46 protein-coding genes and 1 pseudogene (2 of these 47 running past the window's edge) are annotated in these 57,671 nt (G+C 35.2%); 12 read left to right on the top strand and 35 right to left on the bottom strand.

Going from position 1 to position 57,671, the window contains the following annotated elements; translation table 11 throughout:
• A protein-coding gene (locus tag JIN86_RS11475; protein WP_237497243.1) for an HlyD family secretion protein crosses the window boundary here: on the top strand, nt 1-334 show its end. Its footprint begins 923 nt before the window's first position; the window shows 334 of its 1,257 coding nt (coding positions 924-1,257); the start codon falls outside the window, past its left edge; it ends in the stop codon at nt 332-334.
• A gap of 480 nt (nt 335-814) precedes the next feature.
• Here the strand turns inward: JIN86_RS11475 and JIN86_RS11480 are convergent, their stop codons facing one another.
• A complete protein-coding gene (locus JIN86_RS11480; RefSeq protein ID WP_202341978.1) occupies nt 815-3,307 on the bottom strand; it encodes an S-layer homology domain-containing protein in 2,493 nt (830 codons plus the stop codon).
• A 66-nt stretch (nt 3,308-3,373) separates the two neighbouring features.
• The gene (locus JIN86_RS11485) at nt 3,374-5,266 is read right to left on the bottom strand and encodes a stalk domain-containing protein (protein WP_202341979.1); all 1,893 of its coding nucleotides are present in this window, start codon (nt 5,264-5,266) and stop codon (nt 3,374-3,376) included.
• A 362-nt stretch (nt 5,267-5,628) separates the two neighbouring features.
• On the opposite strand from JIN86_RS11485, the gene JIN86_RS11490 reads away from it, so the two are divergent.
• Nucleotides 5,629-5,802, top strand: coding sequence for a hypothetical protein (locus JIN86_RS11490; RefSeq protein ID WP_202341980.1), 174 nt, complete (start codon nt 5,629-5,631; stop codon nt 5,800-5,802).
• Between the two features lie 181 nt (nt 5,803-5,983).
• Here JIN86_RS11490 and JIN86_RS11495 read toward each other — a convergent pair whose 3' ends face one another.
• The 19 genes and pseudogenes from JIN86_RS11495 to JIN86_RS11580 all read right to left on the bottom strand — a co-directional run bounded on the left by JIN86_RS11495 (nt 5,984) and on the right by JIN86_RS11580 (nt 33,688).
• Nucleotides 5,984-7,690: a phospho-sugar mutase gene (locus JIN86_RS11495; protein ID WP_202341981.1), complete on the bottom strand. Its 1,707-nt coding sequence runs from the start codon at nt 7,688-7,690 to the stop codon at nt 5,984-5,986.
• Nucleotides 7,687-8,961 (bottom strand): glucose-6-phosphate isomerase, encoded by a 1,275-nt coding sequence (locus JIN86_RS11500; RefSeq protein WP_202341982.1) that lies wholly within the window; start codon nt 8,959-8,961, stop codon nt 7,687-7,689. Before JIN86_RS11500 ends, JIN86_RS11495 begins: the two co-directional genes overlap by 4 nt.
• A 125-nt stretch (nt 8,962-9,086) precedes the next feature.
• On the bottom strand, nt 9,087-9,962 hold the full coding sequence (gene galU / locus JIN86_RS11505; RefSeq protein ID WP_202341983.1) for a UTP--glucose-1-phosphate uridylyltransferase GalU: 876 nt from the start codon (nt 9,960-9,962) through the stop codon (nt 9,087-9,089).
• Nucleotides 9,963-10,007: 45 nt separating this feature from the next.
• Nucleotides 10,008-10,571: a sugar transferase gene (locus JIN86_RS11510; RefSeq protein ID WP_202341984.1), complete on the bottom strand. Its 564-nt coding sequence runs from the start codon at nt 10,569-10,571 to the stop codon at nt 10,008-10,010.
• Entirely contained in the window at nt 10,568-11,422 is an 855-nt protein-coding gene (locus JIN86_RS11515) for an NAD-dependent epimerase/dehydratase family protein (RefSeq protein ID WP_202341985.1), read from the bottom strand. The genes JIN86_RS11510 and JIN86_RS11515 overlap by 4 nt, the downstream gene beginning before the upstream one ends.
• Nucleotides 11,423-11,431: 9 nt before the next feature.
• Entirely contained in the window at nt 11,432-12,184 is a 753-nt protein-coding gene (locus tag JIN86_RS11520; RefSeq protein ID WP_202341986.1) for a glycosyltransferase family 2 protein, read from the bottom strand.
• Between the two features lies 1 nt (nt 12,185).
• Complete coding sequence (locus tag JIN86_RS11525) at nt 12,186-13,349, bottom strand: glycosyltransferase (protein WP_202341987.1); 1,164 nt, start codon at nt 13,347-13,349, stop codon at nt 12,186-12,188.
• A 47-nt stretch (nt 13,350-13,396) separates the two neighbouring features.
• Nucleotides 13,397-14,344 carry a haloacid dehalogenase-like hydrolase gene (locus JIN86_RS11530; RefSeq protein WP_202341988.1) on the bottom strand — a complete coding sequence of 316 codons (948 nt, stop codon included), beginning with the start codon at nt 14,342-14,344 and terminating at the stop codon, nt 13,397-13,399.
• A 5-nt stretch (nt 14,345-14,349) separates the two neighbouring features.
• Nucleotides 14,350-15,216, bottom strand: a complete 867-nt coding sequence (locus tag JIN86_RS11535) for a UbiA prenyltransferase family protein (protein WP_202341989.1) — start codon at nt 15,214-15,216, stop codon at nt 14,350-14,352.
• Between the two features lie 61 nt (nt 15,217-15,277).
• Nucleotides 15,278-17,023, bottom strand: a complete 1,746-nt coding sequence (locus tag JIN86_RS11540) for a hypothetical protein (protein ID WP_202341990.1) — start codon at nt 17,021-17,023, stop codon at nt 15,278-15,280.
• Nucleotides 17,024-17,129: 106 nt separating this feature from the next.
• Nucleotides 17,130-18,365, bottom strand: coding sequence for a glycosyltransferase (locus JIN86_RS11545; RefSeq protein WP_202341991.1), 1,236 nt, complete (start codon nt 18,363-18,365; stop codon nt 17,130-17,132).
• A 129-nt stretch (nt 18,366-18,494) separates the two neighbouring features.
• Nucleotides 18,495-22,862 (bottom strand): glycosyltransferase, encoded by a 4,368-nt coding sequence (locus tag JIN86_RS11550; protein WP_202341992.1) that lies wholly within the window; start codon nt 22,860-22,862, stop codon nt 18,495-18,497.
• A 32-nt stretch (nt 22,863-22,894) separates the two neighbouring features.
• Nucleotides 22,895-24,184, bottom strand: coding sequence for an ABC transporter ATP-binding protein (locus tag JIN86_RS11555; RefSeq protein ID WP_202341993.1), 1,290 nt, complete (start codon nt 24,182-24,184; stop codon nt 22,895-22,897).
• The gene (locus tag JIN86_RS11560) at nt 24,174-24,968 is read right to left on the bottom strand and encodes an ABC transporter permease (protein WP_237497244.1); all 795 of its coding nucleotides are present in this window, start codon (nt 24,966-24,968) and stop codon (nt 24,174-24,176) included. Before JIN86_RS11560 ends, JIN86_RS11555 begins: the two co-directional genes overlap by 11 nt.
• A 57-nt stretch (nt 24,969-25,025) precedes the next feature.
• Nucleotides 25,026-26,852 (bottom strand): polysaccharide biosynthesis protein, encoded by a 1,827-nt coding sequence (locus JIN86_RS11565; protein WP_202341995.1) that lies wholly within the window; start codon nt 26,850-26,852, stop codon nt 25,026-25,028.
• 73 nt (nt 26,853-26,925) lie between these two features.
• On the bottom strand, nt 26,926-28,482 hold the full coding sequence (locus JIN86_RS11570) for an O-antigen ligase family protein (protein ID WP_202341996.1): 1,557 nt from the start codon (nt 28,480-28,482) through the stop codon (nt 26,926-26,928).
• Nucleotides 28,475-28,996, bottom strand: a complete 522-nt coding sequence (locus JIN86_RS11575) for a tetratricopeptide repeat protein (RefSeq protein ID WP_202341997.1) — start codon at nt 28,994-28,996, stop codon at nt 28,475-28,477. Before JIN86_RS11575 ends, JIN86_RS11570 begins: the two co-directional genes overlap by 8 nt.
• Before the next feature lie 552 nt (nt 28,997-29,548).
• Nucleotides 29,549-29,866: pseudogene (tnpA, locus tag JIN86_RS23555) on the bottom strand (IS200/IS605 family transposase).
• A gap of 255 nt (nt 29,867-30,121) precedes the next feature.
• On the bottom strand, nt 30,122-33,688 hold the full coding sequence (locus tag JIN86_RS11580; protein ID WP_202341998.1) for an S-layer homology domain-containing protein: 3,567 nt from the start codon (nt 33,686-33,688) through the stop codon (nt 30,122-30,124).
• A 632-nt stretch (nt 33,689-34,320) separates the two neighbouring features.
• On the opposite strand from JIN86_RS11580, the gene JIN86_RS11585 reads away from it, so the two are divergent.
• From JIN86_RS11585 to csaB, 5 genes are all read left to right on the top strand, one after another.
• Nucleotides 34,321-36,171 (top strand): S-layer homology domain-containing protein, encoded by a 1,851-nt coding sequence (locus tag JIN86_RS11585; RefSeq protein WP_202341999.1) that lies wholly within the window; start codon nt 34,321-34,323, stop codon nt 36,169-36,171.
• A gap of 342 nt (nt 36,172-36,513) precedes the next feature.
• Nucleotides 36,514-37,254 (top strand): WecB/TagA/CpsF family glycosyltransferase, encoded by a 741-nt coding sequence (locus tag JIN86_RS11590; protein WP_237497245.1) that lies wholly within the window; start codon nt 36,514-36,516, stop codon nt 37,252-37,254.
• Nucleotides 37,251-38,807, top strand: coding sequence for a putative polysaccharide biosynthesis protein (locus JIN86_RS11595; RefSeq protein WP_202342000.1), 1,557 nt, complete (start codon nt 37,251-37,253; stop codon nt 38,805-38,807). Before JIN86_RS11590 ends, JIN86_RS11595 begins: the two co-directional genes overlap by 4 nt.
• A gap of 20 nt (nt 38,808-38,827) precedes the next feature.
• Nucleotides 38,828-40,741, top strand: coding sequence for a DUF5693 family protein (locus JIN86_RS11600; RefSeq protein WP_202342001.1), 1,914 nt, complete (start codon nt 38,828-38,830; stop codon nt 40,739-40,741).
• The gene (csaB, locus tag JIN86_RS11605; RefSeq protein ID WP_202342002.1) at nt 40,741-41,820 is read left to right on the top strand and encodes a polysaccharide pyruvyl transferase CsaB; all 1,080 of its coding nucleotides are present in this window, start codon (nt 40,741-40,743) and stop codon (nt 41,818-41,820) included. Before JIN86_RS11600 ends, csaB begins: the two co-directional genes overlap by 1 nt.
• A 40-nt stretch (nt 41,821-41,860) precedes the next feature.
• Here csaB and JIN86_RS11610 read toward each other — a convergent pair whose 3' ends face one another.
• The gene (locus tag JIN86_RS11610) at nt 41,861-42,691 is read right to left on the bottom strand and encodes a flagellin N-terminal helical domain-containing protein (RefSeq protein ID WP_202342003.1); all 831 of its coding nucleotides are present in this window, start codon (nt 42,689-42,691) and stop codon (nt 41,861-41,863) included.
• 172 nt (nt 42,692-42,863) lie between these two features.
• Nucleotides 42,864-43,340 carry an IDEAL domain-containing protein gene (locus tag JIN86_RS11615; protein ID WP_202342090.1) on the bottom strand — a complete coding sequence of 159 codons (477 nt, stop codon included), beginning with the start codon at nt 43,338-43,340 and terminating at the stop codon, nt 42,864-42,866.
• 204 nt (nt 43,341-43,544) lie between these two features.
• On the opposite strand from JIN86_RS11615, the gene JIN86_RS11620 reads away from it, so the two are divergent.
• The gene (locus JIN86_RS11620) at nt 43,545-45,119 is read left to right on the top strand and encodes a hypothetical protein (protein ID WP_202342004.1); all 1,575 of its coding nucleotides are present in this window, start codon (nt 43,545-43,547) and stop codon (nt 45,117-45,119) included.
• On the top strand, nt 45,116-47,881 hold the full coding sequence (locus tag JIN86_RS11625) for a DEAD/DEAH box helicase (RefSeq protein WP_202342005.1): 2,766 nt from the start codon (nt 45,116-45,118) through the stop codon (nt 47,879-47,881). Before JIN86_RS11620 ends, JIN86_RS11625 begins: the two co-directional genes overlap by 4 nt.
• A gap of 244 nt (nt 47,882-48,125) precedes the next feature.
• Here the strand turns inward: JIN86_RS11625 and JIN86_RS11630 are convergent, their stop codons facing one another.
• Nucleotides 48,126-48,524, bottom strand: coding sequence for a single-stranded DNA-binding protein (locus tag JIN86_RS11630; protein WP_004269495.1), 399 nt, complete (start codon nt 48,522-48,524; stop codon nt 48,126-48,128).
• 297 nt (nt 48,525-48,821) lie between these two features.
• Here JIN86_RS11630 and JIN86_RS11635 point away from each other — a divergent pair, with 297 nt between their 5' ends.
• The 3 genes from JIN86_RS11635 to JIN86_RS23565 all read left to right on the top strand — a co-directional run bounded on the left by JIN86_RS11635 (nt 48,822) and on the right by JIN86_RS23565 (nt 50,297).
• Entirely contained in the window at nt 48,822-49,247 is a 426-nt protein-coding gene (locus JIN86_RS11635) for a YwpF family protein (RefSeq protein ID WP_202342006.1), read from the top strand.
• A gap of 82 nt (nt 49,248-49,329) precedes the next feature.
• Nucleotides 49,330-49,608, top strand: coding sequence for a hypothetical protein (locus tag JIN86_RS23560; protein WP_237497246.1), 279 nt, complete (start codon nt 49,330-49,332; stop codon nt 49,606-49,608).
• Complete coding sequence (locus JIN86_RS23565; RefSeq protein WP_237497247.1) at nt 49,596-50,297, top strand: nuclease-related domain-containing protein; 702 nt, start codon at nt 49,596-49,598, stop codon at nt 50,295-50,297. The genes JIN86_RS23560 and JIN86_RS23565 overlap by 13 nt, the downstream gene beginning before the upstream one ends.
• 195 nt (nt 50,298-50,492) lie before the next feature.
• Here the strand turns inward: JIN86_RS23565 and JIN86_RS11645 are convergent, their stop codons facing one another.
• The 11 genes from JIN86_RS11645 to murA form a co-directional block, all read right to left on the bottom strand.
• Nucleotides 50,493-50,918, bottom strand: coding sequence for a hypothetical protein (locus tag JIN86_RS11645; protein ID WP_202342007.1), 426 nt, complete (start codon nt 50,916-50,918; stop codon nt 50,493-50,495).
• A 109-nt stretch (nt 50,919-51,027) separates the two neighbouring features.
• Nucleotides 51,028-51,411: a hypothetical protein gene (locus JIN86_RS11650; RefSeq protein ID WP_048395640.1), complete on the bottom strand. Its 384-nt coding sequence runs from the start codon at nt 51,409-51,411 to the stop codon at nt 51,028-51,030.
• Nucleotides 51,412-51,558: 147 nt separating this feature from the next.
• The gene (gene fabZ / locus JIN86_RS11655) at nt 51,559-52,002 is read right to left on the bottom strand and encodes a 3-hydroxyacyl-ACP dehydratase FabZ (RefSeq protein ID WP_009371926.1); all 444 of its coding nucleotides are present in this window, start codon (nt 52,000-52,002) and stop codon (nt 51,559-51,561) included.
• A gap of 56 nt (nt 52,003-52,058) precedes the next feature.
• Nucleotides 52,059-52,349, bottom strand: coding sequence for a DNA-directed RNA polymerase subunit beta (locus JIN86_RS11660; protein ID WP_004269489.1), 291 nt, complete (start codon nt 52,347-52,349; stop codon nt 52,059-52,061).
• Between the two features lie 47 nt (nt 52,350-52,396).
• The gene (locus JIN86_RS11665) at nt 52,397-53,236 is read right to left on the bottom strand and encodes a flagellar hook-basal body protein (RefSeq protein WP_202342008.1); all 840 of its coding nucleotides are present in this window, start codon (nt 53,234-53,236) and stop codon (nt 52,397-52,399) included.
• A 24-nt stretch (nt 53,237-53,260) separates the two neighbouring features.
• Nucleotides 53,261-54,094, bottom strand: coding sequence for a flagellar hook-basal body protein (locus JIN86_RS11670; protein ID WP_202342009.1), 834 nt, complete (start codon nt 54,092-54,094; stop codon nt 53,261-53,263).
• A 21-nt stretch (nt 54,095-54,115) separates the two neighbouring features.
• Nucleotides 54,116-55,111 carry a rod shape-determining protein gene (mreB, locus tag JIN86_RS11675; RefSeq protein WP_004269486.1) on the bottom strand — a complete coding sequence of 332 codons (996 nt, stop codon included), beginning with the start codon at nt 55,109-55,111 and terminating at the stop codon, nt 54,116-54,118.
• A gap of 210 nt (nt 55,112-55,321) precedes the next feature.
• The gene (locus tag JIN86_RS11680) at nt 55,322-55,582 is read right to left on the bottom strand and encodes a sporulation transcriptional regulator SpoIIID (protein ID WP_004269485.1); all 261 of its coding nucleotides are present in this window, start codon (nt 55,580-55,582) and stop codon (nt 55,322-55,324) included.
• Between the two features lie 156 nt (nt 55,583-55,738).
• A complete protein-coding gene (locus JIN86_RS11685) occupies nt 55,739-56,416 on the bottom strand; it encodes a M23 family metallopeptidase (RefSeq protein ID WP_202342010.1) in 678 nt (225 codons plus the stop codon).
• A gap of 37 nt (nt 56,417-56,453) precedes the next feature.
• Entirely contained in the window at nt 56,454-57,392 is a 939-nt protein-coding gene (gene spoIID / locus JIN86_RS11690) for a stage II sporulation protein D (protein ID WP_202342011.1), read from the bottom strand.
• Between the two features lie 81 nt (nt 57,393-57,473).
• Nucleotides 57,474-57,671, bottom strand: the 3' portion of a protein-coding gene (murA, locus tag JIN86_RS11695; protein WP_004269482.1) for a UDP-N-acetylglucosamine 1-carboxyvinyltransferase. The gene runs 1,113 nt beyond the window's last position; only the last 198 of its 1,311 coding nucleotides appear in the window; the start codon falls outside the window, past its right edge — the gene reads right to left on this strand; its stop codon occupies nt 57,474-57,476.

Consider the following 57,671-nt stretch of genomic DNA (forward strand, 5'->3'; position numbering starts at 1 on the left):
TTCGACAACTGGCAAAGCCTCTATTATTGTCAACGAAGCATTCGATTCTTATAAAGTCGATAAATCATGGCTAGCTACAGCTAAAAAAGGGAACAAAAAGTTATATATCATCAATCAGGACGGTAAAATTCAGCTAATTGATGTCAATGTGCAATTTAAAACGGCTAAGTCAGCTATTTTTATGGATTATCTTGATGAAGGTACGCCAATGCTCTCGAACGAGAAACGTAATCTCGAAGCCTATACCTTCAGAACATTACCTGTTGAGAAAATCCAATGGAGCCATTTTAAAGAGCTAACTTGGAAGCAATATGTGAAATATATCGTTTTCTAATCTATATCCGCCTCGTCTTTTTATGGACAAGGCGGATTTTTTGTTAGAAAAGAAGATAACACTAAAAAAACATTTAGCAAAGCGAGCGATGGGTTGATTTCCGTTCCGCCAGCGTCCTTTCCATGGGGCGTCCGATGAGCCGCTTCACTCACTTACGTTCACTCCAAGGTCTCCTCTGTGACGCTAAATCCCCTAGGAGTGACGCTGACTCCACTCAACCTCTCTGAAAAGGTGTCTTTTCCTTTTCTTTCATACTAACAGTAGTGAAAAATGTGGAGAAATGTTGAGTGACAGCACTCCTCAATAAAATGATTAGTGAAAACCTTTACAAAAAGTTGTGGGTTGTTGTGCTTTTCGCTAGCCCACAGGTAAGCAAGCAATGAATATCCACTTCACCTTCCACAAAAATTCTGTTAATTGTTTTGTTTTGCAAGACAACATAAAGAATCCTCTGTAGCTGTTACAGAGGATTTGTCTTCTTTATTTTAATGATAAACATCTATTTAAGAAGCTTGCAAATTGAGCACGTGTAATTTGTGCATCGGGTCTAAATGTGTTATCTGGGAAGCCGCCAGTTAAATCATTTGCGACAAGTGCTTGGATATGGCTGTATGCCCAATGTGTTGATTTCACATCTGAGAAGCTTACTTTGCTTGTACCTGTTAACTTATAGGCCCTTGTTAAAATGGCAGACATTTCTGCACGTGAAAGCTGTCCGTTTGGATTAAACTTCCCTGCCTCTTGCCCTTTAATAATGCCAGCCTGCTCAACTGCGGCAATGGCACTGTATGCATAATGGCTCTTACTCACATCTTTAAAGCTAGAATCCTTCGTTGTAGTTAGATTTAAAGCTCTAGCGATGATCGTAGCTGCCTCGGCACGTGTAATGGATGCCTCAGGTTTGAACGTTCCATTTGAGTATCCTTTAATAAGAGATTGATCGTATAAGCTTTGGATTTCGGAAAATGCCCAATGCCCTTTTGTTACATCTGTATAAACTAATTCCACATGATTGTCTTTATATACTGCTTGTAATTGATCGAAATACAGCTGTCCTTTCTTTTGAAGAGAAGCTGTTGGCTGAGCAACATACAAACGCTCGAATTTTAGTGGCTGTGGTAGATCACTTGGAATATCTGCCGTCACGTATTTCCAGCCACTCCAGTCTAAACCGCCCTGGCTTGTGAAATCAATTGTATGCTTCGCTCCAGCACCATCAATCACAACGCCTCTTAGCCAATGTTTACCAGCATCGCCAAATACCCAAAGACCGATATTTTTAGGCTGCCCTGAAATAGCAATTGGTGTTTTCGCAACCATATAGGCTGCTTTTGTACCTGTGCCTGCTGTTGTGAAATCATAGTTTAATTGTAAGCTAGCAGTCCCCTGTCTAGCATACTCTTTAGAGCTTGCTAATGAAACATTGGCTTTCGCTGTTTCTGTTGTCCAAGAAGAAGTATTATCAAAGCTATCTAGTACAATTGGTTTCTCTGCTAGATCTACTACTTTCACAGCTGTAGACGTACGAATTCCTTCATACTCGCCAATAATTTTTCCTTCACCCTTTTGTGTTGCTGTGAAGGTTGCACCGTCCATTTTGCCGATATTTCCTTCAACTGTCCAGTTCATATTTGCTGGGTTGATGGTCATTGGATTCAAGTATTGATCATAGGCACTTGCAACTTGCATATCTACAGAAGATCCTTTCATTACCTGACCAACACTACTTAACAAAATTGATTTTACTTTCCCTGGTGGCGCTGTATTCACTACCTGTAAAATGGCAGATACACGACGTTCACTACCCTCTGACGGTCTATTCACTAGGTTGGCGAAATAACCTCCTGGATTACGCGCCACCATTGCTGTAGAGCCGCCTCCATCTAGGTTAATAGCCGAAGAAGCACCCACTGAAATTAAATGAGCAGCTAAATCTGATAAATTAACACCATTACTATGACCACTTATGCGTCCATCAATCGTTACAAGAGATACCTTTGTACCTGTAGCATCTATAGCTACTGCTGTACGTGGACTACGTGTAGAAGCAAACCCTGAATTGGTTGGCATAGAAATATCCACTTTGCCGTTACGCACAAGCATTGGTCCAGCAGCTAAGATGAACTGTGCATCCATCCATTTTTGATCGATCGATAAGCTGACATCCACGCTTGTACCTGCTGTAATGCTACTTAATTCAGCGGCTAACTCTTTATTTTGGACAGAGATAACAAAGCCATCTGCTGGTACAGAAGAGTTACCTTCTGCTCCATATGCTGTTACATGAGATACTGTACCAGAGAACTGGTCACCAAAATGCAAGGTGCTTGTATCTTGACTAGCGCCCGACACAACGAGTTCTACACCCCATGTATTTGTCCCTGTTGATCTTTTTTCCGGTGTGTATAAAACGTTTTTATTTGTTCCTCGTTCACTATTAATAAGATCGATAGGATAGCTTTTGCCATTCACTTGGAAAGTTAGATTCGTAGAATAATAGTCTGCAATCGCTTTCCCTGATTTCGATAAACCAAATGCAACTGGCTTTTGTGTTGGGCTATCATATGTATCTCCCAAAATACCATAGTTCACAATTTCATTATTTTCTGCTAACAAGTTCGCAGGCATACCATTTCCTAAAAAGTAAGAGGCATTGACAGCCCCAACAACACGATGCCCATCATATGTGTTTTGCTTGGCCATCGCTGATGTTGTTTTTAATGAATTAATAGGATTGGGCATACCAATTTCTAGTTTTGTATATGTATTATTTAAATTGACATCTAAAACATTTACAAACTGACGTATCGAACCTGACGTATAGTTTTGCTGTGAATGTATTACCTGTGGTGAAACCTCTGTTTTAACTTCACTGACTTTATTGCCTAAACCAGCAGCTTGTCCATTGATGGGGCTAACTGTTAGTGTAAGCATGAGTAGGACTACAATAATCGTTATTAGTTTTCTTGCCATTTTTCACTCCGAATTAATTCAAAGTATGGCACGTACCATGTCACATGACCCGTGCCAGTGACTTTTTTATTTTGTTTCTACATAGATTGCTACTGGAAGGTTGACACCACCAGCATGCATTAGTTCTAATTCAATCGTATCTTTTGAACCCTTCATTTTGAAATCTGGTAATTCAACATACTCTGCCCCTACTCTTAAAGAAGGCACTAAATACACTTTGCCATTCACCTTAATCGCTCCGCTGTATAATCCTCCTCGACCAGCTAACTTCAGCTTAATCGTTTTTGTAGAGCCAGTTGGATTGACAACAGGAATGGATACTTTATAGTTCATACCGAAGTGACCTGGGTTTCCTACAGCACCATTGATTTGAGAAAATGAATTTTCAGCCGTTTGTAAATGGTCTGTACGGCCATTGGAAATGTTATAGCCTACCTCTGGAGTATCTACTGTATAGGCTGGTAGCTCTGCTAGAATGGTAGCACTTGGCCAAGCACCCCTTGGATGTTTCGCATACTCATCCACGGCAACCTGTTCTGATTGGATTGTTGTTAAATCTGTATTATCTTTTGAAAGCACAGTACGAATCGTATACTCTGGCTTTCCACCATTGACTGCTTGAATATCTAAATCATGTAAAAAGCCGATAATATAATCATAGTGTAAATCGTATGTTTCAATGATCTTTGTTTCCCCTGGTGCAATGACAATACCACTACTTTCTGATTTTTGAAGCTTGTTATTTAAAGTAGCGTCCGCAATTGACAAACCTAGGTCATGACCTACCCAGCTATTACCCGTTTTTTGGCTAATGCCCTTCGAGTCAGTCACTTTAATGCTCTCTGTTGTAGACTTGTTTTGAACGGTAATGCCAAGATTGACGTCCGTACCTAATGTGTTGTAATGCCAGCCAAAGACACGATGCTTATTCGTTGCCGCAGTTGGTTTGACATCATATTGGGCAAGCGTCGCATTATTCATTGGCACAAGCTTACGTGTTAACGTTTCGGGATTATCACTAATAAATAAATCACGATCCCCCTCTAAACGAGCAGAAGGAACAGCCTCGGGTGATGACGTCGTGCCATATGATTTATCTAGGAAGGGGCTTGTAAACATATAACGGTAAACATAAATATACATTTCTTTTTTCTCTGTGATATAACGTAAATTTCCACCTAATGCATCCACAAGAAACTTAGCAGGAATGTACATTTTGCCTTTTTGTATAAATGGCTTTTCGATCATTGTCACTGCTTCATTATTAACCAAAGCCTGATTGCTGTTATCATTGAAAATAAAGCTCATCCCACCAATTAACAATTCAAAGGAACCATCAGGCTGCCAAGTACCAGATGAATCATCTAAATAATCATAAATATAGCTAGCAGGTAAATAGGTTCTTCCATCCTTTGAAACAATCGGATCTTTCATGACAATACGTTTGTTATTGATATGTAAGATATATGGGTCTTCCTGCGGTGGTGCTGTTGTTTCATCTGATAATGTAATATCCACCGATTGAGTAGCCTCATCCCAATTAACAACTCCATCAAAGTTTTCGCTGACGAAGCGTAATGGCATGTAGGTACGATCTTTATACATAAATGGCGCAACATCCATTGCAACCTCTTGACCATCTACTAAAGCCTTATTCGAATCGATCGTTAAATCAACCATCTTACCATTGCGAATCGCCGATGCCGTCAACGTTTCCTTATCCCAATCCACACTTGCACCAACCGCTTCATACAATGCACGCATTGGTAATAATAAGAAATCCGATTTATTTAAAATAGGATCATTGACTTGAATCGTCTCTCCATTAATCGTAATCGAAACATTGTTTTTTATCTGAATTCCATTGTTACTAGTCGCTGATGCAGACGCTTGTCCTGGCAAAATCGTAGCCAACGCAACTGCTGATACAATACATGTAGTCCTTAGTTTCTTTAACATCTTAATCTCCTTTTTCCTCTTACAATAGTCTTTATCATCTTAACACGAAAAACCCCTAAAATGTGGGATTTATATCGAAAAGAGTAGAATTTGGTACTAGGGTGCTAGCCTTTCTCCTTCGAAAGCTTCATATAATGAAAGGAGTTTTTCCAATTCGCACGAACATTTTCTATAAAACTCCTTTGGCTTTATAGAAGAATAGTTTCTACTCATGCTAGTACTTCAAATCATCCTATTAAGTAGACAGGTTATTGTATGAAAAGGTTACATAACTTTCGAAGAATTTCCGTAAAAGGAGGACATCATGTGAAAGGTATTATCTCATCATTATACTGAATGATAATAGGTTGGGGGATTATAAGATGGATAAGAATATTATCTTACATATTTTAGAGGGAATACATAATAATGAAGAACCGAGATTTTATGATTTTGATATAGATAAAGGTATGTTCGGAGAGATTGTTGAAACATTGCAACATGAGGGGTTTATTTCTGGGGCTAAAATTGCTCGTGCGGGTTGGGGAATAAAGTAGCAGTAGTTGCTCTTCAAGATGTTTAGGATGAATTAAAGGGACTAAACTATATGAAAAATATGAAGCTTACTCAAATTATTCAATAGAGTCTTGATAATATAGATATTTTCAATTTTACATAAAGCGCCCCTCTTTAATTATTCATTTGCTAATTAAATAAGGAGCACCTTTTAATTTTATTCTACTTTACTATCTCCAGCACAGCTTCCTTCACTTGCTCGAGCTTTTGCTGTGTATGCTCTGCGGTTTCCCCTACTACACCAATATAAAACTTGCATTTCGGTTCAGTACCAGATGGACGAATAGCAATCCATGAACCGTCCTCAAGAATTAACTTTACTACATTTTCTTTTGGAAGAGTAAGCCCTTCTATTGTTCCGTTTGCTAAGACAGCTTGTCCTACTAAATAGTCTTCTGTACGCAGCACAGTCAAATTAACAATTTTTTTTGGCATATTGTCACGTAAACGTTGTAACATAACTTGCATTTCTGTTTGTCCGTTTTTGCCCTCAAATTGCTGGGAAAGCAGAGCTTCATTGTGGTAACCATATTCCTTATATAAATTGTCTAGCTGATCAAGCAATGTATGACCTTGCGTCTCGTAATAAGCAGCCATTTCTGCAACCTTTAATGCAACTTGCACCGCATCTTTATCTCGCACAAAAGTTTCAATTAGATAACCATAGCTTTCCTCATAGCCGAATAAATACGAATACTCACCCGTTCTCTCATACTCTGCAATCTTCTCAGCAATATATTTAAAGCCTGTTAATGTATTTACTGTCGCTACATCATATTTTTCTGCAATATGAGTACCCAATTCTGAAGTCACAATCGTTTTTAACATAACTGCATTTTGAGGTAAAGAACCGAGCTGTTGTTTTGTCGACAATACATAATTCAGCAATAATGCACCCAGCTGATTCCCTGTCAAAAGCTTATAACTATCATCACTTTTAACAGCTACCCCCAACCGATCAGCATCTGGATCAGTTGCTAGCAATAGATCTGCCCCAACCTGATTACCTAGCTTCATTGCTAACTCAAAGGCATTTGATTCCTCTGGATTTGGGTAAGCAACTGTTGGAAATTCTCCATCCTGCACAGCTTGCTGTTCTACAATGTGTACTTGTTGAAAGCCGAATGCCCGTAATCCTTCACTAACTGGCACCAAACCAGCACCATGCAATGGTGTATAGACAATGTTCATATTTAAAGCCACATCTTGATTGCTCTTTAAAGTCAAAAGACTTGTTAAGTACTCTTTATCTAAATCACTAGCAAGCCATGTAATATACCCTTGCTGTTCTAATAAAGCAAGCTCCTCTACCTTAATAGCAAAAATATCCTTTATTTCGTTCATATAGTAGATAATCTCATTTGCAAAATCTGGTGTTAGCTGTGCACCATCCTCCCCATATACTTTAAAGCCGTTATACTGTTTTGGGTTATGACTTGCAGTAATTACGACACCTGCGTAAGCATTTAATTTACGAACTGTAAACGACAACTGAGGTGTTGGTCTAGCTTCCTTATATATATAGGATCGAATTCCATGTGCTCCTAGTACACTTGCAGTCTCACAGGCAAATTCATAGGAAAAATGACGGGTGTCATACGCCAATACAACGCCACGTTGTTTAGCTTCTTCCCCACTAGACTCAATATAACGAGCAAGACCTTCTGCTACACGACGGATCGTATAAATGTTTATCCGATTCGTTCCAGCTCCTAGTAAACCGCGCATGCCACCTGTCCCAAATGATACATATTGATAAAATCGATCTTCAATGGCCAGTTCATCAGAAGCAATAGCTACTAATTCTTCCATTAAATAATCCGGTAATGATTGCTGCTTCCAGAGTTTATTTAATTGATTTACACTCATTTTTTTGCCGCCTTTTCCCCTTTCAATAATTGGAGCATTTTTTGTTTATATGCCTCCACACCAGGCTGATTGAAAGGATTGACTTCTAATAAACATGCACTCATCGCACAAGCCCTCATAAAGAAATAGATTAAATAGCCAAGGTGATATGCATCCAACATAGGCAATTCAATTTGGATTACGGGTACATCTCCCTCTGCATGGGCAAGCGCTGTACCTTGTTTGGAAATTGCATTAATTTCATTAAATGTACGATTCGTTAAATAGTTTAAACCATCCTCGTCACGCATATCATAGGGTACTGCCATATCTCCCTCAATCTCATTAAAGTGTAATAAGGTTTCAAACATGATACGACGACCATCTTGGATATATTGTCCAATAGCATGTAAGTCTGTTGAATAACTCACAGTTGAGGGATACAACCCTTTACGATTTTTCCCCTCACTTTCACCAAAAAGCTGTTTCCACCACTCATGGAATTTACTTAATCCTGGTTCAAAAGAAGCCAAAAGCTCAACCGAATATCCTTGCTCATGTAAAATATGACGTATCACCGCATACTGATAAGCATCATTAAACGCTAAATCAGACTGTGCCAGTTCTGTAGCTGCATGACGAGCACCATTCATTAATTCACTAATATCTACCCCTGCAACAGCAACAGGCAATAATCCTACTGCTGTTAATACAGAATAACGCCCACCAATATTATCAGGAATGACAAATTGACGATAACCAGCTTTATCGGCGATTCCCTTTAAAATACCCTTTTCTGCATCAGTCGTCACAATAATACGCTCTATTGCCTTATCACCATAACGCTCTTCCATATATAAACGCATTACACGAAAGGCAAGTGCTGGCTCCATGGTATCACCTGACTTTGAAATAACATTAACGTAAACCTGCTTACTATCTAAATATGCAAGCATCTCTTTCATATAAGCACCGCTCATATTAAGCCCAACATAAACAACTTCAATGCCACCTTTAGGCAAACCAAAATAAGGTGTTAAAGCCTCTTGTATCGCACGTGCCCCTAAGAAAGAGCCCCCAACTCCAATAACAACAAGTACATCTGCACATGCTTTAATTTCACTAGCAATATAGCTAATAGAATCAAACAATTTCTGATGATTTTGTATCGGGAAATCAATCCAACCTGTAGCAGCATATTTATCTAACATGCAATGAATTTTCTCCACTCGTTCCTTATATATTAATAATTCATCCTTACCTACTGAAGAATGAATTGATAATGTTTTCATGACTATTTCTCGTCCTCAATTCTTTCTATTAAATATAATAATTATATTATAAACAAAAAATCAACTCGTATGTTTACGAATTGATTTTAATTACGAATACTTCAATTAAATTTAAATAATTTTAGTTACCTTTTTAATTCTTTTGCTTTTTTTAAAAGCATAGTTCTTACTTCTTCATATAAGTCAGAACGCTCTAAGGCAAAATCAATCATTGTTTCAATATATCCTAATTTCTCTCCCACATCATACCGCTGTCCATTAAATAAATACGCATAAACATCTTGAGTATTATTCAACAATTCAATTGCATCTGTCAATTGGATCTCTCCATTTTTACCTATCTTCTTCTCATCTAGAAAACCAAATATATCTGGTGTTAGAACATAACGCCCAATAATTGCAAAATTAGAAGGAGCATCCTCCAGTACAGGTTTCTCCACAAACCTTGTCACTTTCATAAGTGATTCTCCAGAATCAAGAGGGTCAATCACTCCGTAGCGATGGATATCTTCGTCTGATACTTTTTGTACTGCAATGACACTTGCCTCTATTTTTTCATACTGCGTTATTAACTGCTTTAAACAAGGTTCATTATTTTTGACAATATCATCACCTAATAATACAGCAAATGGCTCTTCACCAATAAATTTACGAGCACACCAAATTGCATGCCCTAATCCGAGTGGCTCTTTTTGTCGAATATAATGTATTTCTACATTAGCAGACTCTTGCACCTTTTCAAGTATATCAATTTTACCCTTTTCAAGTAAGTTAGTTTCAAGTTCAAACACATTATCAAAGTGATCTTCTATTGCTCGTTTATTTCTTCCAGTAACAATTATAATATCTTCAATTCCAGATGCAATAGCTTCCTCAACAATATACTGAATTGTTGGTTTATCTACTATAGGTAGCATTTCTTTGGGCATTGCCTTTGTAGCAGGTAGAAAGCGAGTCCCAAGTCCGGCTGCGGGGATAATTGCTTTTCTTATTTTCTTCATTATTATACCTCATTATTAATGTAGTAATAAAATTAAAAAATGGAACTATTTCATTCTCACACCTTCTGATTTTAAAACACTCAGTAATGTTACCAAAATTATTTTCATATCAAAGCAAATACTATAATTATCTACATAATGTTTATCATATTCTACTTTCTTCTCATCAGAAATCATATCTCGTCCTTTTATTTGTGCATAACCTGTCAAACCTGGTCGCACACAATTGACCCCTAATTTATCCCGCATAGAAATAAGCTCATATTGATTGTACAATGCAGGCCGGGGGCCTACAACTGCCATATCGCCTTTCAAAATATTAAACAACTGTGGTAATTCATCTAAGCTAGTTTTACGAATAAACTTACCAACAGGTGTAATATAAGCTGTTGGATCTCCTAATAATTCAGTGGACACATTTGGTGTTTCTATATACATAGAACGAAATTTAAATATTTCAAAATGAACACCGTCTTTTCCAATACGATGTTGCTTGAACAATATTGGTCCTTTAGAATTCAATTTAATGGCAACACTTACAATGACCATAGGTATAGCAAACACAACAATTGCTAGTAAACTCAAAATAATATCTAAAAATCTTTTCATTTTTTTTTCTCCGTAATAGCAATCGCCTGCTCTAAGTTATATCTTTGGTAGGAATTATCCCTATAATCTGATAGTTCTTCCGTATAATACAAATCTCCAAATACTTTTTGATAAATTGCTTTATTTCCCATAAACATATTCAATATCTTACCTGCTAATTTGCTGAAATAAATATATTTATTATTCGCTTTAGCAATCTTTTTTACCATTACACTTGTTGTAATATATTGTGAATCTTGTGGATGAAAAATACCAGACTCCTCATATTTAATTAGTTGAAATATAAATTCACTTAAATTATCTATAAAAAGCATACTTCGTTTATTTACTATCTGAGGGAAAATAGGAATCTTACTACTAAGTTTACTTAACAATACATAATTACCTGGACAACTTGGACCATAAACCATCGGTGGCCGAACAATTGCCACTTTGAAATTCCTATCTTGCATTTCTAATAATATTTTTTCAGCAGCAAGCTTACTTTTTCCATAATATGTTACAGGGTAGGTCTTAGTATCCTTTGTAATAGCTCCTCGCACATTTCCATAAACAGCCATAGTACTTAAAAAAATAAATTGTTTTACACCTGCTTTTTTTGCTTTTAAAGCAAGCTTAATAGTAAGTTCCATATTTATTTCAAAATATGCTGCTTCACTTTCAGGAGTTTCTTTCTTATGTACAAGGGCAGCAGCATGAATGACCGTTTCTATTTTATTCAAAGTAAGCTTATCTAAAGAGTTATAACGAATTGACTTTTGCAAAATATTGAATGGACCGTTTCTTGAATATATATATTCGGCAATATTATTTGCAATATAACCTTTTTCACCAGTAAGGAGAATATTCATAATCCACCCCTATAAATAATGTTTCTTAACAGCATTCCACGCATAATTAATAAAATACCATGACGCTTTTAGTTGATTAATATTTTCTGATTTTCTATAAACAACCCACATTTTTTGGGCAACTTTAAGTTTATTACTAGAGGCAGAATTTCCAACAAGGCGATAGCTTGCAAGTTCTTCTTGTAGACAATATGCTTTACAGTCTGTTCTTAAAATTTTTAACCATAAAGCTGTATCTTCAGGCTGTAAATTTGGCATTAATGGTTTTCCTAACTTTTCAATATTAAGCATAACAGTCAAACATCCAATTGTAGTATTTTTTAGTAAACTTTTATAATCTATAACCTTTGGGCACTTCACCACTTTATTTAATAGATTACCTTGTTCATCCATCATCCGATAATTAGTAAAAGAAAATACATAATTATTGCATTCCATAAATTCAACTTGTAATGCCAGTTTGTTAGGATCCCATAAATCATCACTATCTAAAAATGCTAAATATTTTCCTTTAGCAGCTTGAATTCCGAAATTTCGTGCCTTAGCGGCTCCACTATTTTTTTCTAGCTTATATACTTTAATTCGTTGGTCTTGTTTACTAAAAGCATTAAGCACTTCTAAACTATTATCCTTTGAACAATCATCTACAATAATTAATTCGAAGTTTGTATACGTTTGGTCTAGAACTGACTGAATCATCTCAGTAACAAAACGTGTACTATTATAAGAAGGTGTAATAATAGAAACTAACGGTTTATTCATACTACTCCCCCCACATTGTTATAGAGTTGTATATTTCGACTAATCTTTGTTTAGATGCATCCCAGCTAAAATTCGTATAAATCTCCTTGGCATGTTTCCCTTTCGAAGCTAACTCTTCAAGTCCGGCCGCTAACTCTTTATGGTTAATATTAGCAATTACATTTTGTAAATTTTTTTCATCAAATTTTGTAACATAACCAATATCATACTTTTCAACAAATGTATCTACGGAGGTGTTTTCTGCTACAATGCAAGGCTTTCCTAAATAAAGAGCTTCATATAATTTATTAGGCGAAGCAATTTGATTATGCTGATAGTTAGGATCATATACCATGTAGATTATGTCCATTTGACTAGCAACAGATAATGTTTCCTCAAATCCTAAATATCCTAAGTAGTGAATTGTATGATATTTATTAGCGTGTGCTTTAATCTCTTCTTGTAGTTCACCTTTTCCAGCAAACCATAGCGCTACGTTTTTCTGTTTTAATAATAATTCAATTCCTCTGTCTTTGCTAAGCGCTCCATAATAAAAAATGTTTAACATACTTTTATGAACATTTACGGGATAATCCCTTGTTTCCCTCGGAGGATCTATACTGTTATTAATTATCACAGTTTTCTCATGGAAGTTTGCAGGTATATTAATAAGGCGATTTTCATCCGGGATAATAATAAACCTAGCGTATTCCATTACTCGTTCGCTTAGCTTTTTCACCATTTTCCTAATGCTCTTTGGTATTGGACTATGAAAGGTTTCCACAAAATCTGCGATATCATAGATAACATCAAATTTTAATTTTGAATTTATACGCTTTGCAATATAAACAGGTAATCCCAAATCAAAATCAATCGCATGGACAACTTGATATTGTTGTCCATGTTTAAAAAGAAAAAATACTACTTTTATTATAAATAACAATTTGTTAAACGCAGTAATTATTCCTTTACCATACGGTGTATGCCCACAGAAAATTGAATGAACTTTAATTCCCTCTGCTTGAAAAGCTATGGTCGCATTTTCAATAATCTCAGCATTTACTCCACGATTCCAATTCAGTATTTCTACCTCATAGCCTGCTTCCTTCAAAGCACGAGCAGCACGTGGTAAGCGATTCGCTATAAATGCACTGTTTTGTGCGAGTAATACTTTTTTTTGTGCCATAATTTATCTCCAACATGCAATTGATTTATGTTTCACATCTTTAAGTCTTATTTCTTCAATGCATAAAATTTAACCATTAAAAATGTTATAGGAACACCAAGTGCAGCCGCCATTGCATAAACTATTACTTCGTTTAAATGGAAGTAATGCAAAAACACTAAAACTATTACAAATTGAATTAAAAAGTTCGGAATATAGGAAACACAGAACTTAACGAATTTTATAATAGATAAAGTATGTTTAAATACAAATATAGAATTCAATATATATGAAATAACCAAACTGCACCCATATCCTAAAATAAAAGCGATTGTACTATTTAAAATTAGGGAAAATAAAGATGCAAATAACACTCCGTTAAAGGTATTCACTATACCCACTACAACAAATAATAGAAATTCTTTTTGAATAGAGCTTCCCGCACCTTTATTTTTAAATTCATGCCATGGTATTAATTTATCTCCAACTACCCCAAAGCTTTTTTGGGCAATGTTAGCTAATGGTGCATCTGTTAAAGAATCTGAATAAAATTCAATGATAGGCATATCTCCATACTTTTCATAGTACCTTTTTGTTTTTTCTATCCCGTAACAATTTTCACTTAGGCATTTTCCTGTTCTTATGTCTACAATAGAAGCAATCAAATTCGAGATTCCTAGCTCTTCACAAATAGGCTGTAGTAAAAATTCAGGAGAAGCTGATATAATAACATCCTCTGATAACTGTTTATTTAAATACCACGGTTGTATTTTAGATTGATTATTTCTCCAAAAATCTTCTAGTTTCCCTTCTATATCTCTTACATATTTCAAAAAGCTATAAAAAATCTCTTTAAATTGAAGCTTCGTAATTAACCCTAATTTATATCGAACAAAGCCTAAAATTTGAATTGGTAGAATTAATATGAGAAATGGCTGCTTTTTTAGACAATATAAATAAAAATCTAATGTACTATCACCTTTATAAATTGTTTTGTCAAAATCATATACATTCATTTCATTCACCCTATGTATATTATACCTAATGTAATAAATACGAACAAAGCAACCATGCCCATTAATGTTTTATCTTTAATAATTACCTCTACAGGATCTCCATCAGAATCCCCTTCTATATTCAAACTGTATTTCATGCAAATAAGAATTACTAATGGTACCGTCCAAACTAAATAATCGTTTGATAATCTAGCAATTGTAACAGGGTCGACTGTCCATAACGAATAAAAAGCTATTGTCAAAGCCAGGCTCATATACATATTCTTATCTAAAAAACCTTGATTATAATACTTTAATACATTTCTTGATACATTTTTTTGCTTGATTAATTCATTTCTACGTTTTCCCAAACCTAAATAAAATGACATAGCAATAACTGTCAAATATAACCAACTCGAAATCTCAATCCCCGTTATCCCAGCTCCATACAAAACCCTAAATACAAAGCCTGATACTAAAATAGCTACATCAATAATCGGCAAATTTTTCAGACCATTACTGTAAGCAAGATTAAGTCCCAAATATAGTAGAAGTGATGTCCAGGCTATAAACGAATTCCCAGCGATAAAATAGTTAATTCCTATAGCCAAGATAATCAAAACTCCAGCTAAAGCTTTAGCATTTACCAAGGAAATTTCATTAGCAGCTAATGGACGCTTACACTTTGTAGGATGTAGACGATCTAGCTCTACATCCTGAATGTCATTGATTATATATATCGCAGATGCAATTAAACTAAATGCTAAAAAACCAAGTAATGAATTAATTAGCAAATATGGATTGAACAAACTACCACTAAAAATTAATGGAGTAAAAATAAGACCATTTTTCATATAATGGTGTACTCTCATGAGTTTTAAATACTCTTTCATTGGTCTAATCTCACTTCCTAAATCTTAAATAATATTGATTTTTGTTAAAAATTAAAATAGTTTATTGATATTTTTGATAGTTTTTTAAATGTAGTTGATTATATAAATCAGGATTATTTGTACAGAAAGTTGATATACTACCCGGAATAATGAAAGGCTTCTCACATGAGAGATTATCTACCTCAACATAATTGATATTGAAATTATCAAACCTTTTCCTATTGGATTTAAATGTTTCCATATTGATTATAATTTCATTCGACTTACTAAACTCGGACATCGTTTCCAATTGAATAGTAAGATCTTTACTAATTAGTGCTATCGCATTGTAATTTGTTTTCAACATTATTACACAATTCAATCCAATAAGTAAGGATACGCATATTATATAAAATCCTTTAAGTTTCCCTTTTATATTTTGTGTTAATAAAATTAGAAAGATTATTGGAAGCATCCACATCTGGGGGACGTATCTTGCCCACCAAATCTCAGGATTTATAATTATTGTAAAAATAATAACACTTGTAATTAATAAAACATTTCTTACTGCGTTATTCACAAATATATCCTTCCATAGTAGGATTCCTATACTCATTATTATAATAATACCTCCAAATAATGGACCAAAGCCTCCTATTCTTACATCCATTATCCATAAAATAGATCTCTCTTGTTCTGTAATTTTTAAAGGAAACTTCGAAATCGCTATTCCATCTAAAGAGTTTGATGTTTCAGAAAAAATAGAAAGGTATAATTGTTCTATTTTATTCAAATTACGTAATCCAACTGGGGTATTTTCCGTTATGATGTCCACACTACCATTCCCTGCTAACGGATAAAATGGATGTCCATGATCCATCATATTAGATACATAAGAGCTAAATCCAATACCAAATATCCCCAAAATAATTCCTGTAATCAAAATAATATTAATTTTCCGCTTTATAGTTATCTTTATTAAAAGTTTATAATCTCTAATTTTCTCAACGAATATGTATTGATATAGTGTCAAAATTAAAGGTATTGTACACAGGATTAAAGCATAACCTAAAGCTGTAAATTTAATGTTAATTAGTAGCGCTAAGGTAAGTATTATTGGCAAATAGAATTCATTACTCTTTTCTATTTGATGAAGTGTAAGTAATACAACTAATAATAAAAAGAGTGAATATAATTGACCGTCTATATAGAAAGTTAACATTTGATTAATTGTAACTGGATTAAACGCTAAAAGAATTGAAAATATTGATGCCCATGTTATTGAATTGTTAATCCTTAATATTGTAGAAAAACTTAAAAGAATTGAGGCGACCAATAAAATAATATTAATAGATTTCCCATACTCAACATTACCTAATAAATCATATAGGGTAGCCCCATAAAACCAAGATCCTTTTGCATAATGATTTATCCAAAAAAACGGAGTATAATTTATTTCATCTAATGGATCATCATAAATAGGATTCCATCCCTCTTGTAATTGAATAATAGCTTCTTGGTGATACATTTGACCATCATGAGAAATATCAAAATATTTACCACTTATAAATAAGGTCGTACTTATAATAATGATAAAAATAAAATTCAACAAAATTCCACATTTAATTTTTTGATTAATTTTATCATGTATCCGATTGATACTTAAAAAGCTAAATATAATAGAAAGAATCCATGCAATGATAAATACCGCACCGTTAATCTCTATGTTCACAAATAATAACAGACTACTTAATAAAGTAGTTAACCCTACTAGGATAACTAATTGTATCCCCAGTATACTTGTATATTTTATTAGTTTCTCTCTCATTTAATTTCCCCCCTCAAAAATATTCAATTTATAAATAAAAGCACATTTACATTACATAAATCTTATGAAAATTGTATGTTTGCGTCATAAACTAAATAATCGTAATTTATTTATCATTAAAAAGAAATATACCATTCAATAATTGCTTTATTTCTTTTGCTTTACTTTCCCATGTATTCATTAGTGCATCTGCTTTTAAATCTGTTAAATATACATTATCACTTCTCTTATTGAGTGCTTCATCAATTTGATTAATAAATTCTGTATGTTGTCTCCCTATCAAAACAGATTTGTATTTCCTACATTCTTGCATATCAGTAGTAACAATTGGTTTTCCCATTGCCATATATTCAAATAATTTTACAGGTGATGTAGATTCAGTCACCTCATTGATTTTGAAAGGTATTGTTGATACATCAAACCACTTAGAATATTGAGGTAATATATGATAATCTATCGGGCCTACAACTGTTATATTCGGGGTTTTATCTAAATTATATTTAACTATACTTTTATCATAGTCCCATCCTATTAATAATATTTCATAATTAGGACGTTCAATCGCTAATTTTAATACTAGCTCGTAATCAAACCAGGATGCAAAAGCACCAAAATATCCAATAATAGGTCTCTTTTTCTCTATTAAAACTCTAATTTCTTCAGGGATTGCATTATTTTGATTTTTATTAAAATGATTGAAATCTACACCATTAGTTACTAATTTAAAGTTCTTATTTCTTTTAGATTTTACATCTGATAATAATTTATCAGCTGAAGCTACTACTATACAATTTTCTTCATCTTTTAATATATTATTATGATTGATAAACACATAATCTGGTATTTCTCCAGTTATGTCTTTATGTAATTCATCAATATATTCATACAAAATTATATCAGAATTTTTTTTAGCCCCCTCATATATTCGTCCAATATCTCTCATATCTGTTGAATACAAGTGAATAATCTTTTTATTAGGCATACATAATAAAATTTCTTGTTGATTTGTTAAATAACATGAATCAGCTAATTTTCTGAATCCATTTAAATTATCTTTTATAGCATCATTTGTACAGTAAAAATAGAGATAATTTGAATTAGCTAAATTCAATGCAATATGGTGCGGTCTTTGATAAAGAGGTAAATTCCAAGGTACTGGAGAAATATACACTATAATTTCTTTATTTGTATGTTCCTTTAAAATAGCTTCTAATTGTTTTTGATGATTTTTTTTACTTAATCGTTTTTTTACTCTATAGATTCCTGTCCAAATAATTTTATTGACTAAACCTTTAAAACCATGGTATTTGATATACCTGGAAATTTTGCGAATTAAATTCATAAATTAGCTACCTCCAAGCATTTCCTAATAGTACTTTTATCAATAAATATCCTCCTAACTTCTATAAAGTTATTAGAAATTAGGAGGAGTACATTGACAACTTTGTTTTCGAGTAAGATAACTATAAAATCAAATATATTCATTCATTTGATATTTATAATTTTTCATGCTATCAGATATTTTATTAGAAGCTATTAAATAGTCCCCAGCATCAAAAATATCTTCACTAAAATGTAAAAATTGCAGTCGACCAAAGCTCTTTCTTTCTCTGTTACTTATCATCTTTTTCATAAATATCATAATATTATGCCCTTCAAATAAGTATGTTTTAATCCGACCTGAAACACGCTCTAAATCGTTTTCATCATCAATATAAAAATGTATATTGTTATGTGATTTTAATTCATATTTCGTATCCGTCACTTCAATAAAATCTTTAACAATAGCAGCCCATTTTTTAGTCCATTGGTTTTTAGAGAACGTTTTAGATACTTGAACTGCATTTTCTTTAATAAATTTTAATTTTTCAGGATTGTTTAGTAACCCTTCAATTGCTCTTTTTAAAGCACTGCTATTAGGTTCAATTAAGATTCCATTAAATTCATTAATAATTAAATCGGTTAATCCACCAATTCTTGTGGATATGACAGCATTTCCAGAAGACATAGCCTCTAGACACGATAAACTAGTTCCTTCACTATGTAAAGTTGGGACTAGCGATATATCAGCCACTTCATAAGATTTATGCATTTCTGAAGGGTCTAGTGAATACCACTTAATTCTATCCTTCCATTTACTAATCTTTTGTTCAACATGTTTTGTGTCTTCTTCAAATCCCTTTCCAACGAAGTGGAAGTCCACATGAGGGAATTTTGTAAGAATCTCGTCAATAATATCTAATACCATATACAATCCACGAGCACCATATAATCTTCTTGGGTAAGAGATTACTATTCTATCACTCTCTTTTTTCACCGGTTTAAATATATTTGTATCAACATAGTTAGGTACATACTCCATTGTATTTCCTAAATTAAAATCAATAGTTTGGAACCAATTAGCCGTATTAGTATCTACAGATACCATTTTATCCACTAACGATGCTGATTCAATAATTCTTCTATTTTGTTCCCAAAAAGTCAAAGCTGATAACTCGTTATTTTGCGGTGAATCCCATGCAATACCATGACTAATTCCTATACTTGGGCTTGCGACATTTGGCCACGATTCGAAGAAAGCAGAGTATATATTTAATAATGATATAGCATGTTCCTCATCATAGTACACCTTATTGTAATTTTTTACATTTTCAACCGATAGCTCTGTTATTTTTTCTGTTCCCCGTGCCAATGACCTTACTTCTATATTTTTGAATTTTCTTGTCCAAGGGAAAGTTCCATATTGATAAATAATTAAATTTTTTCCTAATGAATTTACTACTTCATTTAAATCAATCAAATATCTTTCTGCCCCACCTGAATAGAAGTTCTCTCCATCTAACCCTAAGAAAGTACCAGTCATAACAGATACATGTTCTTCAATAGTATAGTTAGCATATGCTTTTAAATTACTTATATTCTCTAACATTTTTTGTTCTACAAGCTCTATACGATTTTTCCATTGATGCTTTAAAGCAAAATCCTTTGATGTTTGCTGTAACTTATCTTTGTCAAGCTGTAACGCTTCGTTAATACTGTTCTCAAAATCTGTTACATTATCAGCAATATACACACCATAGTCATTAGAGAATTTTTTCATTTCATGTATACCTGTAGTTACTACTGGTATACCAAGAGCTCTATACTCAAAATACTTTACCGGTGATACACAATCGGTTAAATCGTTAATTTTAAATGGAACAATTCCTACATCAAAAAACGATGCATAATCCACTAATTTATTATAGTCTACTTTTCCTATTAACCGGATATTTTCAAGTTTTTTAAATTTTATATTATTTCCTACATGCCCAATTATTACAAACAACCAATCATTATTTCTTTCTGCTAATTGATTAATTAAATCTACTTCAAACCACTCTTCTATTGCACCAAAATAACCTATTACTTTTCTATTTTTTATCCCTTGCAGTACAACACCTTTTTTACTTATATCTTTTTCCTGAATAAAGTCTGCTAAATTACTAGCATTAGGTAAAATAATTGCATCTGCTCTTTTGCTGACATATTTGTGTAATTTGTCAGCCGAATAGGTCACAATATCTGCTTGCTCAAGTGTTTGATAATGTGCTTCTATTGTTTTTGCATCTGTATCAGCAAAGAACTCCAATTGATCTAATAAATCATACCAAAGTAACTTTTGTGGTAAAAGATCGATAAATGCTTTTTGACCTTGCCAAGTGCATAAAACAATACAATATTTATTTCTAACAACAGATAATAAAGCAGCATCATTATTTACAATGAAAAGATTTTCCTCATATTCCTTTATTGAGAACTCTCCATCATACGGAGCGCAAAAGAAACATAGATATCCTTTTTTTGCAAATTCCCTCAAAAATTGCTGTGGTCTTTGCATCGGCTCCCAATGTACAGCAGTTGGATAAATAATAATCCCTTTAAATTTCCTGTTTTTTAATATTCCTTTAATTTGTTTCGTATATTCATCATTCTGTTGATTTAAATAGTTTTTATAATGCATTTGCTGCTGATTATACATAGCTTCAAATCCAGCTTTTACCTCTGGAGTTAAAGCTGTGGATGATGGTGAAAGAGGTGCATCTCTTTGTTCAATTAGAGTTATTAACTGGTCTAATGGATGATCAATCTTATTTGTAGAAATATAATTTTTTCTAGACAGTTTCTTATAGAACCATTTGATAAATTCTTTCTTTTCATTAGTATTCCCTTTTACCAGATGAAGATTTGTACGCTTTAACAAATTAACAAATTTGAAGTATTTTGATCCATGTAACTCATAAATTTTTTGAGATAAATTATTGAAAACTTGTTGATTAAACTGCAATTGTTCTGTCAATTCGAATATTTGTTGTCTCTTAAAATTGAGCTCTTCGTTAACTTTATTTAAGTCGTCATTTACTTGATTATCTTCTCCACAAAAAGAATTTGATAACTGGCTTAAGAATTTCTTTTGAGTTTTTAATAAGGTGCCGTGTATTTCTAATAACTCTTTATATCTATTTTCTACTTCATTTTTCTGTAAAGCAGATTCATGTAAACTTTGACGAACCATTGCTAATTCTATAGACTGTATTTGTTTTTCTTCCTTGACTCTATTTAAATTACTCAACAGAGAAATCATTATTTTATCTTCTTTATTCCAATTAAGTAAATCAAAAAAATAAATGATGTTATGTGACGATAGAATATTTTCTTCTAATAAATCATTACAAATACTTATAAAGTAATTAGACCATTTTTTTTTCGTTGTAACCTTATCAAGATTAATTCTTTCTATGCTCATATATTCTTTTTTTAGTAGCTGTGGGCTTCTGTTTTCAAACACCCAACGTTGTAAACAATATTTATATGAATTATCGTTTAATTCATTAATTTCTTTAAGTATACGGTCATATGTAGCATTATTAGTGTACCTACCTGAGAAATTAGATTCTGCAAGATACTCTACATTTTCTTTTGAAACGAAACCTTTAATTCCATCATACCCTAATAATAAAACAGGTTTATTTTGTGCCATAGATTCAAGCACCACACGTCCCATACCACATACAAAATAAGATGAATCAATATACTGATTAACATCTGAAGAATAGCCTACTAATGTAATTTCATTATCATCTTTTATAAAACTCTCAATCTCTTTATAAGAATCGCCATGACCAACAATAACCAGCAGTTTTTTATTTCCTAAATCTGTTTTAATAAACTCCCTATAAAATTCAATAAACTTTAAAATACCTTTTACTTTATCTTTATCTAATCTAGAAATTAACGTGATTGTGTGACTAGGAGTAGTTTCTTCATATAAAGTTTCTTTTACAGGAATCACATTGGGTAATAAGGTAATATTAAGACTTTTATTATTCTCCTTCATTATTTCTTTTATTTCATTTGATACTGTATAAATTCTAAGTGCTGAAGGTAGTATTAAATCAAAAAGTAAATTTGAATAAACTTCTCCATATAAAGGACTGAAGTTTAATGGTCCATGGGCTGTATAAGAATAGGGTATATTTAATTCATTGGCAACTGCAGCAACAACAATTGCAGATACATGTGGATGAATTTGTATATAATTTATTTTATGATTTAAAATAAATTCTCTTAATAGTTGATACTGTTGTAAAATATTCTTGCCAGTTGTGTTTGTAAATTCATCAATTAACAAACTTGCAGTTAAATACTTTTCGATTAGAGAAATATTTGAATTACTAGAAGTTGCAAAAAAAACCTTCCCACCTAACTCGTTTAACACTTCACACTGTGAGAGTATATGAGTTTCTAATCCACCTATAGAAAAATGTTCAGCAACAATCAGTATGTTTTTTTCAACCATTTATAACTCACACTTTCTAGAAATTATTTATTTTATGATTTCATCTCATTTATTTCTATATGGCTATTTAAATTTGCTATACCTGTTCCACTAAGTGGTAACTCTTCAACCTTAAACAACACATAGTCTGACAGTTTATCAAAATAAATCATATCATTTTTACCATCTTGTTTCGCAATAGCTACTGATATATGATAAGTTCCTGCGACCAGCTTTAAATCTTGAGTAAATGAAATTAAATACTTTTTATTCTTTGCAAAATCTAAATTCATGTTGTGATAAAAAGTGCTTGTCCCATAAACTTCTATTCCTTGGGTAGTTTTAATTCTCAGTCCAATTAATACATTTTGCACATCAATTGAAGACTGTATAGCTAATTTAATAGTACTCTTTGAATCCGTATTAAAAACATACGACTCCTCAAATTCATTATGCATAGTGACACTTTCAATATATACATCTTTTTCACTTTTGATAGGTAAATCTGTTATAATATCTCCCTCACTACTTGATGCTTTTTTTTCATTCTTTTCTTTTTCATTGGCGTTTAAAGCCTGATAATGGGCATTTTCTTGAGAATATAAAAGCATGTGATATTTATCAATAATTTCTTTAGGCTCACCCTCAGCAATTAAATTAGAACTATCTAGTAAATATGCATAATCACATAATTGTTCAACAACTCTCATAGAATGAGAAACAAAGAGTATCGTACAACCTTTTTCTTTTAAATCCTCTAAGTAGTTATAACATTTTCTTTGAAATTTCTCGTCACCAACTGATAACGCCTCGTCAATTATCATAATATCTGGGTCCACAAAAGCAGCTACTGAAAATGCTAACCTTACAAACATACCACTTGAATAAGTTTTAACGGGACGATTTATAAATTCGCCGATTTCAGAAAACTCGAGTATCGAATCGAATTTTTCATCAATTTCTTTTTTGCTTAATCCTAAAATAGCACCATTTAAATAAACGTTCTCGCGGCCTGTAAATTCTGGATTAAACCCAGCTCCAAGCTCTAAAAGGGCTGAAACTCTTCCATGTATCTCCACATTTCCATGTGTTGGATTTAAAGTACCTGTAATTATTTGTAGTAAAGTACTTTTACCAGACCCATTTCTCCCTACAATACCTACTGTTGATCCTTTAGGTATTTCTAAACTAATATTATTTAATGCTTTAAAATTGCTCACTTTGCTCTCATACAATTTTGGTGCTAAATTAATCAAAATTTTATGAATAGGCTTCCGATATATTTTATATTCTTTAGTAACATTCTCAACTTTTATCATAATTTCATTATTATTAAATGACATCTGCAAACCCTCGCTTTAGCTTGCGGAATAACCAAACGCTTAATAACATAAAAATATATCCGCATAATGTAAATATCAAAAATGAGCCCCAATTAGGAAATTCACCAGCAAATACAGCCTTTCTATATCCTTCGATTACATAAGTTAATGGATTTAAATTCATAATCGGATGCATAAATTTCGGAACAAGTGAAATAGGGTAAAAAATAGGCGTCACATAAAATAAAATATTTAAAAGTACCCCTACGGTATAAGCCAAATCACGGATGTATACACCTATAGATGCCACAATATAAGCAAAACCTAAAGAAAATAAACTTATTGGAAGTAGATAAATTAGGGATATAAATATCCACATGATATTCCAATCTGGAACAAATACCATAATACCTACTACTAAAACTACTATATTAAAGAAGGCATTAATTAACGAAGATAATAGTGTAGTTAGTGGCAAAATATCTAATGGAAAAATTACCTTTTTCACATAATTCACATTAGATAAAATAATCGTTGTTGATTTACTAACTGTTTCATTGAAAATATTATATATTATTAACCCTGAGAAAATTATCATTGCAAATTCAAATTTATTATCGCTTTGTTCAATTCCCCATCTCGCCTTAAATACTACAGAGAAGATAAAAGTATACACCGCTAGCATTACTAGCGGCGTAATGAAAGACCAAATCCCCCCTAAGAATGAGCCCTTATATTTAAGTTCAAATTCTCTTTTGGTTAACTGTTTAATTAAATTTCGGTGTTCTCTGATTAAGTTTAACAAGATATACACTCTCTTTCTATATAATCCAAGATAATCCATTTCAATTTTGATTTGTTATTAAATACTAACTTCTTTTACAAGCTTTTTTTGCTCCACATTGTTCAAAATTGTTTGAAGAAGCTGCTCTAACTCTTCCTCACTATATCGTAAATTATCTTGTAATTTCTCTCTAATGTTGCTTATATATTGTTCATTAGTAAAAGCATTTATTTTAGGATGCACTTTACTATACCTCTCCTCAAACTCATAAAATAACTCTTCATGTATCTTTTCTCCTTCACGAATACCTGTATAAGTTATTTTAATTTCATCCTCTGAAAAACCAGATAAGTTAATTAGTTGCTTAGCTAAATCGACAATTTTAACGGGTTGTCCCATATCTAAGACAAATGTTTCCCCACCTTTTGAAAAACTTGCTGCCTGGATTACTAATTGAGCAGCTTCAGGAATTGTCATAAAATATCTCGTCATCTCCGGATGTGTCACAGTAACAGGGCCCCCATTATTTATTTGTTCTTTAAATAAAGGAACTACACTACCACTACTTCCTAAAACATTTCCAAAACGTACAGATGAATACTTTGTCGTGCTATGAATATTCTTTTCATTTATAATTAATTCTGCGATTCTTTTTGTCATTCCCATAATACTTGATGGACTTACTGCTTTATCTGTTGAAATTAATACAAAGCTATTTACATTTACTTTTTCTGCTGCATCAATTACATTTTTTGTACCTAAAATATTTGTTGCAACAGCCGAGTATATATTTTCCTCCATCAAAGGTACATGCTTATATGCAGCTGCATGGAAAATAATATTAGGCTTATGCTTCTCCATCATTTTTTGCACACGTTCACGATTTTCCACACTTAAAATTTCTGATTTAAGTTGAGTATGTTTTTTAATTATTTGAAGTTCACGTGAAATTTTATAAATATTAAACTCACTATGATCTAACAAGATGAGTTCATTAGGTTCATATTTTATTATTTGCCTACAAAGCTCAGAGCCTATTGATCCACCAGCGCCTGTAACAAGCACTTTTTTCCCTTTTATTTTTTTAGAAATAGAGTCATTGTCTAAGGTAACAGGATCTCTACCTAGTAAGTCTTCTATAGAAACATTTCTAAACTTACTATAACTTAACTCTCCAGTTGCAAACTCTCTATATTTAGGTAAAATCTGTACATTGTCACAAACTCTTTTAGATTTTTTAACTATTTGTTGTAATGGTTCTCCTTTCAAACTTGGTATTGCAATGATAATATGTTTAATATTATAATGCTCAACAACCGATTCTAGCTCTTTCAAATTCCCAACTACCGGTATACCACTTATTTCTAAGTTTTTTAATTTAGGATTATCATCTAAGAATACAACTGGATTAAGAATACTATCAGCCTTTTGCAATTCTATTAAGATATTTCGTCCTGATACACCTGCCCCTAATATAAGCGTCGCCTTTCTTTTTAAAGGACTTTCTAATAATATATTATCCTTTCTTAATTGCAGATAACGCCAAAACATTCTAATTCCACATAAAAATACGAGATGTAATATTAATGTAAGAAATAACCCTCGCTCATACATTGTTTTAAATATTATAAGTTGCGACATAGCTGCTATAACTACTGACAGTATAATTACTTTACACAAACTCACCAACTCATCAATATTGGCATATTTCCAAACCCTTTGATATAAATGAAAATATAAGCACAATAAATGGTGACTTATTAATAAAATAATAGAACTTAACACTAACATCCAATCGATAGTGGGATTAAATGGGTTTAAGAAAAAGTGTGCTAAGAAAATTGAGATTAATACCACAATAGAATCAATGATTAATAGTGAAATCATTCTAAATTTATAATTCAAATTTCATCTTCACCTCATTAGATACTAACATTTATTTAAACAATTACAGCTCACTAAAGTGAGCTGTAATTGTTTATTTTTTTAATTCAAACTGACTTTTATCAAAAGTAATTGCAAGAAGAATTCCAGCTATAGCCCACATAGGTGCTGATACTCCTGGCAAACTGTCATTAAATAGCGCTTGTACTAAATATGCTCCCCAAGCAATCAAAAGTATCCAAATTGCCCCATTATTTGATTTAATAACCGCTTTCAATGGTTTAAATAGTGAGGTAACTAATACAACCAAACTACATAATAAACCAATAATGCCAGTTCCATAAAGCCAACCAACGTACATACTATGTGATTTATCAGTAATAGTTTGTTCATCCCATATTCCTGCACGTGCATCTATATTATAATGAGGGAAATTATACATAAAGGTATCTAAACCATACCCTAGTAATGGTCTTTCTTTTACTAATTCAACAGCCTTCTCCCAAATATAAACACGTCCAGTACCAGCACTTAACCCTCTTTCTGGTAATACAGGTAACTCAAATTTTTCTGCTGCATAAGCCTTCATAAACAAGTCAAATTTCAGATTACTGTTAGTGCTTGTTACTGAGGAAGTTTCTTCCTTCATATAGGGGTTTGATTTTAAAACAAACCCTACTGATTCAGTCCACACTCGGGCATCTTTACTAGCCAATACATGAAACACTGGTGCAATTATAATTAAAAATACAGCAAAGATAGTAAAACTTTGTATCTTTTTCTCAGACTTCACTACTGTAAACAATACAACAATCATCATCAAACAGACTGTTAAGAAACCACTTGTAGAGATACTCATTAACATGATGGCAGTTGATATAACTGCAACTACTAAATGTCCTATTGCTCGTCCAATATGCTTCTCTAAAACAGCAGCAGTTAAAAATAGTATGGTCATAATAGCAAACATTCCGCTCATGTAGTTCCATTGGTTTAATGTACCAACAAGAACTGAACCTTCACCAATATCTGCTCCTGCAGGTAAAAAGGCTTTTACAACTTTTTGTATTGCTATTTTTTGTAACAAATCATTACCGTAAAAATTCATAGTAATGATAAACAAGTTAATAAAAACAAAAGGATATAAGGAATATAAAACATAATTTATTACTTTTTTTGGATACTCAATATTCATCGCAATAAAAAACAATGCTAAATAACATAACCAGCTAATGGCACCGTCTGTACGGTTATATTGACCATGTAATGCAATAGAAATGTTTGGTGAAAAAATTGTTGATAACACAATTGCTACAGCAAATGCTCCTATTGCATAATTCAATTTTGTTTTTCGAATCTCACCGTTCATAAATAATATTTTAGCCATAAACATAATACTTGCTAATAGAGTAATGACTAACACAGCCAAACCTTTGTAGTGCGTAAAAAGATCACCCTTTGTTCCACCGGTTAATACACTTACATTGGTAACGAGTGGCGATTGAACCTCTACTACACTCGCCATCACGATTAATGGTACAAAACCTATTACAATAAGAAGTAATCCAAATATCCATTTGTCTACAGATTTTTGCGATTTTATGTCTTCCTCCACATCACGATAGGCAACTTTTTCGTAAAACTTACTCATTATTCGTACCTTCCTTTAGTTGTAAATTTTCGATTTGAGCTAGCAAGGTTGCCACATGCTCTTGGTAGTTAGGGATATTTTCTGATGCCCAACCAGATTCTTGACAGCGTAATAGGACAGTTTTAGCATCTTCAAATCTCTCAGCACCTATAAAAACTTCTCCTAACTGAATCATAAAAGTAGGATCTTCTACTTTATAAGGATTTAAATCTAAAGTTTTTTGCATAAGAATAGCTGCCTGTTTCATGTTCCCATTTTGTGCAGAAAGTAAGGCGGCCGTATAATTCGCAATTTCAGATTTAGGTTGTTTTTTAAGAACTCTTTTTATTGCATCTTCTGCTCCAGCCAAATCTCCCGTTGATTGTAATTGAATGGCTTGCCCATATAACGTTTCAGTATTCTTAAATTCCTCATCTTGTTTATCGGCCATCACATTCGCCACTATTAGACCAATTACTACAAAAGCCACCATACCTGATAATATATATTTCCTTATTGGTTCAGTAAATGTCATTATAACTCTACCCTTCTCAAACTTTGTCATTTTTCGCATATCGTTATTATACTATAAATTAGCATCCATATGTAGGGTAGACTGCCAGTTAGCAAAAGATAAAACTATGTTTGATACGCCTTTAATTTTTGTTTCAAAATAAGTTGATTGGACTTTAAGCTTTCTTATCAACGATAACTTCATTAGCTTTTTGTTAATGACATCAACTTTAGTATTATTCTCTATGATTACCTACTTTCCAATTCACAATTACTTTCAATAATCAATTTTACTCTGACTTATTGTCTGTTGACTTAGACAATACAGAACTTTTATATTAGTTACCTACAAAGAAATGCTAATTTATTATTTTTCTAGATTTCAGTATTTGGTAGTTAGTTAAACTACGATTATTTTAAAATATTTTAATCAGAACCAAAAGTCTAACTAGTTTTTTGCTCTACGAGTGAAACACTTGGGGTACTGGCCCATGTCTAAAGACACTTAAAGTCAGGCAACCGCACTCCGTTTTCACGCTACCTCTAAAGTAGTTTTATTATTTTCGCTTTTTACTTATATTTCTTCTCCTGTAAATGGATCAATGAATTCTTTCATGGTCATTTGATCCACAAGAATATCCTCTTGCAATTGATTCTTTATATATTTCTGTATAATTTTTCTGTTTCGTCCTAGTGTATCTACATAATATTCGGGACACCAAAACTCCCTATTTCCATATTTGATTTCAGGTTCGCACGCCGATCGAATATCATCAAACTACTCTTCCCTTTCAAATAACCCACAAACAATGAAACACTTATTTTTGGAAAAATTACTCACCAACATATGAATATGATCAGGACAGGCTGTAGCTTTTACCGCAAAGACGATGTAATACTTACAATTTCATGTCGTGTGTGCTAAACTTTTATTATCCATTTGGAGCCCCTTTCGTACGAAGTCGGTTGACCAGACCTGATTTCATTTTACGGATGGGGTTTTTTTCTTGTCCATAGCTAGAAGCTCTTTGGCCCCCTCGCATAGCAAGGGGTTTTCAAAAGACACAAAAAGAACAAAACCCTATGAAAATTACTCTTCATAGGGTTTTGTTAATTTAATTAACTCTAACTAATTTAATTTTTAAAATTAGTATTTACGAGTAAATGTTAATTGATTTGATCCAGCTGTATAAGTAGCAGTGTAAGTTTTACCGCCGCTTACTACAGTTACTACTTGGCCGCCTACAAGTGCAGGAGCAAATTTAACTGTTACAGTGTCACCAGATGTTGTTGCTACAGTACCACCAGATACAGAAGCAATGTTAGCTTGAACATTTGCAGCAAATGTAAATGTTGCAGTGTCACCAGTTGTATTTACTACTACGTTAGTAAATGGTACTTCTGGAGTTGCTGCAGGAGCAGTTACACCAGTAACTGATGGAGCAGTTACGCCAGTTGGAACTGTAACTGTAGTAATAGTACCAGTACCTGTTACAGAAGAACCTGTTACTTTAGCTACTAATTCAGCAATTGTTGAGTTTGTTAACGCAATATGTTCTTTAATATCTAAGAATACAAGACCAAGATTTGAGCTAATAGCATTGAATGTGTTGCCATCTCCGCCCTTAACTGTAGTTGTGCCTGTTACATTAACAGTATCTAAAGTAAAGTCGTTTACTACTTTGTCTGTAACTTCTAAATTACCATTTAAAGTAAGGTTTTTAAGTGTTACATTGTTGCCTTGAACTTCGATAGCAGCTGTTTTAGAAACAGCGTTTCCGATTGTTCCATTTGCAAAGTCATAAACTGAATCATTGTAAGATAATACAAGTTTAACATTATCTTTTAATGTAACACCTGAATTAACGTTTGTATTTTTGAACACTTTTTTATCTTTATCTGTTGCTTGAGTAAATGTTAACTCATCACCTACAGATAAATCAGTTTCAAATGTACCTTCAAGTAATTGAATAGCTCCTGTGTAAAGAACTGAATTATCATAAGACAGTTCGTATACTACAGAACCAGTAGAGTTAGATAATAAAATACGGTTAGTATTTTTATCAACTGCAATTACTTTACCAGTTACAGATTGACCTGCTTCAATACCTTCTGTATTCACTTTAGTGAATGTTGCAGATGCAGTTAAAGAAGGTAAGTTTGCAGAAGTCGCATGAACGCTAACTGTATTACCGTTTGTTGATACAGCTTTAATTGAAGCAATACCATTAGTAGTACGAACAGTGAAGTTACCTGAACCTGCGCTACCTTGGTTTACAGTACCTAATAATGCATTTGTGCGAGCATCATAAATTGTTGCTGAAGTAAATGTTGTATCTACTTGGAAGTTAACATTAAATTCAGTTCCATTGAAGTATGGTTTGTTATTTTGATCAACTGTTTTGTAAGAGAATGTAGCTGCCTCTGATACAGATGCAGAATTTTGATCTTTACCATTTACAGTTAATTTAGCAGTGCTAATTTTCACATCGCCGAAGTATGCAATTTCGCCCACTTGTTGTAAATCGTTTTTATCTAAACCAGTTTTGTCACCAGTCTCAACAAATACAGTTGGAGTAGCATAGCTATCTTTGTTACCGAATAGTGTGAATGAAACTTCACCTTTTGAATCAGTAGCTAAAGCAAACTCTTCAGTTGTTTTAGAGTTGTCTAATTGGTAGACAATTTGGCGGTTGTTATCTACTAAGTAGATAGGACCAGTAGTTTTTAAAGCTGAACCACTCTCAACAGAAACTTTTACAACTGTTCCACTTGGAGCAAGTTTTCCAGCTTTATCTGTTAATACTGCTTTATAATCACGACCACCTGTGTTTGCAATATCTTCCTCTAATTTTGTAGAAGCAGATTTTCCAGTTGCAAGTGGAGCATCATCACGGTATGCAAATACTCTTGCAGACGAGCTTGCAGCATCTTTTTGACCAAATGTTGGTACGTTACGGTAAGCTGCAGCATCTTTAGTACCAGCTGAAGTTACATTTAAACCAAGATTTTGGATTTTGCTGAAGTCAACAGTTGGAGCTTTAGCAAATAATTCAGTTGGATTGAAACGACCGTATTGACCTGAAGCATTTGCTGGGTTTTCTTTTTGGTCAACGAATACGATAGGTGTTACTTTACCATTGCTACCTGATAATGTGAATGTTGCTTCACCATCAGAATTTACAAGAAGTTTTACAACTTTAACATTGCTTTGGTTACCTAAAGAAGTTGTGAATTGACCTGGATAGCTTAAGCTAGTTCCGTTTGCATCAATTACATCCACAGCTTTTACAGCTTTATCTGGAGTTACATTTAAGTTTTCTTCATATGCGATGTTTACATAGCTACCAGCTGCATAAGTTTTTCCATCAATTACAAATGAATTTGCTTGATATTCAGCGTGCTCACGAGCAACTTTAACTTTATAAACTTTTTTCGCACCATTGTTAATTGTATTACCTTCAGTTACTTCAGTAATTGTTAATGGTTGAATAGCTGCCCAGTAAACTTTACCAAATGAGCGAAGTGTTGCGTTACCAGTTGCGTATGCTTGCACCTCGTCACTAGTTGCTAATTGATTAGCAGTTGAAGCATAACGAGTGTAAGTGTAAGTAGCTACACCATTTTCGTCAGTGTGTGCTTCAGCAATGATAGGTTGGTTTAAAGAACCACCTGGGTTTTGTTGATTACCTTGTGCATTTACAATGTTGAATGTTACAGGGATACCAGCTTTTGATTTGCCTTCTTCCACTTTAACTTGAGCTTTTACAGTTACTTGAGTTCCAAGTTTAGCTTGTAAAGATTGCTCAACAACATCTACAGCTGTTGGAATTACAGCTTCAACGCCTTTGAATTTACCGATCTCTTCACCATCTAATTTAACAGTGTATTCTTTACCAACTTCTTGAGCTGCTGTAGTTAATACAACTACTTTATCATTAGATTGTTTGTGAGCTTTGTTTTTAATTTCTAGGCCATCGATTTCAAATTTAAGCTCATCTAGGTTACCAACTTTTTCGTCGAATGTTACTTCAACAGTTGTGTTGTTGATCGCTTTTACAGTAGCATCTACTGGTGCTTCTGTATCAACTAATTCAAGAGTACGAGCGAATACTACTGCGAAGTCTTGACGAGTGATCGCTGCGTTTGGTTTTAGGTTTAATTTACCGTTTTCTTCAGAACCAGTGAAGATTCCGTTTGCTACAGCAGTTTCTAGAGCATCTTTAGCCCATGGTTTAACTTGAGAAGCGTCAGCGAATTGGCTTAGGCTTTCGCTACCTTCTAAACCGAAAGCATCTACAAGAACTTTAGCTGCTTCAGAACGAGTTAAAGATTTGTTTGGTGCGAATTCTTTTGCACTTACGCCTTCAAAAATGCCGTTTGCTACTACTGCTGCGATTGAGTTGTAGTACCAAGCACCTTTTTTAACGTCTGAGAAGTTTACATCGCCGTCAGCTTCTAATTCTAGAGCTTTCGTGAAGATTTCTGCAGCTTGTGCACGAGTTACTGTGTTAAGTGGGTTGAAGTTCCCGTTAGTGTCACCTTGGATTACACCAGCGTCAACTAAAGATTGAACTGCTTCTTTAGCGTATCCAGAGATTTTGTTATAGTCGTTTACTTGCGCAGCAGATGCTACAGGTACGATTGCCGATGCAACTAATGCAGCTGTTGCTGATGCCGCGAAGAACTTACGGCCTTTGTTTTGCTTTGCCATTAATGTATTCCTCCCTAAAATTCCTTAAATTGATATTAATCCAACGAAAACTATAGTACCGCCTAGTTACCTAAATGTATGTATTATAGCTTTCTTGAATAATACAAAACTAAAGCAAATTTGTTAGTAAATTTACTAGAAAAAGCGTAGTAGAATACCATTCTAGTAAGTTTATTCACTTTCTACAATAATATAACACTATCTTTTCCGAAATTCAAGCATTGGGACATAAATTTAGTTATAGAAGATTTTTTTACCATACCTAATATGGTATTTAATAGAAACCACTAAAATTACAACTAATTATATCCTCATTTGGATTGGTAACATATAGTTCCGTTACCTATTATACCTTACTCTCAATAATAACCAAGCATTTTCTGGAATGGTTACTAAATTGTCAAAAATTAAAGACTCCCGTAATATTTTAGTTATAATTGTAAAGAAACAGAAATATAGAAGGCGTTTCTTAGCGAATTCTGCCTCTTCCCCAACAACTTTATGAGTTTCTTCTTTATTAAATAAAAAGCTTAATCTATCTGTCCCCATGTTGTAATAATAGATTGCCACTTTTTATGCTACACTTTTGATAGTTTGATAGAACATATCAGCTATTGAAGGGAGCTTTAAAAATGAAACGTAAATTTCCTCTTTACGGGGCCGTGCTAGCAGGCATGTTATATCTTGCGCCAACTTCTGCTTTAGCAGAAGATATTTCGAAGCACTGGGCCTACCATGAAATGAACTATCTTATTACCAACGATTTAATGAAGGGTGATGAATTCGGCCATTATCGTCCGAATGATGCTGTCACGCGTGCTGAATTTGCAGCCTTTCTTGTTAGAACACTGAACTTACCAGCAGCTTCTAGTCAGGCGACCTTTACAGATGTTAAAAAAGGTGACTGGTATTATGGGGTAGTCGAGCAAGCAAGCTATCATGGGCTAATTAAAGGTGACGAGCAAGGCAAGTTCCATCCGAATAATCACATTAATCGTCAGGAAATGGCCGCTATGTTAAAAAGAGCTCTTACTTATCAAAACATCAATACTTCTTCCTCCCCTATTGCTTTTAGTGATAATGCGCGCATTGCCAAATGGGCCTATGCTGATGTACAAGCTGTCGTCACAACAGGACTACTTGTTGGGAAGCCAAATAATCAATTTGCACCTCTTGCTCAAACAACTCGTGCTGAGGCAGCTACCGTGCTCTATCGTTTAATCCATCTAGAGGCTCCTGGGACGGGTGGTAAGCAATACATGACGACGAATTACTCACATGATTACTCCTCTGTAGTGAGTAAACAAACCATGAATAATCCAAAGGTCGATGGTGCTGGCATTTTCACGGCTAGCGAGGCACTAGTGTCATACTATGTACACCCAAAAAGCTTTATGCAGGATAGCCCATCTTATTATCAATTCCTAAAATTATCTACTGTCGTCAATAATCTGAGTGCAAAAGAGCTAAATGATAAAGTACTTACCAATAAAGGAAGCTTAGCAGGTACAGCGGATGCCTTTATTCAAGCTGGTATAGACAATAAGATCAATGCTATTTATTTAGTCTCCCATGCCTTGCATGAAACAGCCAATGGTGGTTCTGCACTTATTAAAGGGATCGAGGTTGGCTTAGATACAAATGGCAAGCCGATGGTAGCAACACCAGAAAATCGTGATAAATTAACTGCTATTAAGACAACCTACAATGCTTACGGTATTGGCGCTATTGATGCTGATGCTAATAAGTATGGTGCGGAGCGCGCTTATACAAATGGCTGGTTTACTGTTCAGGATGCCATTATCGGAGGTGCCCAATTTGTAAAGGATCAGTATATTAGCAGGGGGCAGGATACGCTCTATAAAATGCGTTGGAATCCTGATAATCCGACAGTCCACCAGTATGCAACACATGTGATGTGGGCTGTCATTCAAGCGAAAAAGATCTATGATATTTATGAAATAATTGGTGCTAGTACGACAACAAACCTAGTGTTTGATGTGCCTGCCTATCAAAGTCAATCTTCCGCTCCTTCATTACCGAGTCCATCGAAGCAATACGCATTGGATTTAGGGTTAGCTGGAGCAACTGGTAAAACGACGATTAATCTCAATATGAGAACGTATCCGAATACAGCAGATAATGCTTCGATTATGACGAATTTGCCAAAGGATACCTCCTTTAAAGTTCTTGGTGAAAATGGTGGTTGGTTGAAAGTAAGTGTCAATGGACAAGAGGGCTGGGTGATTGATGATTATGTGAGTCTCGAAAATGGCTTACAAATTGTTAATATGAACATTACACTTAATGTTCGAAGTGAACCATCTACGACAAGTGCTATTTTAGGTACTGTTAAACCGAATGGCTTTATTATCGGTGTTGTAGACGATAAAGGTGAGTTTATAAAAAATGGTGCCTGGTATCAGGTGCTTTACAACGGAAAAACAGGCTGGGTACATGGCGATTATATTGTAAAAAAATGATTTTAATAGGATGCGCAAAAGAAGAGTGCGATGATAATTCGCACTCTTTTTGTTAGTCATTTTTTATCAACGAGATGAAAGCGCTATATAATAGAAGAAACTCGAAATTTTAGGATATAATTTTCATACTATCCCCCTAAAATTTAGTAAATTCTATGTCAAAATAGGGTCCTAAAAAAGCTTAATAGGACGATTGCTATTCCATGTAAAAATCGTTACTGAACAGAGCTATACTTTAGGTAATCATCGTTAAACCCATTATCGAAAATTTCCTGTCAATATTGCTTTTGTGGTATGATAGATTGCAGTGAAAATGGAATTACAGAAAGGTTTGAACACTATATGAGGCATGTAACGATTATGGGCGTACCCTTTTTACATATTGGTCAGCAAGGGTTTGTTGATTTACTCGTTAATCGTATTGAACAGCAAGAAAAAACTTTCGTTGTGACAGCCAATCCTGAAGTTGTCATGCAGGCAAATGAAAATCCAACTGTCATGAATTACTTAAAGCAGGCAACTTACATTTGTGCGGATGGCATTGGCGTCGTTAAGGCTGCACAAATCCTTGGTGATTCACTTCCAGAGCGTGTAACTGGCTATGATACGATGGTACGTCTGTTGGAGGTTGGTCAGCAAAAGCATTTTAAAATCTATTTATTAGGTGCTCAAAAGGAAACCATCGAAAAGACGGTTGCCAATATTCATGAAAACTATCCAAATGTTGATGTCGTTGGCTATCATGATGGCTACTTCGACTGGAATAATAATGATTTTGCAAATGAAATTGCAACTTTACAGCCTGATCTTGTATTTGTGGCATTAGGTGTACCAAGACAGGAAAAATGGATAACAGAAAACCTTGAAAAATTTTCAAAGGGTGTATTTATCGGTGTAGGTGGCTCCTTCGATGTCATCGCTGGTACTGTAAAACGTGCACCAGTAATTTGGCAAAAGTTAAATCTTGAATGGCTCTATCGACTGTTACGCCAGCCGAGTCGATTTGGAAGAATGCTTGTACTCCCTCGCTTTGCTTTAAAGGTATTTGCATTAAAGTTTAAAGGTCAGGGCAAAACAAAATGAGTCAGTCAACATTTGTTAAAAGCACACTCATCCTGACGATTGCCACCTTACTTTCCAAAGTAATCGGAAGTATCTTCCGTATACCACTTCAAAATATTGCTGGTGATGAAGTACTTGGTATTTTTAGTCTTGTCTATCCTGTTTATATGGTAGCACTTTATTTATCCGTTGCGGGTATCCCTATCGCTATTTCTAAGTTAATAGCCGAAGCTAGGACGAGTCATGATACTGCCAAAATTAAGAAAATTTATGTGACTGCAAGAATCCTTGCATTATCCTTTGGCGTCATTAGTTTTACAATCATTTACGGCTTTTCAGAGCAGATAGCGAATGCACTTGGTGGGCCCTCAACAGAGATTGCCTTAATTATTGTTGCCCTTACATTACTGGTAGCTCCTTATATGGCTGTCTATCGTGGATTTTTCCAAGGTTTTGGGGATATGCGCCCTACTGCCATCTCTCAAGTGATTGAGCAGTTAGTACGTGTTGCGTTAATTTTAATTGTGGCATATTTCCTAGTAGCAATGGATTATTCAAATGATATCGTAGCTGGTGGAATTATGGCAGGCTCTGTATTAGGAGCCCTCGGTTCACTTTTCTATTTACTCTTTAAATATTTCCGTTCTTCGGTAAAAGTGACGAGTAAGGAGAAATATTCTGGTAAGGATTTCTCTAAATACAGTAAAACCATTTTAAAAATTTCGATTCCCATTGCGATCGGTTCTGTGACAATGGCACTCTTTAACTTTGTTGATTCCTTTACGGTTACATATGGCTTAAGAAGTGCTGGTGCAGATGCGAGTGAAATTAGCTACCTTTATGGTATTTATGGTCGAGGACTAACATTAGTTCAAATTACGACTGTTTTTGCTTCTTCAATTATCTTGCCCCTTGTGCCGTTGATTACAACGAAGCTAGCTGAGCGTAAATTGGATGAAACACGCACTATTATTGAACAAACTCATCGTATGACACACCTTATTTCATGGCCAGCTGCGATTGGGTTACTAGCCCTAACCTTACCTTTAAATTTAGCTCTTTTTAAAGACTTAGAGGGAAGCTTAATGTTAGCTATCATCAATCTAAGCTCTGTCTTTACATCACTAACTTTGCTTGGAACAGGAATTCTACAGGGTATGAATGCTGCCAAAACAGGAGCTCTCATTATTTTGAGTGGTGTTGTCCTTAAGGTGTTTTCTAACATCTTCCTTATTCAAGCATTTGGTTTAGATGGTGCTGCCTATGCAACTTTGTTAGTGTATTTTGTGTTATTTATTGTGAATTCTGTCTTTATTTATCGTATGATTCGCTTTACTGTCCTTGGAAAAGATACGGTGAAAATGATTGTGTCTTCCATTGTAATGGGAGCAGCAGTTGGATTACCAACACTTTGGCTTGACTTTACACATTGGTCAAGAATGTCGGCAATGGGCTATCTAACTGTCGCAATCGTAGTTGGTGGGGCTCTTTACTTCCTTCTACTATGGTTGATGAAAGCTATTCATAAACAAGATTTAAAGAAAATCCCTGTTATCGGAAAAAGATTTTCATAAATAAGAGAGGTAGGACACTTATGTCAAAACAGAAATGGCTTTGGGGGATCATTGTTCTTTTACTCGTCGTTTCCTCTACAGGTATTATGAAGAGGTGGAATGCGGAGCAATCGAATGATGCTTATGAAATTGTTATTCCCTATGATGAAATACAAACCGCAGAAAAAAATAGCGACCTAACAATGGATGAAATTCTTTCCTCCTTAAAGGATGCTGGGCTGAATACTGTGAGTCTAGAGCCCTTAACATTAAAGGAAATGGAAAAGCAAAACTTAATTACCGTTTATAAAGAAAGTGAGTTAGCAGCACAATTATTGTTTACACCTTATAAAGATGCTGTTGATATCTCTAATAGCGGCTATTATATTCGAGTGCCTGAAAATGAAAGCTATCAAAAGCTGATCATGGAGAGCATTGAACCAGAGGAAGTACAAATAGGAGAAGAGCCTTTTTATTTCCTTCCTACTTCTAACCACAATTTTGATTTAAAAACACCAATTGGCTATGATCAGCCTGCTATTGACATGATTAGTAAGCATGGACTAGCCCACATCTTTAAGGTGGAAAATGCAGATAATGAAGTAGCTAATGAAAAGTTGGTTAATCAATTAGTCGCTTTAAAAGAGGCTTCTGCAGGCCGCTTACTTGGTCAAGGTGATGAAGCCATCGGGTTTGGCCAAGAAGACGGCAATCAATTAGTTGAAAAACTAAATGATGCTGGCTATTACTTCTACACAATTGAAAGTAACCCACTTAAAGGCGAAAGTAAAATCGCTCAAATGACGGATTACAATATGATTCGTTTGCATAGTATCAATGTCAACAGAGAGACTAAATTAAAACTAAATGCAAGTATTGATCGTACAACACGAGCTGTCAAAGAGCGTAATATTCGCTCCATTTTCTATCATATTAAAACAACAGGTAATGCCAAAGAAAATGTAGAAGAGACGATTGATTATTTAAATGGTGTGCATGACACAATGCCAGATCATTTCAAAGCAGGTGAACCAAAGCTATTTGATAAAGTAGTCGTACCAGCTTGGGTCACAGCAGCCGTATTAGTAGCAGGTATTTTATTTACCTTTATCATTTCAGAATTAGTAAAATGGATGCCTCTTCGTATCGCGGCAGCTGGCTTTATGGCTGTACTAGCAATTGCGTACTTTATTCTGAAAAGCACTCTATTTTTACAAGCATTTGCACTCATTATTGCAGTCCTTGCCCCAACCTATGCAGTCATCAAATCAGCGCAAGGTTCTACGAAGGTGTCTAACATATTGGTCCAATACTTAAAGGCAGTAGCAATTAGCGTTATTGGCATTGTAATTGTTATTGGCTTATTGAATGGTAATGCCTTTATGACAGGCTTTGCTGTATTTAAAGGGGTTAAGCTTGTTTATCTTATTCCAATAATGGGTGTTTTACTATTTTCAGTGATTGAGATTAACCGACTAGCTGAACAAAACATTAAGAACTCTTTATCGAATACGGTAACATTGTTAAATAAAGAGTTAAAATATTGGCATGTGCTACTACTAGTTGTATTGGCAGGTGTCGGATTATTTTACATTAGCCGAACAGGGAACTCTGGCTCTGTAAGTGATATGGAATTAGCCTTTAGACAATGGCTAGAAAATACATTGTATGTTCGACCAAGAACAAAGGAATTTTTAATTGGTTTCCCATTCTTCATTTTAGCGTTATATGTAATGGGTATTAATCGCAAATGGGGAAGTATTCTCCTAGTACCAGGTGTTATCGGTTTCTTATCCATCATGAATACATTTACTCATCTACACATTCCTGTAGCTGTATCTGTATTACGTACACTATACAGTGTATCGCTAGGTCTTGTAGTAGGATTGGTGTTTATCCTCATCTTCAAAATCGGTTATCGTTGGGTTTCTAAGGCAATCGCGAGGTGGTCATAATGCACGTTGTTTTATCTGGTTATTATGGATTTGATAATGTCGGAGATGATGCCATTCTACTGTCCATTATCCAATCTTTAAAAAAGTGGCAAAGTGATATAGAGATCACGGTATTATCTAATAATCCAGCAGCTACTGAGCAAACATATGGTGTCAAAGCCATTAACCGATGGAAAATGAAAGAAATTCGCCAATTACTTAAAACAGCGGATGGACTGATTAGTGGTGGTGGTAGTCTCATGCAGGATCAAACAAGCTTGAAAACGATTCCTTACTATGCGGGCGTTATTCAAATCGCAAAATGGTTGAAAAAACCAGTATTTGTTTACGCCCAAGGCATGGGTCCAATCAATCACCCGCTTAGTAAATTTATTGTTCGTACAGTTTTTAATAAGGTCGAGCAAATAACAGTCAGAGATAGAGCCTCTTTAGCTCTTTTAACAGAGATCGGTGTACGAAAAGAAACAAAAATCGTGCCAGATCCTGTTATGGGATTGAACGGTAATGACTTTCATTGTGATTGGCTAGAAAATGTCTCTTTGTCAGCCGATAGCTATATTTCTGTAAGCGTTCGAGATTGGCCTTCCGCTGTTGCCTACAAAGAAAAAATTGCACACAGCCTAGATGAATTAGTACGTCAGGGTGAGCAAATCGTCTTCCTCCCTATGCATGGTGAGCATGATTTTACTACTTCACAGGAAGTAGCAGCACTTATGAAGGAAAAGAGCTTGATTGCTCCTGCTGATTTATCTATTGAGGAAAAAATCGCAGTGATTGGTCAATCTCAACTATTGATAGGTATGCGACTACACTCCTTAATTTTCTCGGCAATCTATGCAACACCGTTTATTGCCATTTCGTATGATCCGAAAATTGATGCTTTTGCTGATATCGTTGATCAGCCTGTCATCGGTCATGTCGAGGTTGATGATTGGAATGGTGTAACATTGTTTAAACAAGCTGTAGCCATTCTTGAATCCTATACAACAGTTCAAGAAAAAATGCGCCAGGCCGTCATCCCATTGCAAGATGAAGCAACTGCAACTGCTAAATTAGCAATTGATGCTTTGTCAAAATAAACATTAAAAAATGATGAATTTCAATTAACATTGAAATTCATCATTTTTTTCCTACTTCTAATAATTTTAAAATGGATTGTGCCTGTTGCATATGCATCGCTAAAACATATTGACCTGCTTGCATTAAAATCTGCGCCTTCACCATAGTCATCATCTCTTTTGCGATATCCGCATCTCGAATACGAGACTCTGCTGCTTGTAAATTCTCAGCCGTGTTCACATTGGCATTATAGACATGTTCCAAGCGGTTCTGATAGGCACCAAGACGTGAGCGCTCATTGGAAACTTGTTTTAAGGCTTCATCCATCGAAGACATGGCTTTTTCCGCTTCCTCACGAGTAGCAATAGAAGCATCCTTCAACCCAAGTTTCTCAGACCCCATCCCATTGATAAATAATTCGATACTCTGTCCTGCATTGGCGCCTGCTTGAATCTTGATGCCATTTGTTTCATAATCCCCGTTAAGTAATGTCTTCGTATTAAATTCTGTATCGGTTGATGTGCGCTGGATTTCCTTTTTTAATTCCTGAAATTCCAAATCTAATTTTTTACGATCATCATCTGTTAATGTATCATTGACTGCCTCCACTGCTAACTCACGCATACGCTGAATCATGGCATGTGTCTCATTCAGTGCCCCTTCTGCCGTCTGCACAAGCGAAATACCATCCTGTATATTCTTAGCTGCCATATTCAAGCCACGAATTTGAGCACGCATTTTTTCAGAAATCGCCAGTCCAGCTGGATCGTCCGCTGCACTATTAATTCGATATCCCGAAGAAATTCGTAGCATGGCTTTACTCATCGTCCCATAATGACGATTCATATTATTCAGGATTGCCATCCCTGTTGCTGACCACTTACCAAGCATGATTTCACCACCTTCTTGTTTTTATATCGGTCCAACATCTCATCTATTGACCTTAATATTGGAAATGGTTTCTAATTTTTTATGCGTTTTTAACATTTTATAGTGGATTACCTACATAATAAAAGCACCTGCTTGTCATTTATGATAAGTAGGTGCTTACTGGACATTCCATCTATTCAATTTTGAAACCCCCAAGTTGATGGCTCTTTTGCTGTAGCAATTCGAAAAAGAGTTCTTTATCATTCTCTAGTAATGCCTGATCAATCAAATGATCCAAATTTTTCTCCTCTAGCTCTGCAATAAGCTGATCGATTTCGCCAACCGTCACAGTAGAAACCATTTGAATTTGTTGCTTTGGTGTAGCGCTTTCAAGTATTGGTGCTAAATGCTCATGAACATTGGTAATAAGCAATAGTTGATAAAGTGGTAACCGAATAAAGCGATTTCCTTTTTGGAAAACAAAAACCTCAGATAAATTTTCAATCTGCTGTGTCTTCATGTTGATGATCATCTCTTTACCTTCTATGGGAATGAAATGGAAAATCTCATTCTCTTTTAAAATAGAGAAATATTGATAAGCAAATACGAGACGTAATTTATCTCCAGTAACTTTTGTGTAAAACGGCTTCATGTATTGAACTTGCATCATCATTCATCCCTCCCTAGTTATCTGATTATTCAGATTTTAACACAAATCAAAAGCCTTGTTAACTATCTTTAACTCATTTTTTTCTTTCTGATCATTCAGCTTATCATTACTGCATTTTAATCGTATAATGGAAGGACAGTCTTTTTTTCCTTTTTACAATTAACAATGTTAACTATAGCCATACAAGATGAAAGGAGTGAGGTTATGGCATTGTCTATATCGCAATTAGCTAAGGAACATCAAGCATTTGTGCTGACTAAATTAAAAGAAGCTGAACAAGGGTTACATCCATCCTCTACCGAAGATGAGGAACTAGTGCGCCGTGCTGTCTTTTCAGTAAGGAATAAATCCATTGTTTTTGAACGATTTAATGGAGCAAGTTCTATATTATATGCAAGTGTTCAAGATGTCAGACCCGCTTCTGTTGAAATTGATTTTTCAAAGGAAGAGCTACATTGTAGCTGTCCTCAAGCAAAATGGTGTCGACATCAAGTAGGTGCTTTACTCGCTCTCTACCAATATTTTGATTCGGTTCAAAATTGGTCGAGTGCTTGGCGTGCACAAAAATCAGTTCAATTAAAAACTTTAGCAGATGAACGCAGCCCGCAAAGCTGGTCGATGATGGTGGATGAGGTGATGAAACGATTATTACCACCTGGCCGCATACTAGAAGGCTATGGGCTTTCCGCTGTAAGAACCGATGCTTTGGAGCGACTTCGTCGACATATGCCCTTTGAGCGTGAATGGCAACCTCTTTATAAGCTCTATATGGAACTAGCCATTTTTAATTCAATATGGCGGCATTTAAATGAAACAACTGGACATTCGTTAGATTCACCTTATATGAAATATTTTATCGAGCAAAGCACGCAATCTTTTGAGAGCATTCTTACAGAGCTTTCTAATCGATCACGACTATTTGCGACAGATCCATTTTATGATGCCATCCAAGAGCTAGTAAGAGAATTTTTATTAGAAAGACAAGGGCTTTTCGCCAATCGCCTTCGTCTATACATGCTACTATGGGCAGTGCTTTTTTATGAGAAGCCTCGTCGTGAACATGAATTGGCATTTATAGATAATCTTGATAAACCTTCAACAGAAATTTCTCTACAATCGTTAAAATTATTATTTTATGTGCTATTACAGAAAGAGGATTTATTGCTTGAAAATTTGGCACAGATTGATTTACCACAAATGCAGGATTTGTTTGAACTAGCTACTTTTGCTCAACGTGCTGGAGAGTCCTATTCATTAGCAATCATTTTACGAGCAATTTTACCTTTGACAGAAGTATTTCTACAGGAGGTCGTTCCAGTCGTTCAGCGTGCCCAATACGTAAGGCAATTTCAACTTTTATTTGACGAGATTCAGCTTACGGAGGAAGAGGAAGCAATGCTTTACAGTGCCTTTGGTGTGTATGGACTACAGCCCTTCTCAAGTTTTTTAATTAAAAAAGGTCACTATCGGGAATGGGCCGCTCTACATCAACTAAACCCATCATCCCTCTCCTACTTAGAAATGTGTGGATTAAAGGATGTATTACAGGTTGAACCTGCAACTGTTTTACCTTTATATCATGTCTACGCAATGGCTGAAATTGCACAAAAATCACGCTTAAATTATAAACAGGCTGTGCGTATTTGGAAAAGTATGCGTAGCGCTGCAAAGCGAGCTGGCAAAGCAGCTTATTTTGAAACATATATGCAAACCATTCGTGCAGAATATAAACGACTACGTGCGTTACAAGAAGAAATTGAGAAAGGAAACTTAGTATGATGACAATAAATGCTCCTTCCCCTTTTTCCAAAACACAACAGCTCCGTATCGAAGTAGCTCGGGAAGGATATTTTACGTTGCAGGGTTTTACTGCAAATGGTACAGCAATCGATGTTGATACATTAATTTCTTCGCTATTCTTTACTTATGAGGCAAATGTTTATGGATTATTAACAAATCGGGCTGATTTTACGATTGAAGTTTCTACGGCTGAGTTACTAGATATTTTTTCAACAAGCTTCCAGCACCCCTTCATTAATTGGATTGGTGCAAATGAAGAAAGTATAAAATGGTTAAATAAAGTTTATGCATTACAAGCATACTGGCAAGAGCCATCACTTTGGTCACATGCTGTGATTGCAGATGATTTTTCATCATTAACTTTCCCTATTGATCATATCGATTCAGCATTATTGGAAACGGCTGTACAGCAGAAGCTTTCACAGGTTGGGCTAATACTAGCTGATTTACCAAAGTTACTACCCTTTTTCCTACGTGGCGGCTGGCCTTTGGATCAAGCTCGTCAAGCTGGAGCTGTTTCCGTCTCTTTACGATTAAGTGAGCCAGAAGAAGATGCCGATGTATGGTTATTAGAAACGGTCCTAAGCACTGCTACAACCAAAAACTACTGGACACCTGCTATACGTAAACAATCCTTACCTATTGAAGAAGCACTACCTACAAAGTGGCGAATGTTCGCGACTGAAATTACGCAGCAACAACAGCAAATTGTAGAACTTCTATCCATCGATACAATCAATAGTGATATCTTTATTCGTGTGACACTGGAAGATTTAGAAGTTCGCTCTTTTTTACGTGAGGATCTTGCTAGATTGCAGGCACTTGGTTTTGATGTTGTATTGCCAGCATGGCTAAAGGATTTAAAACAATCCAAAATTCGAGTACGCGTGACAACCAGTAATGTTTCCACAAGGAAGGTAGCAGGTTTAGATGATATTTTAACGTTTAAATGGCAGTTTTCTATGAACGGACAAACGATTTCAGCTGAGCAATTTAAAAAACTTGTGGATGAGAAACGTGAATTTATTCGTATTGGTACTGAATGGTTCCGAGTAGATGCCAATTGGATGCAAGAAATGCGTGAATTGATGCAACAAGCAGAAGAAGAAAGTTGGACTGTTCGAGAATTATTATTTAGAGAGTTACCAGAAGACTTGTCTGCCCCTCTTGAGGAAGAAGATGCAGATGATGCACTGAGAGATGATCCAATCTTTGCATTGGAAATACAACAATCATTAAAAGCATACATGGAGCAACTTTTGGAGAAGAAAGGCTTGCCTGCCGTCTCGATTCCATTGTCTCTACAAACCGAATTACGCCCTTATCAATTAGAGGGCTTTGAATGGTTAGTCTTTATGCGCCAACAAGGTTTCGGTGCATGTCTAGCTGATGATATGGGCCTTGGAAAAACGGTTCAATTGATTACCTATTTGCTTCATATTTATGAGTCATCAACTGATTACACAAAACCATCTATCATTATTTGTCCCACTTCAGTGCTTGGGAACTGGCAAAAAGAACTTGCTCGATTTGCTCCTTCCCTGATTGTGCATACGCATTATCAAGCAAATCGAGCAAAGGATGAAGAGTTTAAACAGCTAGTGACAGCAGAAAGACCACATGTCATTTTATCAACCTATGGTACTGTGTCACAGGATACTGAATTTTTACAGAATATCGATTGGGCAACGGTGGTACTCGATGAAGCCCAAAATATAAAAAATATGCAAACATTACAATCAAAAGCCATTCGTAAATTGCTAGGTGACCATCACATTGCTCTCACTGGGACACCTGTAGAAAATCGTTTATCTGAGTTATGGGCTATTTTTGATTTCATTCATAAGGGCTATCTAGGTAGCTTCGGTCGCTTCAATGAAGAATTTATTTTGCCTATTGAACGGGACGAATCAGAGTCGCATAAGCAGAAGCTTCGAGCTAAAATTCAGCCATTTTTATTGCGTCGTACAAAGCGAGATCCACATTTACAGCTTAACTTACCAGATAAGCTAGAATCGAATGAATATTGTCCATTAACAACAGAGCAAGCTTCACTCTATGAGGGCTATATTTTAGAGACGCTTGATCAGCTGGAGCAGTTAACAGGCTTTCAAAAAAAGGGTCGCGTCTTAAAGATGCTCAGTAAATTAAAGCAACTATGTAATCATCCTGCCTTATATTTAAAGGAACCTTTCGAGGATGCCGAAACAATGCTTGCACGTTCGACTAAGCTAGAACGCATTGTACAAATGGCAGCTGAGATTGTGGACAATGGCGAGCAATGTCTCATCTTTACACAATACATTGGAATGGGACAATTGCTACAACATTGCTTTAGTGAAATATATAATGTAGATGCACCATTTTTAACTGGTGCCATGCCTAAGCAGCAGCGAGACCGCTTAGTAGAGGCTTTCCAGGCAGGAGATTTCCCTATATTTATCCTTTCTTTGAAAGCTGGTGGAACAGGACTTAATTTAACAGCAGCTAATCATGTTTTACATGCAGATCGCTGGTGGAATCCTGCTGTTGAAAACCAAGCGACCGATCGAGCATATCGAATCGGACAGACACAATTTGTGCAGGTCCATAAGTTTGTGACAATTGGCACGATCGAGGAAAAAATTGATAAGATGCTGGTGCAGAAATCTGCATTATCAGAAGAGCTTATTCAATCAAGCCAGTGGTTGACCGAGTTAGAAGATCAAGAACTCCGCGATTTAATAACATTAGATATATAATAATGAGATGCGCCAAGAGCAAATAGTTCTTGGCGCTTTTAGTGGAACTTGCTACTTCTTTTCCCTACTTACTTCATCATTTGTATTTAGTTGTGTTGAAAATTCCATTGCTGTGCGGTCTTCAGCAATGTTTTTTATTTGTGTTCCACATCATTCCTTTCTGTTTGTTACGGTGCAAGAAATATAAGGAGAATGGCGGATCAGACAATGAATGTTCTCTTGCCCCGTATGTAAGCTATACTTGCTAAGGTAAAACAAAATCCTTTAAGTGTTCCTGTTCATTCGGTGGCTGTGGCGGTATAGTAACTGCTTCGTCACTATCTCTTTGTTTAAGTTGATAAAATCTAACATCCTCAACCACTATCTCTGTCATAAAAATCTTAGTGCTTTCCTCATTTACAAATGACCTTGTTTGAATACGGCCAGTGGCACCGATTAATGAACCTTTACCGCAATATTTAACGATATTCTCTGCAAGCCTTCCCCAAGCTGTACAGAAAACAAAATCTGTATCTACTTCCCCTTGATTGTTTTTAAAATTACGATTAATGGCTAGTGAGAAATGAGTTTGCACACGATTTCCAGATAAGTAACGTAACACAGGGTCTTTTGTAAACCTTCCAACCAATCCGACTTGATTCATTCATTCACCTCCTTTGCTTTTGATTGCTCTCATCTTACAAAATGATTCCGGTATTCGCAAAAATCAATATTGTTAATTTCCTTCAGTTTTTGTGCATAAATTGGGTAAATCGGCATTTTTATTTTTCTATTTTTTATTAATTTTCTAGCTGAATGCTTTAGGCTGTAATGGCAAATGCTATTCCATGAAATCTGCAATTTCACAGTTTTTGAAAAACCGTCACAGGTGCGCATCACAAACAACAGCTGTCTCATGTGTTATACTAAAAGAATGACAGACTTAGGAGGAATATACATATTGAAAACCTTTAAAATGCTTTCCTTTGACCTTGTCACGAAAGATGGCGTGCAACCATTCCCTTTAATCGATGGCATCATTATTAATCAGGAAAATAGCCATCAATCTTGGGTACTTGAATTGTTTATGGAAAAACAATATCGCTCAACCTTTGATGAGCTCTTAGCGAATGCTACAGTCTTCAATGTACGTGCAGTTATTTCATTCCCAGATAATGAACCCGCTCCTTTTCAGGTGATCGTACATACTGTTGAAGATATCGGTGATCATGTTTCAGTACTATTAAAAGGTACGCTTAAAATTAAACGATCAAAATATGCAGAACAATTACTTTCCGAGCTACTTGCTGAGGGTGTTTCTTTAGAGGATTTACTGGATCGCTTTACACAAGATATGAAAAAGCGACCAAAATTAAAAAATGACTGACGATGCGAATTTTGCATCGTTTTTTTTATTGGACAAGCAGTAATTTTTTTGTACAATACAATTTAAAAAAGGAGGGTTACATTTGGTGGTTGCTATAAGGAAGAAGCCTTTAAAATTATTATGGCTTGAGGCTTTGATGAGGCGTCTTTTAAAGGATGATGTAGAATTTCATTATTATCAAGAGCAGTATCGTCGACTAGATGCAGGGTTTGCTGGCGAGCAAAAGGTTGATCGCGTATGGCATGAATTAATATATCCAAATACCTTTTTTGTTTTACATAATTTATGTCTTATGAACACGGCTCAACATCTGCATCAGATTGATAGCTTTTTATTTGTCCCCATTTTATGTTGGTTGTAGAAATCAAAAACATACATGGTCGTCTTGAATTTGATCAACACACACATCAATGCACACGCACAAGGGTTGATGGTACTGTTGAAGGATTTCCAAATGCTCTTACTCAAACTGAGCGTCATATGGGATTTCTTAAAAATCTGATTACAAGTTATTCCCTTCCTGTTGAAGGGGCTGTTGTTATAGCAAATCCTTCCACAATCATCGTCAATTCAACTAGTACTCTTCCCATTTTTCATGCATCCGGACTTCATAAGTATCTCCAGTCGCTTTTTAAAAAGCACCCTAAAAAATTAATGGATAATCAATTAACCCAATTAGTGCACCTACTACTTTCTAAACAAATTATTCCTCAGATTCATACATCAATTGCCCCATCACGATTTCGACACGGTGTTCTTTGTCCAAAATGTACCTATCAAAATAATATGTACTTCCATCGTGGCATTTGGAAATGTTCATTTTGTCATTATAGAAGTATAGAAATTTTCACAGAGGCTATGCTTGATTATCGGTTATTGATTAGTCATTCTATTACCAATAAACAGTTACGAGCGTTTTTTAGAATTAATTCTAACGATGCAGCTACTCGATTGCTACGGAAGTTTCAGTTTCCATATACCGGTACCTATAAGAATCGTGTTTACCATTTACCAGAAAATTTACTGGAGCATATGAAGAATTTTTTTTGATGGGGGTTTTGCTTAGCTTTTAGGTATTCACCCTGCTTTCGCGGGTATTCGCTTTGCTTCCGCTGGTATTCACTCTGTTTTCGCGGGTACTTACTCTGCTTCCGCTAGTATTAGGTCTGCTACCGCGGGTATTCACTTCGCTTTCCTCTAAATTGAAAAAAGAGTGTTTTCCGCAGAGGAAACACTCTTTTTATGTTATCGGTTGTTCATACCATCACGGTATTTTTCAGTGTTGTTTACTTTATCGTCGACAACATCATTTTTATTGTTACCGTTCATGTTGTCATTACGTTCAACACCATTTACACCGTTTGCATTTGGTGTGTTGTCATAGCCGTTTGTGCCGTTCATATCGGCATTTGAACCAGGTGTTGTTGCTTCAGGTAATGTTGTATTATCGTTAACAGTACCTCGATCTACACCATTCCCATTCACATTATTGCGATTGTATGCATCATCACGATTATTCGGATCTAATGCGTCTTCGACATCGTCGACTCCTCGACGTACGTCATTCTCGACTTCTCGAACAGGGTGATCTTCTACTGCATTATTTCCCCAGTTACAACCTCCAAGGAATGCAGTTGCAAGAATGATGGTTAAAAATGACATTTTCCACATAGTAAAAAACCTCCTTTCTTGGGTACTATGTCATCAAATACATCAACTGTATTTGTGATCCTACATAGATTGCCCGAGAAAGGAGGGAACTATCCGATTTTTGTACAAACTATTTTTGTTTTTCTTTTAATAACTGTTCAATATATGCTGCCTCTGCTTTACAGTCGTAGCTATAGTTTGTGCCTAGCTCTTTTTGCAATGCCTCGATTGTTTCGACTTGCTGTGCTGTTGGTTCTTCATTTAAAATTTTGGCAATAACCTCATCGATTTTTTGTGCCATTTCTTCATGAAACTGTGCGCTCATCAATGTATCAGCAGGGATTTTTTCGATCCACGCGGCATTCTCCTGAAAATAAGTCTGCCAGTTTGCAATGAAGTCTTCCATGGAAAAGCGCTCTTCATCCCAACCAATACTTGCTAAGTATGTTTCAAAAGATGTTGAAATCGAACGAGTAATGCTAATTTTAATACCTGAAGACAATTCCTTATACATCTTAATAATCCTCCTACGTTTGTAAAACCTAAAAATTACATCTATTTCAATTCACAATCGCTTATTTACCATCGCAATTTATGAACCTACTAATCAATTTTTGACTTGACTTTATCTATTTTATATCTTTTGGTCTACAAATGCAAATTAAGCTTGTTTAGGCTGTTCAGGCCCAATGGCAAATAGAATATCGGCTTCACATACAAGTTCTCCATCTACAGTTGCTACACCATGACCTTTACCCATTGCGCCACGAAGTTTTACAAATTCTACTTCCAATTTAAGTTGGTCGCCAGGTACGACTTGACGCTTGAAACGACAATTATCAACACCCGTTAAAAATGCTAAACGACCCTTAAATTCTTCAGCATTTAATAAAGCCACTCCACCTACTTGAGCTAAAGCTTCCACAATTAACACACCCGGCATAACTGGATAACCTGGGAAGTGCCCATTAAAAAAATCTTCGTTGATTGAAACGTTTTTTAATCCTACTGCACGCTTCCCTTCTTCTAATTCAATGATGCGATCTACGAATAAAAAAGGATAGCGGTGTGGTAAAATTGCTTGAATTTGTTCTGCAGATAACATGTCATTTCCCCCTCAAAAATTAAGTATGTATACACAAAGTAAGGTAAAGAATAATGTTATTCTTTACCATTCATAATATCAAATATATGCTGCCATGTTTCTCGTTTAAAAATATCCATAGCATTGCCTTCTCCAATAACGCTAAAGCCAAACATTGCGCCTAATGCTGCGGCAACAACGACTAAAATGAGAACAATTACAATGCGTAACCAAATCGGAATCAGTCGGATTTGCACCCATCGAACCTCGCGTTGCTCTCCAGTCGAGCGGCGTTCTTTCTTTTCTGGTTGCGGTTGCGTATCGGTTTCTTGTGTCGGCACAGAACGTCGACGTGAATCGTTTGTCATAGATTGTACTCCTCTTCATTCCTTACTATGCGTTTTTGGATAACTTGCTATCGAATGCCATTAATTAGTCCAAGCATTTGATCTGCTAATGTCACCGCTCTTGCGTTGAATTGATAAGAACGTTGTGTTTGAATGAGTTCTGTCATTTCTTTCGAGAGGTTAACATTGGACATTTCTAGTGTACCACTTTGCATGCCAATTTGCTGACGGTTGGCTCCCACAAGCTCTGTCAAAACTTCCGCCTGCGTATAGCCAAGTTCAGCTAAATTATTAGGTAATCCCATATAAGAACCGGCAACATGCTCCATTAATTGCGGCTTTTGGAATTCTGTTACAGCTAAATCCGTACGAATAATATCCCCATTTGGATAAGATGCTTCTAATACGCCACCATCTCGAACAGCAAACTTTTGAACTGTGTCGGGTAATGTAATAGCTTGTCCTGCAGCATTAGCTACTGGATAACCCTCTGCTGTTACAAGCATAACTGTTCCATTATTCAATGGAGATAAATAAAAGTCACCTTGTCGAGTATACACTGTTTCAGTTCCATTTTCACCATCTGGCATCAAAATATTGAAATATTGTTTCGCTTTTGTGAAAGCTAAGTCTAAATCACGATTAGTTGTTTGTAATGAACCTTGCTTTTCATTGGATTTAATTTGGCCAACCATTGCACCAGATCCATAGCGAATACCAACAGGTGTTTGTCGTTCTGCGCGATCCTGCTTATCATTATTAAATTGCTGATAAAGTAATTCATTAAAGGATGCTTCCTTTGTTTTATAGCCCGTTGTATTACTGTTAGCAATGTTATTACTAATTGTATCCAGTTTGTTTTGTAGTTGCCCCATTGTGTTTGTAGCTGTAATCATTGTACGTAGCATTGATAAAAGCCTCCTGTTCGCCCATTAAATTTTTCCGATTTCATTCACAGCCTTCTCTATGCTACGATCATAAGCTTGTAATACTTTTTGATTTGCTTCAAATGCACGGTAGGCAGTCATTAAATCTGTCATTGTGCGACCAGAATCTACGTTCGAACCTTCTAAAAAGTTTTGACGTAGTGTAAAGGAAACACCATTCGCTCCATAAGCTGTTGGCAAGTTCTCACCATTTTCTGTACGAATAAGGCCATTATCTTGTTTTTGTAGCATGTTCGGATTAGCAGCAAATGATACACCAACACGAGCCACTTGTTGATTATTTACAAAGATAGCGCCACTTTCATCTAATCGGAAATCATCATTTGGTAGCTGGATACGTTGCCCAGCATCATTTAGTACATATAATCCTTGACCATTAACTAAATAGCCTTGCCCATCTAATGTGAAATTACCATTACGTGTGTAAGCCTCACCACCAGCAGGATGTTCTAGTCGGAAGAAAATTGAACCCGTAACACCATCTTCATTTTGTGGTAAGTTTCCATTAATCAATGCCATATCTGTTGTAAAATCAGTGTTATAGATTTGGCCTTGTATGTAATTTGGCAATGTTTCTTGTAAATATGTCCCTGTATTTAAAGCTCCTACTTGACTCATATATTCAGCGCCGGCTTGTTGGTGAGCAGGAGCATTTGTTTTACCAATGCTAGACATTAGCATATCTGGGAATGAGCGAATCGTAGATTGATCTGCCTTAAATCCTGGTGTATTCGCATTTGATAAATTATTGGTAAGTAATTCTGTTCTTCTTTGTTGCGTGATCATACCTGTTGCAACTGTATAAAATCCTTTAAACAAAGAAATCACCTCATTTTAATTTTATAAGGATGCTGGCACACGATCAATATTTTCAAGCATGATACCTGTACCAATGGCTACACAATCCATAGGTCTCTCTGCAATGAAAACAGGTACCTTTAGCTCTTCTATTAATAGCTGGTCCATTCCATGTAATAATGCACCACCACCAGTTATAATCACTCCACGATCAATGATATCGGCTGATAGTTCAGGTGGTGTTTTTTCTAAGACATTTTTAGCTGACTGGACAATCATGGCTACTGATTCATGTAGTGCACGTTCAATTTCTTCAGACTCAATTGTAATTGTACGTGGTAAACCCGTTACCATATCACGGCCACGAATATCCATCGTATCATTGCGACTACCTTTGAAAACTGTACCAATTGTCATTTTGATTGCCTCTGCAGTACGTTCACCAATTAGCAATTTATATTCTTTTTTAATATATTGCAAAATATCGTTATCAAACACATCGCCTGCTACTTTAATGGATTCACTTGTTACGATATCACCCATTGATAGAACTGCGATATCTGTTGTTCCGCCCCCGATATCGACTACCATATTTCCACTTGGTTGGAAAATATCCATTCCAGCACCTATTGCTGCTACTTTTGGCTCTTCCTCTAAATATACTTTTTTACCACCAGATTTTTCAGCAGCTTCACGAATTGCCTTTTGTTCAACACTTGTAATATTCGTTGGACAGCAAATTAATATGCGTGGTTTCGCCAAAAATCCTTTTACGTTTAATTTATTGATGAAATGTCTTAACATCGCCTCTGTCACATCAAAATCAGCAATGACTCCGTCTCTTAGTGGACGAATAGCTGTGATATTGCCTGGCGTTCTCCCTACCATTTGGCGGGCTTCTTCCCCTACCGCTAATACTTTATTTGTCTTTTTATCGATCGCCACAACAGATGGTTCATTGAGGACAATCCCTTTCCCTTTAACGTGGATTAATACGTTCGCAGTCCCTAAGTCAATGCCAATATCTTTCGAAAACATTTTATAATTTCTCCTTCCCGCCAGTTCCAACTACATAACGTTCATTTTATCTCTTTATCTAGAATATTTTATCATATTCTATTGGTAATTTCACCTAAATTTAGTGAATAAGACTGTTTTCTTTTTACGCAGTGAACGGCTATAATATAGAATTACTATTCCTTAGAAAATCATCACTTATGTTTGTCCAACACAACAAAAAAGAACGAATCATTCTTGACTCGCTCTTTCTTTCCACTTGTTTTTCGTTGCTTCTCCTCCGCGAATATGACGTACGGCCTTATGGTAGGCGAGTATTTCTTTCACTTGGTCAGCTAATCCTTCATGAATTGTTGGTAATCGCTCTGTTAAATCCTTGTGCACCGTACTTTTTGAATAACCAGTCATTTTCGCGAGGACACGCACAGTCTCACGCGTCTCAATCAGTAATTCACCGAGGCGTATGCAGCGCTTCCGAATGTGCTCATGCACGTTCTTCGTCCTTTCCACACAATTTCACAAAATGCTTTGGCAATCAGATGCACATTTGCGCATTTCTTCACCTTATGTGAGGACAAAGCTATTCAGAACACGTTTTGCATTTTCTTGATAAAATGCTGACTTTTTATGCGTTACTAGCTTTTCTCATTAAAAAGCTAGTAATTTTTTCGGATTGATATATTTTCCGTTTTCAAGAATTTCGAAATGCATATGGACGCCAGCAGCTTGATTCCACTCGTTGTCCGTCGCTTTTCCTAATGCTTGACCTTGTGTAACCTCTTCGCCTTCTTTAACAGCGATATCCTTCACAGAGCTATAATGTGTCTGCATACCATTTGGATGTTCGATCACGATCTTATTGCCTGTAAATGCGTCTAGTTTTACCTCTAGTACTTTACCACTCATTGCAGCTAGTACTTCAAATTCTTCACCATTCATAGCAATAGAGATTCCAGAAGATGTAGTAAATGTTTGATTAAATACCATTAGTGCATTTTCACGAGACTCTTCATTTGCCTCTAACTCGTAAAATTCTTGTAAGACTTGTACTTTACTAAAATTCTCTTCTTTGAATGGATACATCATGTTTTCTGTTCGTGCATTCGTTTCCACTACAGGACCTGGATCTACTTCAGCTAAGTCTGGTAAAGGAGCCTCTTCTACTTTTGATACGAGACTATTGTAACCAAATAATAATCCTGCTAGAACAAGTGCACCACCTGTGTAAACTACTGGCCAAAACCACGGTTTCTTTTGTAATTGGCCATTTTCCTTTTGATTTGGATCTTGGTTTTGAGAAGCTTTGTTATTTTTATCCTCTCTCATTTTCATCACCTCTAGTTGCAGTGTGAACAACTAGAAGTTATTTTAAACATGCATCTATTTTTTTTATTTCAATATCTTGATAATAATAGTGTAAAATTTCGGCAGCTGTTTTCCCTTCATTTGCCATTGCCTCAGCTCCATATTGACTCATGCCCACTCCATGCCCATAACCTTGAGTTTTCACTTGAACCTTTCTTTTATTAGCATTAAAGATGATTGTGAAATCAGTTGATGGAATACCAAGGAGCGTTCTTACCTCTCTCCCTGTCCAGACATTATTCCCTAGCTGTAAACGTTCTACTCGCCCAGAATCATTATAAAATAACTGCATACGATTAAAATCACTAGGTTGCCATTGTATAGGCCAGAGCTTATTCCATTGAGCTAAAGTCCATTCTTGCTCAGCCTCAAACTTAGGAGATGATTGATCAGATATACTTGCAACACTTTGCAAATATGGTATATCATTTCCACCATATCCATAAGCACTTTCTGTTTTTCCATTGCTTGTTGAATGAAACATAGCTGTAATCAATTCATTATTATAAAGAATAACTTGTCCTTGTGTTTCATTAATAGCTTCGACAATTTTCTTTTCATTTCCCAGGAAATTGCTAGCCCAATTCGCCTTTCTCTGTTCTTCATCATAGAAGACTTGCTTTGCCACGGTTGGGGCGATCGCAATTTTACCGTAATTTGTCGTTTTCAACGCATATGTGCGTGCTGCAATAGCTTGTGCCTTCAGTGCCTCTTTTTTAAAAGAAACGGGCATTTCTGCAGCAACTACCCCTGTAATATACGTTTCCAAAGGGATTTTTTCTTCTTGCCCCTCCACTTCTATAAATATTTCACAAGCATTCTTATCACTAGCTTGAGGTATGATAGCCTCTTGTCTTTCACTAAACCCTACTAAAGGAAGCATATATAATGCCCCAATCAAGCAAATGACACCTATACTAATCATCCATTTTTTCATAAGGAATAATATGCTAGATTTCTTGTAGTTATGAGAAAACAAAAACCCTCTGCATAAAAAGCAAAGGGTTTTAAAATCTATTTAGTTTGTAGGCAATTCAACTGTTACATCTTCAATTGTCACTACTTCTTCTGTAATACGTTCAATATTAGCACCAAGAGATGCTAACTTTCCATGGAAATCAACATAACCACGATCTAAATGATGAAGTTTTGTGACACGTGTCATTCCTTCAGATACAAGACCCGCTAAAATTAATGCAGCCGCAGCTCGTAAATC

The organism is Lysinibacillus sp. HST-98 (assembly GCF_016757845.1).
GTDB classification, from domain to species: domain Bacteria; phylum Bacillota; class Bacilli; order Bacillales_A; family Planococcaceae; genus Lysinibacillus; species Lysinibacillus capsici.

What these genes read in the sequence shown, in the direction of transcription:
- JIN86_RS11480 (WP_202341978.1), bottom strand. Translation starts at nt 3,307, where the DNA reads ATGGCAAGAAAACTAATAACGATTATTGTAGTCCTACTCATGCTTACA.
- JIN86_RS11485 (WP_202341979.1), bottom strand. Translation starts at nt 5,266, where the DNA reads ATGTTAAAGAAACTAAGGACTACATGTATTGTATCAGCAGTTGCGTTG.
- JIN86_RS11490 (WP_202341980.1), top strand. Translation starts at nt 5,629, where the DNA reads ATGGATAAGAATATTATCTTACATATTTTAGAGGGAATACATAATAAT.
- JIN86_RS11495 (WP_202341981.1), bottom strand. Translation starts at nt 7,690, where the DNA reads ATGAGTGTAAATCAATTAAATAAACTCTGGAAGCAGCAATCATTACCG.
- JIN86_RS11500 (WP_202341982.1), bottom strand. Translation starts at nt 8,961, where the DNA reads ATGAAAACATTATCAATTCATTCTTCAGTAGGTAAGGATGAATTATTA.
- galU (WP_202341983.1), bottom strand. Translation starts at nt 9,962, where the DNA reads ATGAAGAAAATAAGAAAAGCAATTATCCCCGCAGCCGGACTTGGGACT.
- JIN86_RS11510 (WP_202341984.1), bottom strand. Translation starts at nt 10,571, where the DNA reads ATGAAAAGATTTTTAGATATTATTTTGAGTTTACTAGCAATTGTTGTG.
- JIN86_RS11515 (WP_202341985.1), bottom strand. Translation starts at nt 11,422, where the DNA reads ATGAATATTCTCCTTACTGGTGAAAAAGGTTATATTGCAAATAATATT.
- JIN86_RS11520 (WP_202341986.1), bottom strand. Translation starts at nt 12,184, where the DNA reads ATGAATAAACCGTTAGTTTCTATTATTACACCTTCTTATAATAGTACA.
- JIN86_RS11525 (WP_202341987.1), bottom strand. Translation starts at nt 13,349, where the DNA reads ATGGCACAAAAAAAAGTATTACTCGCACAAAACAGTGCATTTATAGCG.
- JIN86_RS11530 (WP_202341988.1), bottom strand. Translation starts at nt 14,344, where the DNA reads ATGAATGTATATGATTTTGACAAAACAATTTATAAAGGTGATAGTACA.
- JIN86_RS11535 (WP_202341989.1), bottom strand. Translation starts at nt 15,216, where the DNA reads ATGAAAGAGTATTTAAAACTCATGAGAGTACACCATTATATGAAAAAT.
- JIN86_RS11540 (WP_202341990.1), bottom strand. Translation starts at nt 17,023, where the DNA reads ATGAGAGAGAAACTAATAAAATATACAAGTATACTGGGGATACAATTA.
- JIN86_RS11545 (WP_202341991.1), bottom strand. Translation starts at nt 18,365, where the DNA reads ATGAATTTAATTCGCAAAATTTCCAGGTATATCAAATACCATGGTTTT.
- JIN86_RS11550 (WP_202341992.1), bottom strand. Translation starts at nt 22,862, where the DNA reads ATGGTTGAAAAAAACATACTGATTGTTGCTGAACATTTTTCTATAGGT.
- JIN86_RS11555 (WP_202341993.1), bottom strand. Translation starts at nt 24,184, where the DNA reads ATGTCATTTAATAATAATGAAATTATGATAAAAGTTGAGAATGTTACT.
- JIN86_RS11570 (WP_202341996.1), bottom strand. Translation starts at nt 28,482, where the DNA reads ATGAGTAAGTTTTACGAAAAAGTTGCCTATCGTGATGTGGAGGAAGAC.
- JIN86_RS11575 (WP_202341997.1), bottom strand. Translation starts at nt 28,996, where the DNA reads ATGACATTTACTGAACCAATAAGGAAATATATATTATCAGGTATGGTG.
- JIN86_RS11580 (WP_202341998.1), bottom strand. Translation starts at nt 33,688, where the DNA reads ATGGCAAAGCAAAACAAAGGCCGTAAGTTCTTCGCGGCATCAGCAACA.
- JIN86_RS11585 (WP_202341999.1), top strand. Translation starts at nt 34,321, where the DNA reads ATGAAACGTAAATTTCCTCTTTACGGGGCCGTGCTAGCAGGCATGTTA.
- JIN86_RS11590 (WP_237497245.1), top strand. Translation starts at nt 36,514, where the DNA reads ATGAGGCATGTAACGATTATGGGCGTACCCTTTTTACATATTGGTCAG.
- JIN86_RS11595 (WP_202342000.1), top strand. Translation starts at nt 37,251, where the DNA reads ATGAGTCAGTCAACATTTGTTAAAAGCACACTCATCCTGACGATTGCC.
- JIN86_RS11600 (WP_202342001.1), top strand. Translation starts at nt 38,828, where the DNA reads ATGTCAAAACAGAAATGGCTTTGGGGGATCATTGTTCTTTTACTCGTC.
- csaB (WP_202342002.1), top strand. Translation starts at nt 40,741, where the DNA reads ATGCACGTTGTTTTATCTGGTTATTATGGATTTGATAATGTCGGAGAT.
- JIN86_RS11610 (WP_202342003.1), bottom strand. Translation starts at nt 42,691, where the DNA reads ATGCTTGGTAAGTGGTCAGCAACAGGGATGGCAATCCTGAATAATATG.
- JIN86_RS11615 (WP_202342090.1), bottom strand. Translation starts at nt 43,340, where the DNA reads ATGATGCAAGTTCAATACATGAAGCCGTTTTACACAAAAGTTACTGGA.
- JIN86_RS11620 (WP_202342004.1), top strand. Translation starts at nt 43,545, where the DNA reads ATGGCATTGTCTATATCGCAATTAGCTAAGGAACATCAAGCATTTGTG.
- JIN86_RS11625 (WP_202342005.1), top strand. Translation starts at nt 45,116, where the DNA reads ATGATGACAATAAATGCTCCTTCCCCTTTTTCCAAAACACAACAGCTC.
- JIN86_RS11630 (WP_004269495.1), bottom strand. Translation starts at nt 48,524, where the DNA reads ATGAATCAAGTCGGATTGGTTGGAAGGTTTACAAAAGACCCTGTGTTA.
- JIN86_RS23565 (WP_237497247.1), top strand. Translation starts at nt 49,596, where the DNA reads ATGTTGGTTGTAGAAATCAAAAACATACATGGTCGTCTTGAATTTGAT.
- JIN86_RS11645 (WP_202342007.1), bottom strand. Translation starts at nt 50,918, where the DNA reads ATGTGGAAAATGTCATTTTTAACCATCATTCTTGCAACTGCATTCCTT.
- JIN86_RS11650 (WP_048395640.1), bottom strand. Translation starts at nt 51,411, where the DNA reads ATGTATAAGGAATTGTCTTCAGGTATTAAAATTAGCATTACTCGTTCG.
- fabZ (WP_009371926.1), bottom strand. Translation starts at nt 52,002, where the DNA reads ATGTTATCTGCAGAACAAATTCAAGCAATTTTACCACACCGCTATCCT.
- JIN86_RS11660 (WP_004269489.1), bottom strand. Translation starts at nt 52,349, where the DNA reads ATGACAAACGATTCACGTCGACGTTCTGTGCCGACACAAGAAACCGAT.
- JIN86_RS11665 (WP_202342008.1), bottom strand. Translation starts at nt 53,236, where the DNA reads ATGCTACGTACAATGATTACAGCTACAAACACAATGGGGCAACTACAA.
- mreB (WP_004269486.1), bottom strand. Translation starts at nt 55,111, where the DNA reads ATGTTTTCGAAAGATATTGGCATTGACTTAGGGACTGCGAACGTATTA.
- JIN86_RS11685 (WP_202342010.1), bottom strand. Translation starts at nt 56,416, where the DNA reads ATGAGAGAGGATAAAAATAACAAAGCTTCTCAAAACCAAGATCCAAAT.
- spoIID (WP_202342011.1), bottom strand. Translation starts at nt 57,392, where the DNA reads ATGAAAAAATGGATGATTAGTATAGGTGTCATTTGCTTGATTGGGGCA.